Raw genomic sequence first — 56529 nt, 5'->3', positions numbered from 1 at the left:
GCATGATGCGCAACGGCGGTCGCAGAGCTCGGCGACTGCGAGTCGCGGTCGAGGAGCTGGATCGCCGATTCCTGCTCGTGACCGTGGAGGACCCGTACTCCTGGCGGTCGCAGTCGTGGTGGCGCCGCCGCGTACCGCACGGCTGATGGGCGAGGCGGCCCGCCGGGGCGGCGCGGGTGGCTACCATGAGCGGCGCATCGGGCAGGCCGGCGTCGTGGGCGCCTCGGATCGGGACGGGAACGCATGGCAGAGATCGACCTCGGCTCCGCGGGGACCGACCGCGATCGGGCCATCGAGGCGCTCCTCGGCGGCCTGGCGGACGCCATCGACCCCGACCGACTGAGCGACGAGATCCTCGAGGCGATCTACACCCGCGTCGAGGAGTTCGCGGAGGACGGCGACGAGGACCTGCGCCGCATGACCGGCACCGTCGCCACGCGGACCCTGCACGACGTGTGGCGCGGGCTGCGGCGCAGCTCGCGGACCGCGGAGCTCGACCCCCCGCCCGTCGCCGCCGCATGGCCGGCCGAGCTGGTCCACCGCGGCATCGAGCTGCACGCGATGCTGCGCGCCTACCGCCTCGGTCATGAGCTCGTCGAGGCCGCATGGCAGACCACGATCAGCAGGCTCGAGGCCGACGACGACGTGCGAGCCGAGGCGTTGCTCCGCGCGTCGCGCTTCTTCTTCGCCTACGTCGACGCCGTGTCGGTGCAGCTCACCCATACCTACATCGAGGAACGTGCTCGGCGGAACCGCGGCGCGGCCGTGCTGCGCGCCGAGACCGTCCGCGAGCTTCTCGACGGCGGCTCGATGCCGGCTGACCGGGCGTCGGCCGCGCTGCGCTACGACGTCAGTGGCACCCATGTGGGGTTCATCGTCTGGATGGAACCGTCCGAACCCGACGGCCGGCACGCCGTGACCCTGGAATCCGTCGCCGCTCGAGTCGGATCGGTCGTCGGTCGCGGGGGAGAGGTCATGCTCGTGCCCGTGGGGAACTGGGTCGTGTGGGGGTGGGCACGGGTCATCGCGCACGACCTCGATCGCGTCCGTGCGGAACTCGTGGTTCCCGACCCGGTTCACGTCACCGTCGGCGATGCGTCGCCCGGCATCGACGGGCTGATCCGCACGCACGACGAGGCCACTGCGGCGCGCCGCGTCGCGCGGTTCGCGGGGAACCGGAGCGAGCGGGTGGTGTTCCATCACGATGTCGCGTTGCTGGAGTTGCTCACCGCGGATCCCGTTGCTGCGCAGCGATTCGTGCGCGCGGAGCTCGGCCCCCTTGCCGTCGACGACGAGCAGGCGGCGCGGCTGCGCAGCACGGTGCAGGTCTACCTGGACGAGAACCTCAGCCCGATCCGGACGGCCCGACGACTCGGCGTCAACAAGAACACGGTGGTGAACCGGATGGAGAAGGTCGAGGACCTCCTCGGCCACGCGGTACTCAGCCGCCGGCGCGAGATCGAGGCCGCCCTCCGCCTCGCCGCGGCCGATCCCGTCGCCGACGACTGACCTCCGCGCCCGCTCTCGGCGGGGTGGCTCCCCGCACCAGTCGCGGCTCCCCGGAATGGCGCGGGACACCATTGTGAGCCCTGTCACCTGCTCATAGCGTTGTAAGCAGGCCGAAGCAGCCCCGCAGCGGCCCCTCACCCGCAAGGGGAGCACGGAGCCCGCGAGAACCGCAGGGACCAGCAGCACACGGAAGAGGGATGAACCATGTCGACAGTCACCTTCGTCGAACACGACGGCACCGTCCACGACGTCGACCTCGTCGAGGGCGAGTCGCTGATGGAGATCGCGACGAGCAACGGCGTCCCCGGCATCGATGGGGACTGCGGCGGCGAATCCGCCTGCGGCACCTGCCACGTCATCGTCGATGCGGACTGGATCGGCGTCACCGGCACGCGCTCCGACGAGGAGAGCCAGATGGTCGAGATGTCGCCGGAGTGCGTGCCGAACTCGCGCCTCGCCTGCCAGGTGCGGGCCCAGGCCAAGCTCGACGGGATCCTGGTGCACCTGCCCGAGTACCAGATGTAGCCGCGCTCAACAGCCCGAAAATTCTAGCAGCCCAAAGACTCTCCCATCAGACAGGCGGTCGAACGGAATCATGAACACCACGGACAGCGTTCTCGAGCGGGCCAAGGCCCGCGTACTGGACAAGGTGCAGTCGACGGTGCCCGTCGACCGGCAGGTGCAGGCGGCGCACCTCGTGGAGCGTGCGAAGCGCTTCACCGGCATCAGCAAGCCGGTCACCTTCGTCGAACAGCCGATCCCGGATCCGGCGGACGTGCCCCTCACCGACATCGACGTCAGCAACCCGTTCATGAACCGGCAGGGCAAGTGGTATCCGTACTTCGCCCGCCTGCGCGACGAGGCCCCGGTGCATTACCGGTCGGAGAGTCCGTTCGGGCCGTTCTGGTCGATCACGCGCTACGACGACATCCGCGCCGTCGACACCGATCCGGACACCTTCTCGGCGGAGCCGTACATCGTGCTCGGTCAGCCCCCGCTCGACATCGCCATGTTCATCGCCATGGACCCGCCGAAGCACGACGTGCAGCGCAAGGCCGTGCAGGGCGTGGTGGCTCCGAAGAATCTCAAGGAGATGGAGTCGCTCATCCGCGAGCGGGTCCAGGAGGTCCTCGACGGCCTGCCGATCGGCGAGCCCTTCGACTGGGTCGATCGTGTGTCGATGGAGATCACGGGCCGCATGCTCGCGACGCTGCTGGACTTCCCCTACGACCAGCGGCGCAAGCTGACCTACTGGTCCGACACGATCAGCGGCACCGGGCAGGGCACCGGCGGCACCACTGACCTCGACGGCTTCTACGAGGCCACGGGCGAGATGGCCCGCGCCTTCATGGACCTCTGGTACGACAAGGCCGCGCGTCGGGAGGCCGGCGAGGAGCCCGGGTTCGACCTGATCACGCTGATGCAGACCTCCGAGGACACCAAGGACCTGATCAACCGGCCGCTGGAGTTCCTGGGCAACCTGACGCTGCTCATCGTGGGCGGCAACGACACCACCCGCAACTCGATGTCGGGCGGTGTGCTCGCGCTCAACCGCTTCCCGGACCAGTTCGCCAAGCTCAAGGCGGACCCGTCGCTCATCACCAACATGGTTTCGGAGATCATCCGCTGGCAGACGCCGCTCGCGTACATGCGCCGCGTCGCGACGAGGGATGTGCACTTCGGCGGGCAGTTCATCCGCAAGGGCGATCAGGTGGTCATGTGGTACGCCTCGGGCAACCGCGACGAGCGCCAGTTCGAGAATCCCGACGACTTCGTGATCGACCGCAAGAACGCCCGCAACCACATCGCCTTCGGCTTCGGCGTGCACCGCTGCATGGGCAACCGCCTCGCGGAGATGCAGTTGCGCATCCTGTGGGAGGAACTGCTCCCGCGTTTCGAGGACATCACGGTGATCGGCGAGCCCGCGTACGTGCAGTCCAACTTCGTGAAGGGCTACGAGAAGATGATGGTCACCCTCACGCCACGTCGCTCGGACGACTCGGAGGAGGCGTCCCGATGAACGACGAACGGTTCCCGAAGCCCGAGCGCGTCGTCATCGTCGGCGCCGGCCACGCCGGCGCGCAGCTGTGCGCGGGCCTGCGCCAGGACGGATGGGAGGGGCGGATCCTGCTGATCGGCGACGAGCCCTCCCTGCCGTACCAGCGCCCGCCGCTGTCGAAGACCTACCTGGCAGGCACGACGACGCTGGACGACCTGCTCATCCGCAAGCCCGACTTCTACACCAAGGAGGGGGTCGACTTCCGGCAGGGACGGGTCGTCGGCATCGACCGCGAGGCCCGCACCGTCGACCTCGAGGACGGGGAGAGCCTCGGCTACGACGAGCTCGTGCTGTGCCTCGGAGCCCGGCCGCGACGCCTGGAGCTGCCCGGAGCCGACCTCGAGGGGGTCCATTACCTGCGCGACGCCGCCGACATCGGGCGCATCCGCGAGGACACGGCGACGGCGCGCCACGCCGTCATCATCGGCGCCGGTTACATCGGGCTGGAGACGGCCGCTTCGCTGCGCAAGCTCGGGATCGGGGTCACGGTGATCGAGGTCGCCGACCGTGTGCTGCAGCGCGTCACCGCGCCCGAGGTCTCCGAGTTCTACGACCGGGTGCACCGCGAGGAGGGCGTCGACATCCGCGTGGGCGTCGGCGTCGCGGGCCTCGAGGGTGACGACGGCCGGGTCACGGGCGTCCGCCTGTCCGACGGTGAGCTCGTCCGCGCCGAGCTGGTCATCGTCGGCGTCGGCGTGGTCCCCAATGTCGAACTCGCGGCGGCGGCGGGGCTGCCGGTCGACAACGGCGTCGTCATCGACGCGTACGGGCGCACGAGCGACCCGCACGTCTTCGCCGCCGGGGACTGCGCGAGCTACCACGACACGCGCTACGGCCGTCGGCTGCGGCTGGAGTCGGTGCCGAACGCGATGGAGCAGGCCAAGAGCGTCGCCGCCGCGATCTGCGGCGGGCAGAAGGAGATCGCCGCGCTGCCGTGGTTCTGGTCCGATCAGTACGACCTGAAACTGCAGATCGCGGGCCTGAACGCGGGGTACGACGAGATCGTGCTGCGCGGTGACCCGGCCGACGGGCGCGGCTTCGCGTGCTTCTACTTCGCGCAGGGCCGCCTCATCGCGGCGGACTGCGTCAACCGGGCGCAGGAGTTCATGTTCAGCAAGCGCGCGATCGCGCAGGGGCTCGCTCCGGACCGGGCGCTGCTGGCGGACCTCGAGACCCCGCTGAGGTCCCTCCTGGAGGCGCAGCCCGCCGGCTGAATCGCGGCTGGCAGGATCGAGCCGTGAACCGCTCCACCGAACTGGCCCTCGGCGTCCTCGCCGACGAGCTCCTCGGCGACCCGCACCGCTATCACCCGGTGGCCGGGTTCGGCACCGCGGCACTGGCTCTCGAGGCCAGGATGTACGCCCCGTCGAAGTTCCGGGGCGCCGCCCACACCGCGATCCTCGTGGGCGGCGCCGCGGCGCTGGGGTACGCGGCGCGGAAGGTCCCCGGCGCCACCGCGATCGGCACGTGGGCCGTCGTCGGGGGAGCGGGACTGCGGAGGGTCGGCGCCACGCTCGGTGCCGACCTCGAGCGCGACGACCTCCCCGCCGCGCGAGCCCTGCTGCCGAGCCTCTGCGGCCGCGACCCGTCGGTCCTCGACACCGCCGGACTCGCCCGGGCCGCCACCGAATCCGTCGCCGAGAACACCTCCGACGCCGCGGTGGCTCCGCTGTTCTGGGGCGCCGTCGCAGGCCTCCCGGGCCTGCTCGCGTACCGCGCGGCGAACACGCTCGACGCCATGGTCGGCTACCGCAACGACCGGTACGCCGAGTTCGGCTGGGCGTCCGCCAGGCTCGACGACGCTCTCAACTACGTGCCCGCCCGGCTGGCGGGTGCCGTCACCGTCGCCCTGGCCCCGACGGTGGGCGGGGCACCGTCGGACGCCCTGCGCGCGTGGCGGAACGACGCACGCAAGCACCCGAGCCCCAACGCGGGCGTGGCGGAGGCGACGGCGGCCGGGGCGCTGGGGCTGCAGCTCGGCGGCTGCACGCAGTACGCGCACGGCGTGGAGCTGCGGCCGACACTCGGCGACGGCCGGGCGCCGGAGCCGGGCGACCTGCGGCGGGCAGCGGCCCTGTCGCGGAACGTCGAGTTCGGCGCGCTGGTCGCTACTGTCCTCTGCGTCCGTACCGGTCGGCGAGCCTGGCGGCGCGCGCGGCCTCGGGCGTGATCTCGGGCGCGTCCTCGACGACCTCGGCACCGTCGACCGGGGCGGAGGGGTCCGCCGTCCCCGCGTCGAAGACCGCCTTGTCCTCCCGGCGGCGCTTGACCTCGGCCCACACGAAGTAGCCGATCGCGAGCGGCGCCATGATCCCGAAGGCCAGCCACTGCAGGCCGTACGACAGGTACGGCCCGGCGTCGAGCATGGGCAGCGGCACGGGGTCGAGACCGCCGGGCTGGTCGTCGCTGAGGTTGAGGTATCCGGGGGCGAGGGTGATGCCCTGAGCAGGCCCGATGGCCGCCGGATCGATCGCGAACACCTGCAGGTAGCCGCCCTCGGTGCGCGGGCCCCGCGCCGGATCGGTCTGCTCCGGGGCGCGGATGCGGGCCTGGATCGTCACGACGCCCGACGGTGGCGGCGCGAACCCGGGCACCACGCCGCCGGTGGGCGTCGCGACGAAGCCGCGGTCCACGAGATAGGTCGCGCCGTCGTTCGCGGCGAACGGGACCAGCACCTCGTACGCGGGCTTGCCGTCCTGATTGCGGAGCCGGGCGAGGGACTGCTGGTCCGCGCGGTACTGGCCCGTGAGCATCACCTTGCGCCATTCCGCGTCCTTCGGGACCGCTGTGCGGCCGCCGAGCAGCTGCGCGGCGGGCACGGGGGCCGCGTTCACGGAGTCGGTGATGGCCTGGTTGCGATGGCTGGTGGAGCTGTTCTTACCGAGCTGCCAGGGCGCGAGCACCGACCAGCACAGGGCGGTGAAGGCCAGCGCGGCGACGGCGAGCGCGATCCACCGCGGCTGGAAGACCACCTTGACCCAATTAGGCAAGGCGCTCTCGCGTCCACTCGATCATGCCCGGCATCGAGGCCTCGACCTGCGCCAGCGTGGTGCGGAAGTCGTCGTGATCGCCGTAGAACGGGTCCGGCACGCTCTCGTGCGAGGCGTCCGGGTCGAAGCTGCGCAGGAGCCGGAGCCGTTCGTCGGGAACGCCGAGACCGCGCAGCGGAGCGACGTGCGAGCGGTGGAGCGCGACCACCAGGTCGGCGCCGAGATGGTCGTCGGTGATCTCCGCGGCGCGGTGCGCGGTGGGGTAGCCCGCCTCGGCGAGCACGTCCTGGGCACGGGCGTCCGCCGGGCTGCCCTCGTGCCATCCCTCCGTGCCGGCGCTCGTGACCCGCACCGCGGCGGCGAGCCCGGCGTCGGCCACCGCCTGCTCGTAGACGATCCTGGCGATCGGTGACCGGCAGATGTTGCCGGTGCACACGAACGTGACATGCAGCGGAGTACTCACCCCACCATCTTGCCCGACCGCGGCGAGTCGCGATTCCGGTGTGGTCGGCGTCGGCCCGCCTACGCTGGCAGCCATGAATCTGGCTGAGGTCATCGAGACGCTCGATCGGGCGTATCCGCCGCGACTCGCGGAGGGGTGGGACAGCGTCGGGCTGGTGTGCGGAGACCCGGCCGCCGAGGTCGAGCGCGTCGTCGTCTGCGTGGACGTCACGGCGGACGTGGTGGACGCGGCGCTCGCTCGCGGAGCGCAGCTGATCATCGCGCATCACCCGCTGTTGCTGCGCGGGGTGGACACCGTGGCCGCGAGCACCCCGAAGGGGGCGCTGATCCACCGGCTGATCCGCGGCGGCTGCGCCCTGTTCACGGCGCACACCAACGCCGACCGCGCGCGGGGCGGCGTCAACGACGCACTGGCCGCCGCACTCGGCCTCACCGTCACCGGCCCCGTCGAATACCTGGACACGCCCCTGCCGCTGGACCGGTGGGGCGTCATGGTCCCGCCCGCGCAGGCGGACGAGGTCCTGGCCGCGATGTTCGAGGCCGGGGCGGGCGAGGTCGGGGAGTACTCCGAGTGCGCTTGGCGGGTCGACGGTGCCGGCCAGTTCCGGCCCGGCGCGTCGGCCGATCCGGCCATCGGGACGACGGGCGAGCTGACGCGGGTCACCGAGACGCGGGCCGAACTCGTGGCCGCGCGCAGTCGCCGCTCCGAGGTCCTGGCCGCGCTGCGCGCCGCGCACCCCTACGAGGAGCCGGCGCACGACGTGATCGAGCTCGTGGGCGGTGATCGGGAGTGGGGCCTGGGCCGCGTGGGCAGCGTGCCCGAGCCGATCTCGCTGGCCGCGTTCACCGAGCACGTGGCGAGCGTGCTCGGCGCGCCCGCCCGGGCCGCAGGTGATCCCGACGCGCTGATCCGCACCGTCGCGGTGTGCGGCGGCGCGGGCGACTCGCTGCTGGGCGTCGTCGCGCGGCTCGGGGTGGACGCCTACGTGACGGGCGACCTGCGGCATCACCCCGTCGACGAGCACCTGCGAGCCGGCGGACCCGCGCTGATCGACGCCGGGCACTGGGGCACCGAGTTCCCCTGGTGCGGAGCGGTCGCCGAGCTGCTCTGGCCCTTCCTCGACGTCGCGGTGCACGAGCCGCCCACGGATCCGTTCACGGTGCGGGCCGCGCCCGAGGCGGATGCGTAGAGTGGCGCAGATGAACGCTGATCCGGCCGCTCAAAAATCCCTGCTGGACCTCGCCGGGGTCGACGCGGAGATCTCCCGGCTCGCCCACCGCACCACGCACCTGCCGGAGGACGCCGAGATCGCCGAACTCGACAAGCGCGCGACCACCGAGCGCGACGAGTCCGTGCGCGTGTCGATCCTCGTCGAGGACCTGGACCGGGACATCGCCAAGGTCGAGAAGGAGGTCGAGCAGACCCGCCTGCGCGAGCGCAAGGACCGCGAGCTCCTGGCCTCCGGCGCCGTCCCGGCGAAGCAACTCACGGAGATCGAGCACGAGCTGCGCGGCCTCGAGCGTCGTCAGTCGGTCCTCGAGGACGAGGAGCTCGAGCTCATGGAGAAGCGTGAGGCGGTCGAGCTCGACCAGCAGCGCGCCGAGGCCACGGTGAACGCCACGAACGACGAGATCGCCGCCGTCGCCCGCCGCCGCGAGGAGGCGATGAAGGACATCGCGGTCGCGCAGGCCCGCACCGCCGCGTCCCGCGCCGAGCTCGTCGCGACACTCCCCGAGGACCTCGCCGCCGAGTACGAGCGGTGCCGGGCGGCCTCGGGTGCCGGCGCCGGGCTCCTGCAGGCCCGACGGTGCGGCGCCTGCCGTCTCGAGCTGGACCGGGGCTTCCTCGACGCCGTGGCGCGCAAACCGGCGGACGAGGTCGTGCACTGCGACGAGTGCGGCGCCATCCTGGTGCGCACCTTCGAATCCGGCCTGCCGCAGGGCAAGCCGGAGGAGTGACCGGTGCACAGCAGCGCGGCGGCTGGACCGTCTCCGCGCACGAGCCCACCCGCCTGATCCTCCTGCGGCACGGCCAGACCCCGGCGTCCGTCGGCCGGCTGTACTCGGGCCGCGGCAATCCGTCGCTCACGGAGCTCGGTCGCGAGCAGGCGCACGCAGCCGCGGACCTGTTGCGGGACACGCACATCGACGCGATCCTGTCGTCGCCACTGGACCGCGCCCGACAGACGGCGGACGCGGTGAATGCGACCCGGGGGCTCACCGTCGAGGTCGAGGACGGGCTGATCGAGACGGACTTCGGTGCGTGGGAGGGGCTCTCGTTCGGCGAGGCCCGCGAGCGCGATCCTGAGCTGCACGGCCGCTGGCTGGGCGACACCTCCGTCGCGCCGCCCGGCGGCGAGAGCTTCGACGAGGTCCACGGGCGCGTCACGGCTCTGCTGCAGCGGGTCACCGTCGAGCATCCCGGCCGCACCGTGCTGCTGGTCTCGCACGTGACCCCGATCAAGACGATTCTCCGGATCGCGCTCGACGTCGGGCCGCAGCTGCTGTACCGGCTGCACCTCGACCTCGCGTCGATCTCGATCGCCGACCTCTACCCGGACGGCGGGGCGTCGGTGCGGCAGGTGAACCGCACCGCCGCGCTCTGAGGGGCCGCGCGGCGGGGTATCCTGGTCGGCGCGGACGAGCTGACCGGGCGGCCGCGGCATCGGGAACGGCTGGGAGACCAGTACGCCCGGGTCGAGGAAAGTCCGGACTCCACAGGGCAGGGTGGTTGCTAACGGCAACCCGGGGTGACCCGCGGGACAGTGCCACAGAGAACAGACCGCCCGGGCTCCGGCCCGGGTAAGGGTGAAACGGTGCGGTAAGAGCGCACCAGCGCGGCGGGTGACCGTCGCGGCTCGGTAAACCCCACCCGGAGCAAGGTCGAAGGCGCCACCTCACGGTGGCGCTGCGCACGTGCACGAGGGCTGCTCGCCCGAGCGTGCGGGTGGACCGCTCGAGGCACCCGGCAACGGTGTGTCCAGATGGATGGTCGCCACCCCGGCGCAGCGATGCGGCGGGGGACAGGATCCGGCTTACACGTCAGCTCGTCCGCCCACAATCGCCGCATTCGCGTGGGGGCTCGCGCGCCGGACCGGCGCTAACCTGGTCCGATGGACCTCTCCGTGCTCTCCTGCGGCCTCCGTGGGCACGTCACCTACGCACCCGACGAGGCGGACCTGCGCGACCGCGTCCGCACCGACACCCCCGAGGGCGAGGCCTGGCGCTGCCTGCGCTGCGACGATTTCGTCGTCGGCGACCCGCACGGCTCCGGGCCGGCGGGGCGCGCACCGTCGGTCCCACGCGGCCGGGCACTGCGGGACGAGCTGATCATGCGCTTCCTCGCGGTCGAGCGGGTGCTCCGCGGCCTCGTCTTCGTCGCCGCCGGCGTGGTGGTCTGGCAGTTCCGCGACTCGCGGGTGCACCTGCGGGAGGTGTTCCGGGAGAAGCTGCCGGTGCTCAGTCAACTGGGTTTCAACGTGGGCGATTCGAAGATCGTGCACACGGTGGACAGGGCGCTCGGGCTCTCCGGCACGGCGCTCATGTGGATCGCCGTCGCCCTCGTGGCCTATGCGGCGATCGAGCTCGTCGAGGCCGTCGGCCTGTGGCTCGGCCACCGCTGGGGCGAGTACTTCGCGGTGATCGCGACCTCGGTGTTCCTGCCGCTGGAGATCTACGAGATCACCGAGAAGGTCACCGTGCTGCGCGCCGGAGCGTTGCTGATCAACATCGCCGCCGTCGTATGGCTGGTGTGGAGCAAGCGGCTGTTCGGGATCAACGGCGGCGCCGTGGCGTACCGCGCCGAGCGCGAATCGGAGAGCGTCCTGACGGTGCGCAGGGCCGGCGAGTAGGTTGCAGACGTGACCGAACCGACCGCCCGCGAGGCCGTGATCGCGCTGCTCGAGAACCTGCCCGGATCGACCGTCGACACCATCGCGCCAGGCGCGCTCGCCCCCGACGGGGTCACCCAGATCCCCGAGATCGCTTGGGGCGACACCTTCGTCTACTACACGCCGAACGGCGAGCCCGGCGTCATGCCCTACCTCACGATCATCACCAAGGACTATCCGGACGACGAGGACTCGCGCCTGGACCGGCCCGACGCCTTCCGGCTCAACGCGAACGTGGGCCGCGAGGCCTTCACCGAGCTGATCGGCTACCCGCCCGCCGAGCACGCCGCGCGAGCGGGGGAGTGGGACTACGCCGCCGACGGTGCCGTGCTCCCGCATCCGCTGTACGCCAAGCTCGGCTGGGTGTCGGTGGTGAACCCCGGGACCGGCCCGGAGGTCGCCGCGCTGATCGAGCGGGCGCACGCGCACGCGACAAATCGGTAGAAACCTGTCAGTGGGGCGAACTACCGTTGCCCCATGACACACGGTGAGAGCGGTGACTGGGCGATCGAGGCGATCGGCCTGGTGAAACGGTTCGGTGATTTCACGGCGGTGGACGGGGTGAGTTTCCAGGTGCCCCGCGGCTCCGTCCTCGGTGTGCTGGGGCCCAACGGCGCCGGCAAGACGACCACGGTGCGCATGATGACCACGCTGTCGCCGCCCACGGAGGGCACCGCGCGCATCGCGGGGTACGACGTGATCGAGAACCCGATCGAGGTGCGGCGCAACATGGGGCTCACGGGGCAGGCCGCCACCGTGGACGAGATCCTCACCGGGCGCGAGAACCTGGCGATGATCGGCGGGCTGTACGGCATCCCACGGGCCGTGCTCAAGCGGCGCAGCGCAGAGCTGCTCGAGCAGTTCTCCTTGACCGCGGCCGGTGACAAGCAGGTCAAGGCGTACTCGGGCGGCATGCGCCGCCGGCTCGACCTGGCCGTCAGCCTGCTCACCGCGCCGCCCGTACTGTTCCTCGACGAGCCCACCACCGGCCTCGATCCGCGCGCCCGCTCCGAGTTGTGGGACGTGCTGCGCACGCTGGTCGCGAACGGCACCACGCTGCTGCTCACCACGCAGTACCTGGAAGAGGCCGATCAGCTGGCGGACGAGATCATCGTGATCGACAAGGGCAGGATCATCGCGCAGGGCACCCCGCTGCAGCTCAAGGAGCGTGCGGGCGCCGCCAGCCTGGTGCTCACGGTGTCCGGCGCGGCGGATCTGCCGCAGGCCCGGTCCATCCTCGCGCAGCTGGGCGGCGAGGTCTTCGTCGACGAGGGGGCGCGGCGGGTCAGCAGCCCCGCGGGCGGCCTGGACGATCTGAACCGGGTCGCCGCGCTGCTCGCGGAGAGCGGGATCGGCGTGGACGATCTGGGGCTCTCGCGTCCCAGTCTCGACGACGTCTTCCTCTCGCTGACCGGCCGTCGCACCGAGACCGACACCACGAGCACCGAGGAGGCATCCGCATGACCGCCACCACCGAGCCCGGCGTCGGCGGCGTCGAGACGCATCAGACCAGCCTGTGGCAGCAGTCCTGGATCATGGTTCGCCGCAGCATGATCCACACCAAGCGCATGCCCGAGATGCTGTCGGACGTCACGATCCAGCCGATCATGTTCACCGTCCTGTTCGCGTTCGTCTTCGGCTCCGCGATCCCCACCCAGGGCGTGTCCTACCGCGAGTACCTGCTCCCCGGCATCCTGGGGCAGACGATGGTGTTCACCTGTTTCGTGGTGGCGGGCGGCCTCACGACGGACCTGGAGAAGGGCGTCATCGACCGCTTCCGGTCGCTGCCGATCAGCCGCGCGTCGGTCCTCATCGGGCGCAGCATCGCGAGCCTGCTGCACTCGTCGATCGGCATCGTCGTCATGTGTCTCACGGGCCTGGCCATCGGTTGGCGCATCCGCACGAACCCGGTGGACGCCGTTCTCGGCTTCCTCGTGCTCCTGATGTTCGGTTTCGCCATGATCTGGTTCGGCATTCTCGTCGGCTGCATGATGCAGTCCATCGAGGCCGTGAACGGCCTGATGTTCGCCAGCGTCTTCCCGTTGACCTTCCTGTCGAACGCGTTCGTGCCCACGGAGGGCATGGTCCCGGTCCTCCGCGTGATCGCCGAGTGGAATCCCGTGTCGTCGCTGGTCCAGTCCATGCGGGTGCTCTGGGGTAACGACATGCCGCTGCGGCCGGGGGCGCCCTGGTCGCTGGAGCACCCGGTGCTCGCCACCGTGATCTGGTCCGTCGCGCTCACTGCGGTCTGGGGGCCGCTCGCGGTGCGGGCGTTCAACCGGCGCACCGTCGATTAGGCTCGGGGCGTGATCGGAGAACCCCTGCCCCCGCGCATCACCGAGCCCGGCCGCCGCGCCGAGCTGCTCGAGAGCGGCGCCATCTACACCGCCCAGCGCTCCGTCCGGGGTGACGCCGTCAGCCCCGACCGCCGGCTCAAGTTCGACGGGGTGGCCCGGTACCTGCAGGACACCGGGCAGGACCACCTGCGCCACGTCGACTACGAGGACATCCACCCGTACTGGGTGGTGCGGCGCACCGTCATCGAGATCCTCGAGGGCGGCGAGCAGCCGGACATCCTCACCGTCGAGCGCTGGGGCTCGAAGATGGGCTCGCGCTGGTGCAACGTGCGGATCGGTATCGACGGGCAGAAGGGCACCCGGATCGAGACCGAGGCCTTCTGGATCAACTTCAACATCGACACGCTCACCCCGTCGGCGCTCAGCGACACCTTCCTCAGCACCTTCGGCGCGGCCGCCGAGCCCGGTGTGCTGCGCTGGAAGCAGTGGCTGGACCCGAAGCCGCACCCCGACGCCGTCGAGGTGCCCTTCCTGCTGCGCGCCGCCGATCTGGACATCATCCAGCACGTGAACAACGCCGTGTACTGGACCGCGCTGGAGGAGGCGCTGGCCACCCAGCCGGACCTGCGCGAGCGGCTGCCGCTGCGCGGGATCGTCGAGCACAACTCGGCGCTGCAACTCGAGGACGAGCCCCGGCTGCTGGCGCACCGCGACGGGGACGTGCTGTACGTGTGGTTCATGGCCGGGGACCGCACCGCCGCGGCGATGAGCGTCGAGGCGCTGGCGGAGTAGGCGCGTGCCCGGTATCCCGATGCGCGGCCCCGTCCCGTCCAGTGCCGTCGACTTCGGCGCGGTCCGCACCGAGTTCGAGCTGGTCGAGGAGTTCCCCGCCGAGGCGCAGGCCCAGGCCGACGCTGCGGCGGATCTGCTGGCCGCGGGGCGCGCGGACCGTCGGGACATCGAGTTCGTGACCATCGACCCGCCCGGGTCCATGGACCTCGACCAGGCCGTCCACATCGCGGCCGACGGCGACGGCTACCTGGTGCACTACGCGATCGCCGATGTCGGCGCCCTGGTCGAGCCGGGCGGCCCGCTCGAGGCGGAGACCCGCCGACGGGGCCAGACGATGTACCTGCCCGACGGCTCGGTCCCGCTGCACCCGCGGTCGCTGTCGGAGGGCGCGGGATCACTGCTGCCCGAACAGGACCGGGCCGCCGCGCTGTGGGAGATCCGGCTCGACGCCGCGGGCGAGGTCCGATCCGCAACCGTGCGGCGCGCCGTCGTCCGCTCGCGCGCCCGCCTCGACTACGCCGGGGTGCAGGCCGATTTCGACGCCGGCCGGGTGCATCCGAGCATCGTGCTGCTGCCCGAGGTCGGGAAGCTGCGGGCGGCGTGGGGCCGCGCGCACGGCGCCATCGACTTGCGGCTTCCCGCCCAGGAGGCCGTGCAGGGCCCCGACGGTTGGACCGTGCGGATCGAGCCGCGCACCGACTTCGACGCCCACAACGCGCAGATCTCGCTGCTCACCGGCGTGTGTGCGGCCGCGATCATGCTCAAGGCCGGCGTCGGGCTGCTGCGCACCCTGCCCGCCGCGCCCGCCGACGCGGTCGAGGATCTCCGCCGCGCCGCCACGGCCCTCGGGCAGGAGTGGCCGGCGGGGGTCGTCGTCGGCGACTTCCTGGCGGGCCTGGACGTGAGCACCCCGCAGGGCCTGGCCGTCATGACCGATGCGGCGCGCCTGCTCCGCGGCTCCGGCTACGCCGCGTTCGGCACCGGCGCAGCGCCGCAGCCGCCCGAGGACGCCGGGCACGCGGGCGTGGGTGCGCCGTACGCGCACGTCACAGCCCCGCTGCGCCGGCTCGCCGACCGGTACGCCACCGAGGTGTGCCTCGCCGCGTGCGCCGGCCAGCCCGTCCCGGACTGGTCCCGCGGCGCGCTCGACGAGGTCGCCGAGATCATGCAGCGCACCAACTCCCTGGCCAACAAGGTGGATCGGGCGTGCATCGACCTCACCGAGGCGGTCATCCTCGCCGACCGGGTGGGGGAGGACTTCACCGCGATCACGATGCGCGAGGACCAGGTGCTGCTCGACGATCCGGCGGTCATCGCCCCGTGCACCGGTGGGCCGCCGGAGGGTGCGCGGGTCACGGTTCGCCTGGAGACGGCGGACGTGGCCGCCCGAAAGGTGTCCTTCGCGTACGAGAAGCGCTAGTTTGAGACCATGAGCCGCCGCCTCGTCCTCGTTCCCGCCCTCGCAGCCCTGGTCGCCCCGCTGGTGCCGGCGCTCGTCGCCGCTCCCGCATCGGCCGCGCCCACGTGCGCGGACTACACCTTCATCGGCGCCGCCGGCTCCGGGGAGGGACGCGAGGCCGGCGGACTGGGCCCGACGGTCAACTCCGCCGCGCAGGCCTTTGCAGGCCGGGTCCGGGCGGCGGGCAAGACGGTGGCGATCCGCCCGATCTACTACCCCGCCGCGCCGGTGCCCACCAGCCTGGACAAGCTCGGCGGATTCCTGGCCAGCATGAACACGGGCGCGGCGAACACGCAGGGCGATGCGGACATCGTCATCAAGGCCTGCCCGTCGACGAAGATCGTGATGGTCGGCTACTCCCAGGGCGCCGCCGCGGTGCACCGCGCCCTGCAGCGCCTCGGCGACAAGAAGCAGATCGTGGCCGCCGGCCTGATCGCCGATCCGGACCGCATCCCGAACGACACGACGCGCTACCTCGGCACCGCACCGCGGACGCAGGGCATGGCGCAGGCCTCGGCGATGATCAGCGGCGCGAACCCCGCCCCGCTGCCGGCGCGTACCGGCAGCCGCACGATCACGATCTGCAACACGGGCGATCCGGTGTGCCAGTGGACGGGGAACCTCAGTGACGCGGTGGTGGACTCGCACACCTCGTACTCCGGAGCCGACATCGGCGGCCGGGTCGCGAGTATCGCCGGGCTGTAGGTCGCGGCGCCCCTAGCGGAGCTTGCGGAGCAACGCGGGGAGGCTGTCGCGGGCCTGCGCGGCCCGCCACTCCTCGACGGCGTCGACCCGGCCGAGCCGGAACGCGATCGACGGGTCGATCGTCTCCGCCGCGAGGCCGGCGATGGCGTCGCGGGCGATCGTGGCGTCCTGGAACTCGCCGAGCCGGCTCTGCACCTTCGCCAGGCCCTTGACCTCGGACCGCAGGTCGCCGCGCACCACCGGGTCGGCGACGGCCGACGCGTAGCGCAGCCGCTTGGCGTGCTTGCGGATCGCGTGCACGTCGTGGTCGGTGCACGCCGGATCGGCGAGCAGGACGACGGACTGCCGGGCGAAGGACCGGATCCGCTTGTCCAGCAGCGGCGCCAGGCTCTTCGATGCCTGCTGATCGGCCCGTTCGCGCAGCGGCGGGTCGGCGATGAACGCGTCGATCGCGTCCAACAGCACGAAGTAGCGGTCGGAGTCCAACGCCAGGTCGACCCGGCTCCAGCCGCGCGCCTCCGCCGCGTGCTGCCGCTGCGCCAGAGCCGCTCCGGCGCCCCCGAACTCGCCGCCCGCGTCGAGGGCTTCGAATCGCTGGGCGAGCACCTCGGCATCGCGCACGGCGCCGAGGATCGATGCCAGCAGCTTGAGTTCCGAGCTCAGCGCGGCACGCGCGGGCCCGTCGAAGAACCCGGAGAACTCGGTGAGGACGCTGCGCAGCTGCCGCGTGGCGATGCGCATCTGGTGCACCGAATCCTCGCCGCGGGCACGAACTCTCGGGTCCTCTCGCAGCAGCTTGTCCCGGTAGGCCGCGAGCGCGGCGGTCAGGAGCTGCCCGGCGGTCGCGTGCGCGATCTTCTTCGGCAGGTCGACGGGTCCCCGGGTCACGTCGGCGTCGATGGCACGGGCCAGCTTCGACGCGGCGTCCGGCCGCTCGCCGCCCGCGGCGCGTAGCGCCTTGTCGACGGCGAGCGCCGTCTTGCGGCCGAGAGCAGTGTCGGGAACCTCGAACTCCCACTCGCGCCAGGTCTTCTCGGGGCCGTCGGGGAGCAGGGAGACCGAGTGCACGTGGTCGTCGACGAACTCGCCGAGGAGCTCCCCGTCGACGGCGTGGCAGTACGTCGTGTACCGCTCGTTCTCGACGATGGCGATGGGGGCGAGGGCGCGTCCGCGCACCAGGGCGCGGACGCGCTCCACCAGCTCCTCCGGAACGTCCTCGGAGGTGCCCGCCGGGACGTCGCCGCCGCCGCTGTCGGCGGCGACGGCGTCGAGAGGCACGGTCACCTCGCGACGGTCGGCACCGTCGGGCAGCTTGAGGTGCCACCCGTCGTCCTTGCCGCCCGTGCGGCGGCGCAGCGTGATCCGATTCGCGGCCAGGTCCAGGGCGTCGGTGTCGTAGTACACCGCCACCAGGTGGAAGACCTCGTCGGTCGTGACGTGGTCGACGCCGGTCACCGCCGTCAGCACGGGCGCGACGGTGTCGGCAGCGACCTCGTACTTCGTCTCGATCTCACGCTGCTCCGGCATCGGTCAGCCCTTCGCGAATCGGTCGGTGGCCTCGATGAGCGCCGAGCGGATGCCCGGCTCGAAGGCCGAATGGCCGGCGTCGGGCACCATCACCAGATCGGCGGTGGGCCAGGCGCGGTGCAGGTCCCACGCACTGCGCGCGGGGCACACCACGTCGTAGCGGCCCTGCACGATCACTCCGGGGATCCCGGCGACGCGATCGATGTCGCGCAGTAGCTGCCCCTCGTCGAGGAATCCGCCGTGCACGAAGTAGTGGTTCTCGATCTGCGCGAAGGGGATCGCGAACCGCGGGTCGTCGGCGTCCGCCGAACTCTCCGGGGTGTTGATCAGGTGGCTCGTGCTGCGCTCCCACATCGACCAGGCCTTCGCCGCGCGCAGCGCCACCGCCTCGTCGCCCGAGTGCAGGAGCCGGTGGTAGGCCGCGATCTTGTCGGCCGACGGTGCCCGGTCCGCCTCGTCGAGCGGGGCCAGGTAGTCCTCCCAGTTGTCCGGGAAGACGTGGGAGGCACCGTCGTTGTAGTACCAGTCCAGTTCGCTGCGCCGCAGCAGGAAGATCCCGCGGAGCACCAGCTCCGTGACCCGCCCCGGGTGGGCCTGCGCGTACGCCAGACCCAGCGTGGAGCCCCACGAGCCGCCGAAGACCTGCCATCGGTCGATGCCCAGGTGCTCGCGGACCTTCTCGATGTCGGCGATGAGGTGCGGCGTGGTGTTCACCGCCAGCCGGTCGGCCAGTGAATCACCCTCCCCGGCCGACGGATCCGCGATGTGCGGCTTGGACTGCCCGCACCCGCGCTGATCGAACACGACGATGCGGTACACCGCCGGGTCGAAGAAGCGCCGGCACTCGGGGGACGTGCCGCCGCCCGGCCCGCCGTGGATGAACACCACGGGCTTGCCCTCGGGGTTACCGCTCTGCTCGACGTACACGAGCTGGCCGTCGCCCACGTCCAGCAGCTCCGTGCTGTAGGCGTCGATCTCGGGGTAGAACTCTCGCATCAGAATCCGTGCTCCGGTCCGGGGAACTCGCCCGAGGCGACCTCCGCCACGTACTCCTGGGCGCCGCGCAGCAACTCGTCGCCGATGTTCGCGAACTTCTTGACGAACCGCGCGGTGCGGCCGCGGTTGAGGCCGGAGAAGTCCTGCCACACCAGCACCTGGCCGTCGCACCGATTGCCCGCGCCGATCCCGATGGTGGGGATCGCGATCTCCTGGGTGACCTGCGCGGCCACGTCCGAGGGCACCATCTCCAGCACCACGGAGAAGGCGCCGGCGGCGTCGACCGCCTTCGCGTCGAGGCGGATCTTGTCCGCCGCCTCATCACCCCGTCCCTGGACCCGGTTGCCGCCCAGCGAGTTCACGGACTGCGGCGTGAAGCCGATGTGTGCCATCACGGGAATGCCGCGGCGCTGCAGGAACTCGATGGTGGGCGCCATGTGCACGCCGCCCTCGAGCTTCACGGCCTCGGCGCCGGCCTTCATCAGCTTCGCCGCGCTCCGGTAGGCCTGCTCGGGCGACTCCTCGTAACTCGCGAAGGGCATGTCCGCCACCACGAGTGCGTACTTCGTGCCGCGGCGTACCGCGGCCGTCATCGCGGCCATGACGTCCAGCTCCATGGGCAGTGTGGAGTCGAACCCGTACACGGTGTTCGCTGCGCTGTCGCCGATGAGCAGGGCGGTGACGCCGGCCTCGTCGAAGATCGAGGCGGTCATGTGGTCGTAGCTGGTGAGCATGGCCCACTTCTCACCGCGCTCCTTGAGCTCGGCCAGGTGGTGGATGCGCACCTTCTTGCGGGGCGGCCTCGCGGGATCGGGTTCGGCGCCGGATCCGCCTCCGTACAACGGGTTCTCGCTCATGGATCTCTCCCTTTCACAGTCCCAGCCGGTGTCTCCGGTCCGGGCAGTCCCAGGTCCGGCGCTCAGGCCGGGTCGTGCCAGCGGTTCGTCACGGGCATCCGTCGATCGCGGCCGAAGGCCTTCGGCGTGATCTTGGGGCCCAGCGGGTACTGGCGCCGCTTGTACTCGGCGCGGTCCACGAGCCGGGCCACCTTGCGGATGAGCTCGGGCTCGTAGCCCGCTTCGGCGATCTCCGCGACGCCCTGGTCCTGCTCCACGTAGCGGCGCAGGATGTCGTCGAGCACGTCGTAGTCGGGCAGCGAGTCGCTGTCCTTCTGGTCGGGCCGCAGCTCGGCCGACGGCTCCTTGGTGATCGAGTTCTCCGGGATCGGCGGCGTCTCGCCCCGCTCGACGGCGACCCGGTTGCGCCACCGCGCCAGCTCCCACACGAGCGACTTCTCGACATCGCGGATGGGGGCGTAGGCGCCCACGGCGTCGCCGTAGATCGTCGAGTAGCCCACGGCCAGCTCGCTCTTGTTGCCGGTGGCCAGCACCAGGTGGCCGTCCAGGTTGGACAGTGACATCAGCGTCATGCCGCGGCAGCGCGCCTGGATGTTCTCCTCGGCCAGGCCGCTGAGGTTCAGCTGCCTGACGAAGGCCTCCACCATGTGCTCGATCGGCTCGAACCGGAAGTGGATGCCCATCCGCTGCGCCTGATCGGCGGCGTCGTCCTTCGAGTGGTCGGAGCTGTACTTCGAGGGCATGCCCACGCCGTACACGTTGTCCGCCCCCACCGCGTCGGCGGCGATGACGGCCACGAGGGCCGAGTCGATGCCGCCCGACATTCCGAGGCCGACGGTGCGCCCGCCCACCTTGTGCACGTAGTCGCGCGTACCGGTGACCAGTGCCCCCCAGATCTGCGCGAGCTCGTCGAGACGGGCCGCCGGTGTCGCCCCGGCGTGCAGCGACGCGGCGGGGCGCGCAGGCAGGTCCACCGACTCGACGGTCCAGCCCTCGACGGCGCCCGCGCGCTCCCGGCTCAGCGCGGCCACCTCGGTGAAGGTGGTGGCCTCCGTGAACTGCGGCCCCGGCGCCCAGTCGGAGCCGGGAAGCGCGGTGAACGAGTCACCGTCGAAGACGAGCTCGTCCTGCCCGCCGACGAGGTTGACGTAGACGATCGGCGCGCCGCCCTCGGCGACCCGGGCGGCGAGGATCTCGCGCCGCTGCGCGGGCTTGCCCACCTCGAACGGGCTGGCGTTGAGGCAGAGCACCGCGTCGACGCCGAGCTCGCCCAGCCCGGCCACGGGACCGTCGGGCCACCAGACGTCCTCGCAGATGGCCAGGCCGAGCCGGACACCGTCGACGTCGAGGACCACGAGCCGGTCGCCGGGCGTGAACCACCGCTTCTCGTCGAAGACCCCGTAGTTGGGCAGGAAATGCTTGTCGTAGCGCGCCACGAGCTCTCCGCCGTGCAGCACGCCGGCGGCGTTGCGGGCGCCACCGGTGGGGTTCGTGCTGGTCTCCGGGGCGTCCGGGTCGCGGTCGAGGAAGCCGACGACCACGATGAGGTCGCCGCAGCCCGCGTCGTCGAGGGCGAGGGCGAGGCGCTGCACGGCCTGCCGCGAGTCGACGGCGAAGGACCGGCGCAGCAGCAGGTCCTCGACGGGGTAGCCGGTCAGGGCCATCTCGCCGAAGACGGCGACCTGCGCGCCACTCTGGGCAGCGTCCCGGGCGGCGGCGGTGATGCGAGTGACATTGGCGTCCAGATCGCCCACGACGGGGTTGATCTGGCATGCCGCGACACGAAGGGGCGTCATGACTCAACCCTAGCGTCCCCGGAAGCGCGCCCGCCGCGTGGCAGGATCGTCAGGGTGAAGGCCAGGAAGCTCCCGTTCGCCGCGCTCGCGGTCGTGTCCGTCGTCGCCCTTGCGGGATGCTCGGTGCAGATCGGGGGCAGCCCCGCACCGTCGGACAGGTCGACGGTGAGCGGCGGTACCGCCGGGCCCACGAGCACCGTCGCGGGCGCTCCGTCGGGCCTGCAGAAGTACTACGGGCAGAAGCTGTCGTGGGGGTCGTGCGCCGAAATGGCGCGTACCGACGACATCGACGAGTACGACAAGACCAAGCTCGAGTGCGCGCACCTCACCGTGCCGATCGACTACAACGATCCGGGGTCGGGGGAGACCAGTCTCGCGGTCGCGCGGGTCAAGGCCACCGGGCAGAAGCAGGGCTCGCTGCTGATGAACCCGGGCGGCCCAGGCGGCTCCGGCGTCCAGCAGGTGGCCGGCAAGTCGCTGGAGGCGGACAAGCTGCCCATCGCGCAGACTTTCGACCTGGTGGGCTGGGACCCGCGCGGCGTCGGCGCGTCCTCGCCCGCGGTCAAGTGCTTCAGTGACAAGCAGCGCGACGAGAACCGGCTCTCCACCATCGCCTTCGACAACTCTCCCGCGGGCATCACCAAGCAGGAGGACTTCAACAAGTCGCAGGCGAACCTCTGCGCCGAGAAGATGGGGAAGACGTTCCTCGAGCACGTCGGTACCGCGGACACCGTCCGCGACCTGGACGTGCTGCGGGCCGTGCTCGGCGACGAGAAGCTCACCTACCTCGGCTACAGCTACGGCACGTTCATCGGCGCGATCTACGCCGAGACCTTCCCGGAGAAGGTCCGGGCCATGGTGCTCGACGGTGCCGTCGACCCGGCGGAGGACCCGATCGACTCGTCCATCCAGCAGATGGCCGGGTTCCAGACGGTGTTCGACGACTGGGCCAAGGACTGCGCCAAGTATCCGACCTGCCCGGTGGGCACCGACCCGTCGAAGGCCACGGAGCGCTTCCAGCAGCTGACGCGCCCGCTCATCGACAAGACGGTGCGCGGCCAGGGCGGCCGACAGCTGAGCTACAGCGACGCGACCACCGCCACCATCCAGGCGATGTACGCCACGCAGTTGTGGGAGCCGCTGCGCCGCGGCCTGACCGGCCTGCAGAAGGGTGACGGCTCGCTCCTGCAGCGCATCGCCGACCTCTACCTCAACCGCGACGAGCTGGGCCGCTACTCGCCGATGATGGACGCGAACACCGCCATCAACTGCGTCGACGGTCCGGCGGTCACCGATCCCGCCGACCTGTCGCGCCTCGACTCCGGGATCCGCAAGGCGGCTCCGTTCCTTGACGACGGCCGCGGCACCGGTCGCGCCGCGAAGGGCACCTGCGCCTTCTGGGCGGCGGCGCCCACGCTCAAGCCGCACGAGGTGCACGCGGTCGGCGCGCCCAAGATGGTCGTGATCTCGACGACGCACGACCCGGCGACGCCCTACGCGAACGGCGTGAGCCTGGCCAAGCAGCTCGACGCATCGCTCATCAGTTTCGAGGGCAGCCAGCACACCGTCTCGCTGGAGGGTAACGCGTGCGTCGACGGTGCGGTGGGCGCGTACTTCCGAGACCTCACGATCCCGCCCGCCGGCCTGCGCTGCACGCCGTAGTCAGGAGTTCGAGGCGATCACGCTGATCGCGAAGACCAGGCTGTCGCCGGGCGCGATGCCGGCGTCGGGCTCGCCCTTCGGGTAGGCCTGAGCGGCGGGGATCGCGGCGACGACCGCGGCGCCGGCCTTCTGCCCCACGAGCGCGGCCCGGAAACCCGGGACGAGGTCCGGCAACGCCATCTCCGCCGAGGTCGCACGCGCGAAGGCGTCGTCGAAGACCTCGCCCGTCCGGCCGTTGACGCCCTGGTAGCAGAGGGTCACGACGGACTTCTCAGTGACGGTCTGCCCGGTTCCGGCGCGGGCGGTCTCGGCCTGCAGCCGATCCACCTGGAACGGCGCGGTGACGGTGATCCTCGGCGCCGAGTCGGCGGTCGGCGCGACGACCGACGCGCTCCCCGTGACGCCGCGCAGGGTGATCGCCCGCGCGTCGTCCGTGGGCGCGGACGAGGGACACGCGTCGATCGAGTGCGCGCGACTGCTGGTGGCGGCGCTCTGCTCCGATGTCGCGCCGCACCCGGCGATGACGACGATCGCCGCGGAGGCTGCTGCGGCGGCGGTGAGCCGCGCGAACGGTGTGTCCACGCCCCGGACCCTAGCGCGGAAGCCTCCTCCCGTGATCGCTTCGTGGCCGATCGGTCGTGGACCTGCCCGCACGAACGTCGTCTCCAGCGGCGGCCCCTCGGTGTTCGCCCAGGTCATGGAATTCGAGCGCCGCTGGGAGCGACGTTCGTGCGGGAACCGCCGGTCCCCGGGCACCAGAAGGCCATATGTAACACGCCGTTAACACCTTCTCGCTTAGGGTCGTGAGCATGGATCGGCAGCAGGAGTTCGTCCTTCGCACCATCGAGGAACGGGACATCCGCTTCGTGCGGCTGTGGTTCACCGACGTGCTCGGTTTCCTCAAGTCCGTGGCGATCGCCCCGGCGGAGCTGGAGGGCGCGTTCACCGAGGGGATCGGCTTCGACGGAAGCTCGATCGAGGGCTTCTCCCGCGTCTCGGAGGCGGACACCGTCGCCAAGCCCGACCCGTCGACCTTCCAGGTACTGCCGTGGGCGAGCGGCGACGGGGAGATGCACTCCGTCCGCATGTTCTGCGACATCGCGATGCCCGACGGTACGCCGTCCTGGGGCGACAGTCGGCACGTGCTGCGGCGGCAGCTCAACCGCGCCGCGGACCTCGGCTTCTCCTGCTACGTGCACCCGGAGATCGAGTTCTACCTGCTGAAGAAGGAAGCGGGTCCGAACGGCCTGCCCGTGCCCGCGGACACCGGCGGCTATTTCGACCAGGCGGTGCACGAGGCGGCGCCGAACTTCCGGCGCAAGGCGATCGAGGCGCTCGAGGCCATGGGGATCTCGGTGGAGTTCAGCCACCACGAGGCGGGGCCCGGCCAGCAGGAGATCGACCTGCGCTACGCCGACGCGCTGTCGATGGCCGACAACGTGATGACCTTCCGCTACCTCGTCAAGGAGGTGGCGATGACCGAGGGCGTCAAGGCCTCCTTCATGCCCAAGCCCTTCAGCGTGCACCCGGGCTCGGGCATGCACACGCACATGAGCCTGTTCGAAGGCGACTCCAACGCCTTCCACGACCCGGACGACGAGCTGCAGCTCTCGTCGACGGGCAAGGCGTTCATCGCCGGCATCCTGCATCACGCGCCCGAGATCTCCGCCGTGACGAACCAGTGGGTGAACTCCTACAAGCGCCTCGTGACCGGGGACGAGGCGCCGACCGCCGCCACCTGGGGCGCCGCGAACCGCTCCGCGATGGTCCGCGTGCCGCTGTACACGCCGAACAAGGCCAGCAGCCGGCGCATCGAGGTCCGCTCGCCGGATTCGGCGTGCAACCCGTACCTGGCGTTCGCGGTGCTGTGCGCGGCGGGGCTCGCCGGCATCAAGGGCGGCTACGAACTGCCCGAGGCCGCCGAGGACGACGTGCGACAGATGACGGCCCGCGAGCGCCGTTCGATGGGCTTCCGCGACCTCCCCTCCGGCCTCGACGACGCGCTGGTGCTCATGGAGAAGAGCGAGCTCGTGGCGGAGACGCTGGGGGAGCACGTCTTCGAGTACTTCCTGCGGAACAAGTGGGCGGAGTGGAACGACTACCGCTCCGTGGTCACGCCGTTCGAGCTCGACCGCTTCCTCTCCCTCTAGGGGGTCGACGGTGCCGCCGACCAGTCGTGAGGTCCGCCGTCCGAGCGCGGGCAGGCTCGGCCTGCTCGACGCTGCGGCGGAGTCGAACCTCGAACTCCTGAACTGGGCCGACACGGCCTGTTCCGACGTGCTGTGGGCGCTCTCGCGCGCCGCAGATCCGGACTGGACGCTGCGCGCTCTGGTGCGGCTGCGGGAGACGACGGGCGACGACTGGGCCGAGATCGACGGCCTGATCCGTTCCGACACCACCTTCCGCGGCCGCCTGTTCGGGTTGCTCGGTGCCTCGGACGCGTTGGGGGATCACCTGATCAGCCACCCGGAATCGTGGCGGTTGCTGCTGGACACGGCGCCGCTGAAGTCACGGGACGATCTGATCGCGGCGATGCTCGCCACCGTCGACGCCGTGAAGGTCCCGGGACGGCGCGACGACGACCTGCTCTACCGCGCCGCCGTCACCGGTGGCGCGGCGATCGCGCAGCTGCGGGACGGCTACCGCGACCTCGCGATGGTGCTCGCGGCGCGCGACCTCGCCGAACTCGTGGAGAACGAGCCCACGCTGCCCTTCTCGGTCGTGGGCGCGCACCTCGCGGACCTCGCGGACGCGGCGCTGACCGCGGCCCTGTCGGTCGCCGTCGCGACGGCCTTCCCCGACGCAGACCCGGAGGGCCGTCTCGCCGTGGTCGCGATGGGCAAATGCGGTGCGCGGGAACTGAACTACGTCTCCGACGTGGACGTGATCTTCGTGGCCGAGCCGGCCGACGGTCCCTCGGCGCGGCTGGCCGGCGAGATGATGCGGATCGGCTCCGCCGCCTTCTTCGACGTGGACGCCGCCCTGCGCCCCGAGGGCAAAGCCGGCAGCCTCACCCGCACGCTGGACTCCCATGTGGCGTACTACAAGCGATGGGCCAAGACCTGGGAGTTCCAGGCACTGCTCAAGGCCCGTCCGCAGACCGGCGACATGCAGCTCGGCTACGACTACCTCGCGGCGCTCAGCCCCATGGTGTGGGAGGCGGCCGAGCGCGAGGACTTCGTGCAGGACGTGCAGGAGATGCGCCGTCGCGTCGAGGAGAACATCGCCCCCGCCCTGCGCGAGCGCGAACTCAAGCTGGGCCGCGGCGGCCTGCGCGACGTCGAGTTCGCCGTCCAGCTCCTCCAACTCGTGCACGGCCGCACCGACGAGACCCTGCGGGAACGGAGCACCGTCGACGCCCTGGAGGCCCTGACGACGGGCGGCTACGTGGGCCGCGAGGACGGGGCCAACTTCACCGCCTCGTACGAGTTCCTGCGCCGCCTGGAGCACCGGCTGCAACTGCGCCGCATGGAGCGCACGCATCTGCTGCCGCCGCCGGACCACGAGGAGGCCTGGCGCTGGCTGGCCCGCGCCGCGCACGTCCGGCCCGACGGTGAGCGCGACGCCGCGGGCGTGCTGCGCGTGGATCTCAAGCGGCACAACAGTCGCGTCCGCAGACTGCACACCAAGCTGTTCTACCGGCCGCTGCTGGACGCGATCGCGGGCCTCGACGCCGACGCGGTGAGCCTGACCGACGACGCGATCGTCGCGCGACTCGGTGCCCTCGGCTTCCATCAGCCGCAGCACGCCCTGGCGCACCTCAAGGCGATGGCCGACTCGTCGCGTCGCGGCCGCATCCAGACCATCCTGCTGCCCACGCTCCTCGAATGGCTCAGTGAGACACCGAACCCCGATGCCGGGCTGCTGAACTACCGCAAGCTGTCCGAGGACCTGCGCGACGTCGAGTGGTACCTGCGCGTGCTACGCGACGAATCGGTCGTGGCGCAGCGGCTGATGACGGTGCTCGGCTCCTCGACCTTCGTCGCCGAGCTGCTCGCGCGCTCGCCCGAGGTGATCCGCCTCTACGCCGACGGCGCCACCGGACCCAAGCTCACGGAGACCTCGCCGCGGGAGGTCTACAACGGCATGCTCGCGGCGGTCAGCCGTGCGCACCACCGGGATCGGGCGATCGCGGTGGCGCGGGCCATGCGCCGCAGCGAGATCGCGCGCGTCGCGTCCGCCGACATCCTCGGGATGATGACGGTGCCCGAGGTGTGCGCGGCGCTGTCCTCGGTCTGGGGCGCGGCGCTCGACGCGGCACTGGTGTCGGAGGTCGCGACCTCGGTCGCCGAACGCGAGTCCAGCAGAAGCGATTACAAGCCCGGCGCGCCCGCCCGGATCGCGGTGATCGGGATGGGGCGGCTCGGCGGGCACGAGATCGGTTACGGCTCGGACGCCGACGTGCTGTTCGTCTGCGTGCCCAACGAGGGCTACGACGAGTCCGACGCCGTGCGCTGGGCGAACCTGGTCGCCGACGCGGTGCGCAAGCGGCTCGGCGCACCGTCGGTGGACCCGGGCCTGGAGGTCGACACCGGGCTGCGCCCCGAGGGCCGCAACGGGCCGGTCGTGCGCACCCTGGCCGCGTACCGCGCCTACTACCAGCAATGGGCGCAGCCCTGGGAGGTGCAGGCCCTGCTGCGCGCCACGCACGTCGCGGGCGACGAGGACCTCTCGCGCGAGTTCCTGCACATGGTCGACGAGATCAGGTACCCGGACGGCGGCGTCTCGGCCGCGACGGTGAACGAGCTGCGTCGCATCAAGGCGCGCGTCGACTCCGAGCGGCTACCCCGCGGCGCCGACCCGGCCACCCACACCAAACTCGGGCGCGGAGGGCTCTCCGACGTGGAGTGGACCGTGCAGCTCGAGCAGTTGCGGCACGCGAGCGCCGTGCCCTCGCTGCAGAACACGTCCACCCTCGAGTCCCTGGACGCCATCGGGGCGGCGGAGCTGGAGCCGGAGGGCGACGTGGAGCTCCTGCGCGACGCGTGGCTCACCGCGACCCGCTCCCGCAACGCCCTGTTCCTGGTGCGCGGCAAGCCGATCGATCAGTTGCCCGGACCGGGCGCGGTGCTTGCGAACGTCGCCTACGTGGCCGGTTGGAGGGGGCCCGCGCTGGACTTCCTCGAGGACTACCTGCGCACCACGCGGCGCGCCCGGGCCGTCGTCGACCGGGTGTTCTGGGGCGAATAGCGGTTCGCCCGGCAGAATGTCGGCATGAGGATCTTCATCCGGCCGGTGGCGGGCATCGTCGGCACCGTGGCGGCGCTCGCCGCACTCGCGACCATCGGGCTGCACTACTGGCCGGGAACCCAGAAGGTCACCGTGGCCGCGGCGGCGATGGTGCCCCTGCTCCTGACGGCCACCGTGGCGCTGGCGGTGGTGTGCCTGCTGTACGCGCGGGCGTTCATCCGGCTGGCGGTCGCGATCGCCGTGGCGGTGGCCGCGATCGTCGTGCAGGCGCCGCTCTGGCGCGGCGAGGCCGCGCCGAGCGGGAAGACGCTGGCGGTGCTCACGTCCAACATTCAACTCGGACAGGGTGACGTGGGCGAGCTGGCGAAGCTGGTGCGCGAGAACGACGTCGACTTCCTGGCCGTCGAGGAGCTCACGCCCGAGGCGGCGCAGCGGATCGCCGGGACCACCATCGCGGCGGACCTTCCGCACTCCTTCGTGCGCCCGGACCGGCTCGCCTACGGAACCGCCCTCTACAGCCGTTATCCGCTCTCCAGCACGGCGACGGTGCCCGGCTTCGCGCTCGCGACGCTCACGGCGGTCGCGACGGTTCCCGGCCGGGGAGACGTCCAGCTGTTCGCGGTGCACCCGGTGCCGCCGCTGGAACCCTCGGACTGGGCCGATGAGCTGAAGAAGATCGAGGCGCTCCTGCACGGCGTCCCCGAGCCGCGACCGGTGATCGCGCTCGGCGACTACAACGCCACGTACGACCACGTGCAGTTCCGCCGCTTGCTCGCCGACGGTTACCGCGACGCCGGGCAGCTGGCCGGCGCGGGATGGCTGCCCACCTATCCCACGGACAAGACCTATCCGCCGCTGGTGGGGATCGACCACGTGCTCGTCCGCGGGCTCGGCGCCGCCGAGGTCACGGGACACGAGGTGTCCGGCGCCGATCACCTGGCGCTGCTCGCCCGGGTGGGCTGATCAGGCGACGCGCAGCTCCAGGCACTGTTCGACGCCGAACAGCCGCAGCGTGCGCTGCGCGCCGGGCGGGATCTCGCTGAGCACGTCGGCCGTCGCGACCGTCCGAGGCTCGCTCGCCGTCAATGTCTCGCCCTGCCGCAGCAATTCGACGGTGCCCGCCGCGCGGACGTTGCGGACCCAGTCGGTGTCCGGTCCGTAGGGCAGCGCGATGAGCAGGGTGCTCCGATCGGTGGCGAACGCGTCGACGGGCGTCTCGTAGGCCTTCCCGCTGCGTCGTCCCACGTGGCGCACGACGGTCCGCGTCGAATCCGGGGACCCGGCGCTGTGCACGGCGCGTGGATTGGTGACGTCCCGGTTGAAGCGGCGGACCACGTCGAGGATGGGCCGGATCCGGAATCGGATCCCCGCAAGAATCACGGCGACCGCCGCAAGGGGGAGGAGCACCACGGCTCCGAGGACGGCGGACAGTACGCGCATGAGGCCTCCACGTTCGGTGTGCCCACCAGTCTCGCGTCGCCGCGGGCGACGGCACATCGGGGAGAACCCGGATTCGCAGCGGGTCAGCCGGCCGTCCAGTCGAGGGTGTACCGGAACGGTATGCGCCGGCGGACCCGCGATCCCGGAAGAATCCGGTGCGCGGCGTCTGCGATCTCATCGACTGTGTGCTCGGGATCGCGGACCGGGAACGGTGGCTCCGGCACAGGTACCGACGTGGGAATCGGGCTGCGCACGAAGCCCATGACGGGGTTGGCGAGTGCGGATCCCGTGAGCCACAGGGCGTCGGTCAGCGATTCCTCGCGGGCGAGTCCCACCACGAGAAGCCTGCCGCCGGGTGCGAGTAGTTCGCGACATCGTTCCAGAGCGGACTCCAGGTCGAGGTGGTGCAGCGTTGCGACCATGGTGATGAGGTCGTACGGCCCGGCCGCGGCATCGAAGCCGCCGAGGACCCGCACGTGCGGCTCCTCGAGTCCGGCGGTCGCTATCCGCATCTCCTCGTCTCGATCGGCGGCGTCGACCTGGCCGAAACGCTGCGCGAGTCGCGACGCCAGTAGGCCCTGGCCGCAGCCCACGTCGAGCGCTCGCCGACGTCGATCGGGGAGGTTGCTCAGCACCCAACCGTGGAAGTGGTCGTTGTGGTTGAACGGGTGTCGCGCGTTGAACCAGTTCAGAATCCGGATCGGCACCTGCAGTGCAGGCACAGTTCGCGGATCCATGCCGGCTCCTACTTCGCCGAGAGGATCTTGATCACGAAGATCAGGGTGTCGCCCGGCTGGATGCCGGCGGAGGGCTGGCCGGTCGGGTAGCCGTCGGTCGGTGCGATGGCGACGCCCACGGCGCTGCCGACCTTCTGTCCGGCGATCGCCTTCTTGAAGCCGGGGATCACGCCGTCGAGGGAGAACGACGCGGGCTTGCCGCGGTCGTAGGTGCTGTCGAACCGCTCGCCGGTGCGGCCGTTCACGCCGAGGTAGCAGACCGAGACGGTCGCGGTGTCGCCGACCACGGCACCGTCGCCGGACGGATTGAAGGCCTGGATGTGCGTCTCCGCGACCGTGAAGGGCTTCTCGACGGTGATCTGCGGGGACGCGCTGTCGGTGGGGCCGGTGGCAACGATCGAGCCGGACTGCCCCTGGTACGTCCAGTCCGGCGAGTTCGCGGTGCTGGGTGCCCCGGTCGGGCACGTCGCCGCGGCGTTCGACGAGCACGCCGTGAGGGTCCCGGTGACGAGAGTGACGGCGGTCGCGGCGAGGAGCAGGCGGGAGGGGCGCATCCCTCGAACCTACCGTCTGTGCCCCGGAACGGGTCGAGCCCGCACCGGGGAAACCGGTGCGGGCTCGAATCGTGGTGCAGGGCTACGACTCACACGTCGTAGTAGAGCTCGAACTCGTAGGGGTGCGGCCGCAGGTTGACCGGCGCGATCTCGTTCTCGCGCTTGTACGAGATCCACTCCTCGATGAGGTCCTCGGTGAACACGCCACCGGCGGTGAGGTACTCGTGGTCCTCCTCGAGACGGTCGATCACGTCCGCGAGCTGCGTGGGGGCCTGCGGGATGCCCTTGGCCTCCTCCGGCGGGAGCTCGTAGAGGTCCTTGTCGACGGGGGCGTGCGGCTCGATCTTGTTCTTGATGCCGTCCAGGCCCGCCATCATCATGGCGGCGAAGGCCAGGTACGGGTTGCCCGAGCTGTCGGGGCAACGGAACTCGATGCGCTTGGCCTTGGGGTTGTTGCCCGTGATCGGGATACGCACACAGGCCGAGCGGTTGCGCTGGCTGTACACCAGGTTGATCGGGGCCTCGTAACCCGGCACCAGGCGCTTGTACGAGTTGATCGTCGGGTTGGTGAAGGCGAGCAGCGACGGGGCGTGGTGCAGGATGCCGCCGATGTACCAGCGCGCCAGGTCCGACAGGCCGCCGTAGCCGGCCTCGTCGTAGAACAGCGGCTTGCCGTCCTTCCACAGCGACTGGTGCGCGTGCATGCCCGAGCCGTTGTCACCGAACAGCGGCTTCGGCATGAACGTGACGGTCTTGCCCTCCTGCCACGCGGTGTTCTTGACGATGTACTTGAACAGCTGGACGTCGTCGGCCGCGTGCAGCAGCGTGTCGAACTTGTAGTTGATCTCGGCCTGGCCACCGGTGCCCACCTCGTGGTGGCCGCGCTCCAGGGTGAAGCCGGCGTTCTTGAGGTTGGTCGAGATCTTGTCGCGCAGATCCACGTAGTGGTCGTACGGCGCGACGGGGAAGTAGCCGCCCTTGGTCTTGACCTTGTAGCCGCGGTTCGGCGAGCCGTCCTCCTCGATGGGGCGGCCGGTGTTCCAGGAGCCGGAGATCGAATCGACCTCGTAGAAGGAGCCGTTGATCGACGAGTCGTAGGAGACCGAGTCGAAGATGTAGAACTCGGCCTCGGCGCCGAAGAAGCAGGTGTCGGCGATACCCGTGCTGAGCAGGTACTCCTCCGCCTTGCGCGCGATGTTGCGCGGGTCGCGGCTGTACGCCTCACGGGTGAACGGGTCGTGCACGAAGAACGAGATGTTCATGGTCTTCGCAGCGCGGAAGGGGTCGATGCGCGCGGTGGTGACGTCCGGCAGCAGCATCATGTCGGACTCGTCGATCGACTGGAAGCCGCGGATCGACGATCCGTCGAACGCCAGGCCGTCCTCGAAGACGCTCTCGTCGAAGGCCTCGGCGGGGATGCTGAAGTGCTGCATCGTTCCGGGCAGGTCGCAGAAGCGGATGTCGACGTACTCGACGTCTTCCTTCTTCAGGTAGTCGAGAAGTTCCTCTTTGGTAGTGAACACCTGTTACTTGCTCCTTCGTCGTCCGGCGGTGGCGACGCGGTCGTACCGTGACCACCACCACCGAGGTTACGAGAATGAACGGTATGGACGAGGTGTTGCCCGGGAACTAACGCAATGTTTCAACGGTGTTACACATCGGGACCTGTCCGACACGCGTTGGAACGCGCCGCCCACGTACCCTGGGACACATGCGTCGAGAAACGGGATCATGGCTCTCCGGTGCCTCCGCGGCACTGCCGGAGGGCGCCCACGGTGACTACCGGGGCCAGCAGCTGGGCCTGCCGCGCGACGGTGCCGGCTCGGTCGCGGGCGCCGGTCGCCGCGTGCTCGGGCTGTTCCTCGACTGGGTGCCGTCCGCGCTGATCGCGGTCGCGGTGGTCGGCCCGAGCAAGGTGTTCGCGGGGGAGCCCACGTCCTACGACACGCTGGCGCTCGGCATCTGGTTCGTCGTCGGCGTGCTGTCGGTGACCCTGTTCGGCTTCACGCCCGGTCAGTACTTCGCCGGCCTGCGGGTGGCGCGCATCGAGAACCCGCAGATGCGGGTCGGCATCGTCCGGGCGCTCGCCCGGAACCTGCTGATCCTGTTCATCGTGCCGCCGCTGATCCAGGACGTGGACGGGCGCGGTATGCAGGACCGGGCCACCGGCACCGTCGTCGTCCGGTCCCGATAGCGGTCCCGGAGCTCCGTAAGACGCGAACGGGGCCCGCAGCGCGGGCCCCGTCGGGGAGATCAGTTCGAGCCGGTCTTGCGCCGGACGGTGCGCTGCACACTGCGCATCTTGGCGCCCTGCGGTAGCGGGCCACGGGGCATCTGCGCCCCGCCGCCGCGGTTGGACAGGGCGGCGAGGCGGCCCTCCAGCTCGTCGATCTTCTTGCCGTTGATGTTCGACGGCAGCTTGTTCAGCGAGCGCTGCAGCTTGCGCAGGGGGACCTGGTTCTCCTCGGTGCCGACCACGAACTCGTAGATCGGGGTCTGGCCGACGACGCGGGCCGTCTTCTTCTTCTCCTGCGCGAGCAGGCCCTTGACCCGCCCCTCGTTGCCCTCGGCCACGAGGATCACCCCGGGCTTGCCGATGACGCGGTGCACCGCGTCGGCGTGGGTGGTGCGCGCCACGGCCTGGGTCACGCGCCACGAGCCGCGCATGTTCTCCAACGCCCAGCCCGCGGCGCCGACCTGGCCCTCGTTCTTGCTGTACACATTGCGCTCGAGGCGACGGGTGAACACGATGAACGCGCCCAGCGCGCCCAGCAGGACGCCCAGGATGAGGAACATCCACCACGGCTGGTTGATGACGAGGCCGAGGACGATCGCGAGCACGATCGCGCCGACGAACACGCCGATCATGATCGGCAGCAGCGCCTTGTCCTCCTTGCGCTGCATCTGGAACGCCTGCCACATCTGCGTGCGACGTTCCTTCGATGCCGCCCTGCGGGCGCGCTTCGCCTCGGCCTTCTGCGCCTTGAGCTTGTCGGCGGCTGCCTTGTCCTGTGCCATGTCTCCCAGCTTAATGTGCGGTCGTTCGGGGCCCTGCGGCCGCGTGTCGGGCTACTTCGCAGCCGCCAGGCGCTGCAGGACCGAGGTGGCCTCCTGGGCCGCGTCGCCCTCGGCGGTCAGGTGCGCCATGTTCTCCGGGATCGGCCGGCCGTGGTGCGCCATCGCCTTGGCGTAGAGCTTGCCCGCGCGGTACGACGAGCGGACCAGCGGCCCGGCCATGACGCCGGCGAAGCCCATCTCCTCCGCCGCGGCGGTGTGCTCGACGAACTCCTCGGGCTTGACCCACCGCTCCACGGGGTGGTGCCGCGGCGAGGGGCGCAGGTACTGGGTGATCGTGATGATGTCGCAGCCCGCATCGTGCAGGTCGCGCATCGCGGCCGTCACCTCCTCGGGGGTCTCGCCCATGCCGAGGATCAGGTTCGACTTGGTGACCAGCCCGAAGTCCCGAGCCTGCCGGATCACGTCGAGGGAGCGGTCGTAGCGGAACGCGGGCCGGATGCGCTTGAAGATGCGCGGCACCGTCTCCAGGTTGTGGGCCAGCACCTCGGGGCGCGACTCGAACACCTCCGCCAGTAGCTCCGGCTTCGCGTGGAAGTCGGGGATCAGGTTCTCGACGCCCGTGTTCGGGTTCAGCGCGTGGATCTGGCGGACCGTCTCCGCGTAGAGCCAGACGCCCTCATCGGGCAGGTCGTCGCGCGCGACGCCGGTGATGGTCGAGTAGCGCAGGCCCATCGCCTGGACGGACTCCGCCACGCGGCGCGGCTCGTCCCGATCGAGCTCGGCGGGTTTGCCGGTGTCGATCTGGCAGAAATCGCAGCGGCGGGTGCACTGTTCGCCACCGATGAGGAAGGTGGCCTCGCGGTCCTCCCAGCACTCGTAGATGTTGGGGCAGCCCGCCTCCTCGCACACCGTGTGGAGGCCCTCGCGCTTGACGAGGCCCTTGAGCTCGGTGAATTCAGGGCCCATCTTCGCGCGCGTGCGGATCCAGTTCGGCTTGCGCTCGATCGGGGTCTGCGCGTTGCGGACCTCGAGGCGGAGTAGCTTGCGGGGGTTCTCCGGGGTACTCACCCGCCCCATGCTACGCCCGGTCCCGCAGCCCGACGGTGGCGCGGGTCACGCCCGTTGGGCCCCATTCGTTCGGTCATCTAATCTGACTCGAACAGGAGGTGCGGCGATGACTCAGGGGAGGACCCCGTGGGCCGTCTTCGGCGTGCTCTACCTGGTGTTCTTCCTCATGGGCGCCGAGATGAACCTGGTCGCACCGCTGCTCCCGGACATCGCCCGCGCCTTCGGGGCGTCGACCGGAGCGGCCGGGAGCGTGGTGACCGCCTACGTCCTCTGTTACGCCGTCACGGGGCCGCTCTTCGGTCGACTGTCCGACCGGCTGTCCCGGCGGCACGCGATCGCTACGGGGATGGCGATCTTCGCCGCGGCAGACGTCCTGAGTTACTTCGCGCCGTCGTTGGGGCTGCTCGTGCTGGCGCGTGCCCTCTCGGGGCTCGGAGCCGCGCTCGGCGCACCGTCGATCTGGGCGTACCTCGCCGAGTACGCGGCCCCGGGGCAGCGCGGCCGCGCGGTCTCGCTGGGCGCGGCGGCCTATGCGGGCGGCCAGGTCCTCGGCGTGCCGCTGGGTGCGCTGCTCGCGACCCTTCTCGGCTGGCGCGCACCGTACCTGTTGATCGGCGTCCCGATGCTCGTGGTCGCGGCGGTCATGGCGCGCCGCCTGCCGTCCGCCGGGGCCGCCGAACCCGGCACGGGGCGGGGTGGGCTGTTCGCGCCGTGGCGCGACCGCCGGATCGCGCTGGCCTTCACGTCCTCGTTGCTGCTGCAGGCGGGTCGGCTCGGTGCCTACACCTACGTGGGAGTCCTGCTCGCGGAGCGGTTCGGCTACGGCCTGACCGCGCTCGGCCTGGTCGGCCTGGTCGTGGGGATCGGGTCGATGATCGGCTCCGTCGGGACGGGTGTGCTCGTGGACCGCCTGGCCCGGCGCGGGGTGCACCCCGCCCTGGTGCCGGCCTGCGCGGCCGTGGTCGTCGCGGCGGGTGTCGCGGTGGCCACCACGGCGACCGTGCCCGCGATCGTCATCGCGGCCGTCGCCGTCTGGTGCGCGGGCGGCGGGTCCTTCTTCTCCGCCCAGCAGACCTACCTGTCCGCCGCCGACCCGGACCGTCGTGCCGCCGTCCTCGGCTGGAACAACGCCTGCACGAACGCCGGTGTCGCGGCGGGCACCTCGGTCCTCGGCGCGCTCGTGGTGGGCGGCCCGTGGTTCGCCGCCACGGCGACCGGGTTCGCGCTCGCGGCGGCGGTGCTGTGCCTGCTGTCCGTCCGGCTCGGCGCGGCGCCGGCGCGGGTGGGTCCGGAGCCGACCGGGTAGGCCCGGCGGATCAGGGCTTCGACGGCCACCAGACCCGGTCGCCCAGGGCTGTGATCGCGGCGGGGACGAAGACGGTGCGCACCACCACGATGTCGAGCAGGAGCCCGATGCCGATGGTCGACCCGATCTGCAGCAGGTTGATCACGCTGCCGCTCATGAGGGCGAACATGGTGATCGCGAACACCAGGCCGGCCGTGGTGATCACGCTGCCGGTGGTGCCGAACGCGCGGAGCACGCCGCGCACCGTCGAGTCGCCCGCGGCCTCCTCCCGGATCCGGTCGGCGAACAGCATGCTGTAGTCCGCGCCCACGGCCACCAGCGCCATGAACGAGATCGGCAGCACCGACCAGTCGACGGGGATGCCCAGGCCGTGCTGCCACAACAGGACGGAAGCCCCCGCTGCGGCGGCGAAGGAGAGCACCACCGTGGCGACCATGAGCAGCGGCGCGATCACCGAGCGCAGCAGCACCAGCAGCACGAGGAAGACACCGATCACTGCGACCACGCCGAACAACAGGAAGTCGCGCAGCACCTGCTCCCGCATCTGCGCCGAGATCGACGCGAGCCCGAAACCGTCCATCGTGGACGACTCGAGGACGGTGCCCTTCGCCGCTGCCCGCGCGGCGGCGGGGATCGACGCCGCGGTGTCGAGGGCCTCGTCCGAATACGGGTTGATGTTCCAGACCACGAGCATGCGGGCCGTGCGGCCGTCGGGCGACAGGAGCACCCGGGAGCCGTCGACGAAGCGGTCCGAGTGCAAACCCTGCGCGGGGAGGTAGAAGCCCCGGCCCGGGCCGGACGTGGTGCCGGCGCTCAGTCCCGTGAGGTAGTCGGTGGCGGTCCCGAGGCCGACCTGCAGGCGGCCCGTCATCTCCACCACCTGGTCGGTGCCGGTCTTGACCTGACCGAGGCCCGTGCTCAGCTGCGCGAGGCCCGTGCTCAACTGCGTGACGCCGGCGTTGAGCTCGGCGAGCTGTCCCTTCACCTGCTCGGGGCTGAGCCCGCCCAGGCCCTTGAGCAGACCCTGCAGCCGGGCCAGGGCGTCGTCGGCCTGCGCGAGGGCGGTCGCGGCCCGATCGGTCGTGCCGGTGGGCAGGACGACGGTGGCCGCGCGCACCGCCGTGGACGCCCGCCCGGACGTGGCGCGATCGAGCTCGGCGAACGCCCGATGCGCGGCGGCGCAGTTCGCGTCGGCGGTGCAGGACGGCGAGATCGGGCCGACCAGCGGCCCGAAGACCTCGCCGATGCCCGCGGCCGACTGCTGTCGCTGTGCGGTCCGCACCGCGTCGGCCGCAGTGGTCAGGGTGGACACGGCGGTGCGCAGCAGGGCGGTCGCGGCGTTCACGTCGACGGTGCCTCCGCTCGCGGTCGCGAGCGCCTGCTGGGCGGAGGTCAGCGCGTCCAGCACGCCCGACGCGAGGCCGGTCACCCGCTGGGTGCCCGCGACGAGCTCCGGCACGCGGCGCGAGGCCTCGCTCGCCCCGGAGTTGAGCTGATCGACACCGGCCGCGAGCGCCTTGAGCTGCGGCGACGCCTCCGTCAGCTGACGGTTCGCGTCGCCCAGGCCGTTCGCAACCTGCTGCGTCTGGTACCCGACGGCGGACTCGGGGATGGGCTTACCGTCGGGCCTGGTGATGGACCGGACGTACGCGACCTGCGGCAGGTTGCTCACGCCGATCGCTACCGCCTCGAGCGCCGCGAGGTCGTGGGTGTTGCGCATGTCGTGATCCGTGCGGATCAGGAGGAACTCGGGGACGGCCTCGTTCACGCCCCAGTGCTCGGTCACCGTCTCGTAGCCGTTGCGGGAGTCGGTGGCGCGCAGCTGCATCCGATTCTCGTCGAAGCCGATCACCATGCTCGGGAGCACCGCCGCGGCGGCGAGCAGGACGACCAGGGCGGCGGCGGACAGCGGCACCGCGCGGCGCATCACCCGCGCACCGGTCCGTCGCCAGCGCTTCTCCGTGCCCGGCCGCGGCTCCACCCAGCCCCGGGCGCCGAGGAAGCGCAGCAGGGCGGGCGGCAGGGTGAGGGCGATCAAGCAGGTGGTGATGATCGAGATCGTCGTGGGCAGGCCCGCGGTGACGAAGATGCCCACCTTGCAGAAGATCATGGCGCCGCTGGCCACGGCGATGGTGAGCGCGGAGGCGGCGATGATGCGGCCGACCCGCGACGACGCCGCGACCACGGCCTCGTCGGAGGCGGTCCCGGCGCGGCGGGCCTCGTGATAGCCGGCCACCGCGAAGATCGCGTAGTCGGTGGCGGCCCCGAGCACCATCGCGGTCATGATCGCGATGGAGAAGTTCGACACGGGGATCACCTCGTGCTCGCCGAGCAGCGAGACGATGGGACGCGCCACCGCGAGGGAGAGGCCGATGGTCAGCAGCGGCACCAGCGCGGCGCCCACCGACCGGTAGGTGATGAGCAGCAGCGCCGTGATCAGTGCCACGGACACGGCGGTGATCACCAGCAGCGAGGAGTCGATCGCGGTGAACAGATCGGACAGCGTCGGTGCGGTGCCCGTGAACTCGACGGTGGTGCCGGGCGGCGCGGGGATCGACCGGATCGTGGCACGGATCGCCTCGGTGCTCGATTGCGCGCGGGTGGAACCGATGTCGCCGACCTCGGCGACCAGGAGGTTGATCGCCTTGCCGTCGGGGCTCAGTCCCACCTCGCGGGCGGCGGGCTTGCCGAAGGTGTCGATGACGTAGGCGACGTGCTCCTTGTCGGCCTCCAACGCCGTCGTGAGCGTCCGGTAGTACTGCTCCTGCTCCGGTCCGATCCTCCCCTCGGCGGCGATGATGACATTGCCCTGCGCGGTCGACGACGGGGTGCCGAACTCGTGGGCCATGGCGCGCAGGCCGTCGACGCCGGGGAGGTCGCCGGGGATGAACGGCGCGGAGTGCTTGTGGACGGTGGCCTCGAGCTGCGGGACCGCGACGTTGAGGATGCCCGCGAGGGCGACCCAGAACAGCAGGATCCAGGCTGCGTAGCGCACGCAGAGCCGGCCGATCCGGGCGAAGAAGGGCTCCTTCGTCGCCGAACTACCATGGGCCTCGATCACGGTTACCTCCCGGTTCGCCGGAGGGACTCCGGCCGTGGTCCAAAAATCGAACCGAACTGATAGGTGTGAACCGTATCTCTATCGCTGAGGTTCGCCTAGTGGGATCCGGTGTGGGTTCGGACGCACAGCGACAGGAGGAGTGACGTGGATCACGACGACGTCGACCGCCCGCTACCGGGGCGGCCGGTCCGCGGGTCGGACAGCGGCCGTCCGATGATGGCCGCGCTCGACCTCTTCGGCCGGCGATGGGCCCTGCGCATCGTGTGGGAGTTGCGGTTCGGCAGGGCGCGCTTCTCGGAGCTGCGCACCGCGATCGAGGGCATCTCGTCCAGCACGCTCTCGCAGCGGCTCTCGGAACTGACCGCGGCGCACATCGTCACGCAGACGGCCGACGGCGCCTACCGCCTCAGCTACCAGGGCAAGGCCCTGTTGATCGCCCTCGGCCCGCTGGAGCTGTGGGCGCAGGCCTGGGCCCGCGGCGTCCGCGACGACGCGGAGGAGGGGCCTGCCGATCAGGCGTGATCGGCGGCGTGCAGGGACTCGTCCGTGACGGGCAGGTCGCCGTCGAGCGCGCGCTGCACCGCGTCGACCACGGCGTCGCGGACCTCACCGACGGTGACATCGCGGCCCAGCTCGGCGCTCAGCGTCGTGACGCCCGCATCGGGGATGCCGCACGGGATGATCGCGTCGAAACCGCCGAGCGTGTTGTCGCAGTTGAGGGCGAAGCCGTGCAGGGTGACGCCGCGCGCGACGCGGATGCCGATCGCCCCCACCTTCCGCTCGGGGCGCGCACCGTCGGCGGGGAACCAGACGCCCGAGCGGCCCTCGACCCGCCCGGCGTCGAGCCCGAGGCCCCGGCAGACCTCGATGAGGGCCTGTTCGATGCGGCGGACGTAGTCGACGACGTCCATCGCGGAGCCGAGCTTGATGATCGGGTAGCCCACGAGCTGGCCGGGGCCGTGCCAGGTGATCTTGCCGCCGCGGTCCACGTCGATGACGGTGCTGCCGTCCGTCGGCAGGTCCTGCGGCTCGGTGCGCTTGCCCGCCGTGAACGTGGGCGGGTGCTCGAGGAGCAGCAGCCGATCGTCGATCGCGCCGTCGGCGCGCTGGTTCGCGAGATCGTGCTGGAGGTCGAAGGCCTCCTGGTAGCCGATGGTGCCGAGGTCCTCGACGACGATCGGGGTGGACTCGGCGCGGGCGGAGCGTGCGGGCATGCCGTTGACGCTACGCCTCGTCGGTCATCGACACGGCGAGAGCGCCGGGAAGTGCGGTGTGCGCGAAGCGGAATCCGCTCTGGTGCAGCACGCGCGGCACGACCCGCTGGGAGCCGAGCAGGCCCTCGTCGGCGATCTCGCCGACCGCCGCGCGCAGGGCGAACCGCGGCACGACCCACCGCGCGGGGCGATGCAGCTCGCGCCCCAGGGCCTCGTTGAAGGCCTGCTGCCGGACGGGCGCGGGGGAGGCGATGTTGACGGGGCCCGCGATCGTGCCGGCGAGGGCACCGTCGAGCACGTGCAGGACGGCGCGGGCGGCGTCGTCGCGAGCGATCCAGGACATCCACTGGTGGCCGCTGCCCAGGCGTCCGCCGAGGCCGAGGCGGTAGACCCGGCGCAGCACGGGCAGCAGCCCGCCGGCTCCGGAGAGCACGTGGCCGAAGCGGAGATGGGCGACGGTGGCTCCCGCGGCGCGGGCGGGATCCGCAGCGGCCTCCCATTCGACGCACAGGCCCGCGAGGAACCCCGTGCCGGGCGGCGTGCCGACGGAGCCGTCGACGCACTCGGCCTCGCCCGCATCGCCGTAGACGCCGATCGCGCTCGGGCCCAGGAACACCGGGACGCGATCGCGCGCCGCCGCTTCGGCGAGCGCGGCCGCGGGCTCGATCCGGGAGTCGCGCAGGTCCTGCTTGACCGCGCCGGTCCACCGGCGGCCGGCGATCGGGGAGCCGTTGAGCACGATCACCGCGTCGAACCCGGCGAGGTCCGGGACCTCGCCGCGGCGCGGGTCCCAGGGGAGCGCACCGGCGGGCAGGAGGGCATCGCCCCGAACGAGCGGAACGACGGTGTCGCCCCGCCGGGTCAGTGCTCTCGACAGCGCGCTGCCGATGAGCCCCGACGATCCGGCGAGGGCGACCCGTCGTTCCATGAGTCCGGGTGTGTCGTGCGCCTAGAGGCCCAGGTCGGCCTCGAACGCGCCCTCCTCGAGACGGTGCTTGACCGTGGTGAGGAAGCGACCCGCGTCGGCACCGTCGATGAGGCGGTGGTCGTAGGTCAGCGGCAGGAAGGCCATCGGGTGGATGCCGATGGACTCGGTGCCCGCGGCGTCCTTGACCACGACCGGGCGCTTGACGATCGCGCCGGTGCCCAGCATCGCCGCCTGCGGCGGGACCAGGATCGGGGTGTCGAAGAGCGCGCCCTCGCTGCCGATGTTGGTGATGGTGAAGGTGCCGCCGGACAGCTCGTCGGGCTTGAGGCCGCTGTTGCGGGTGCGCTCGGCGAGGTCGACGATGGCGCGCGCCAGCCCGGCCAGCGACAGATCGTCGGCGTTCTTGATCACCGGCGACAGCAGGCCCTGCGGGGTGTCGACGGCGATGCCCAGGTTCACACCGCCGTGGTAGGTGATCTCCTTGAAGTCGTCGCTGATCGACGCGTTGACGTTCGGGTGCACCTTGAGCGCCTCGATGACCGCCTTCGCGATGAAGGGCAGGTACGTGAGGTTGACGCCCTCGTTGGCCTTGAACGAGGCCTTCGCCTGCGCGCGCAGCGCGACGATCTTGCTGAAGTCGACCTCGAACACCTGGGTGAGCTGCGCGGAACCCTGCAGCGACTCCCGGGTGACCCTGGCGGTGATCTGGCGGATGCGGTTCGTCTTCTGCGAGGTGCCGCGGAGCGCCGCCAGCTCGGGGCGTGCGCCCTTCGGCGCCGACGGTGCCGCCGGTGCGGCAGCCGCGGGGGCGGCGGCAGCAGCCGGGGCCGCAGCGGGGGCCTTGGCGGCCTCGGCCGCGGCGAGCACGTCCTGCTTGCGGATGCGGCCACCGACGCCGGTGCCCGTGACCGCGCCGAGGTCCACGTTGTTCTCCGCGGCCAGCTTGCGCACCAGCGGGGTCACGTACGGCGTCGAATCGGAGGAGCCGCTGGACGACGCGGGAGCGGCCGGGGCGGGAGCCGCCGGTGCCGCAGCGGCGGGTGCCGGAGCAGCGGGCGCCGCGGGAGCAGAAGGAGCCGGGGCGGGAGCGGCCGGCGCGGGCTCGGGGGCCGGCGCGGGCTCGGGCGCCGGTGCGGCAGCAGCCGCGGGCGCGCCGGAGCCGACGATCGCGAGCACGCCGCCGACGGCGACCACGTCGTCCTCCTCGGCGCTGATCGCGAGCAGCGTGCCGGCGACGGGCGACGGGATCTCGGTGTCGACCTTGTCCGTGGACACCTCGAGAAGCGGCTCGTCGACGGCGATCTCGTCACCGACGCTCTTGAGCCAGCGGGTGACGGTGCCCTCGGTGACCGACTCGCCCAGCTCGGGCATCTTCACCTCGGTGCCGGACGCGGGCGCGGCGGGCGCCGCGGGGGCGGCCGGAGCAGCGGGGGCCGCGGGCGCGGCCGGGGCGGCGGCAGCGGGGGCCGGAGCCGGCTCGGGCTCAGCGGCGGGCGCGGGGGCAGCGGCGGTGGGCGCGGCCTCGCCGGCCTCACCGATCGTGGCCAGGTCGCCACCGACCTCGACGACGTCGTCCTCCTGCGCCAGGATCTTCAGCAGCACGCCCGATGCCGGGGCGGGGATCTCGGTGTCGACCTTGTCGGTCGAGACCTCGAGCAAGGGCTCGTCGACCGTGATGGTGTCACCCTCCTGCTTGAGCCACCGGGTGACGGTGCCCTCGGTGACGCTCTCGCCGAGTGCCGGCATCTGGACGGAGAAGGCCATGTCCTCTGACTCCTCAGGTTCGGTTATCTGCTGTGATACGAGCTGAACGCGGGCTTCGGCTGGTGGCCTCCGCCGACATCAGACCCTACCCTCAGGGGCCCGGTCCGCGCGGCGGTTGGGGGCTTACTCGCCGTGAACTCCCAGCGGGTGGGAGTTCAGCCCCGCTGCGCGATGTCGCGAAGCACGGCCAGCATGGTGCGGACCGGGACGCCCGTACCACCCTTGGGCGTGTATCCGAACGGGCCGCCGGTGTTGAAAGCCGGTCCGGCGACATCGATGTGGGCCCACTGCACACCGTCGGCCACGAACTCCTGCAGGTACACGCCGGCGGTGAGCATGCCGCCCCACCGGTGCGGGCTCACGTTCGCGAGATCGGCGACGCGCGAGCCCAAGTCGGCGCGCAGCTCCTCGGGGAAGGGCATGGGCCACCCGTTCTCGCCGATGGACTGCGAGAGTTCCGCCACCCGGTCGCGGAAGGCGTCGGTGCCCATCACGCCCGGCGTGCGGGTGCCCAGCGCCACCATCTGCGCGCCGGTGAGCGTGGCGGTGTCGATGAGGTAGTCGGGATCGTCCTCGCAGGCGCGGACGATGGCGTCGGCCAGGATGAGGCGCCCCTCGGCGTCGGTGTTGATCACCTCGACCGTGACGCCACCGTTGCCGGCGCCGGGGTAGTGCGTGATGACATCGCCCGGGCGCTGCGCGGTGTCGGACGGCATGTTCTCCGCCATCGGCACGGTCGCGGTCACGTCGACGGGCAGGCCCAGTTGCGCGGCCAGGATCACCGTGGCGATCACCGCCGCCGCGCCGCCCATGTCCGAGGTCATGTTCTCCATGCCCGCGGCCGGCTTGATGGAGATGCCGCCGGTGTCGAACGTGATGCCCTTGCCGACCAGCGCGACGTGCTTGGCGCCGTCGACCCCGGAGACGTGACGCAGGCGCACGAGGCGCGGCGGGCGCGAACTGCCCTGGCCGACCCCGACGATGCCGCCGTAGCCGTTCCCGGCGAGGTACTCCTCGTCGAAGACCTCGACCTCGAGGCCCGCCTCGGTGCCGAGCCGCCGCGCCCGGTCGGCGAACTCGCCGGGGGACAGCACGTTCGGCGGGGTGTTCACGAAATCTCGGGCCAGCGAGACGGCCGCCGCCGTCAGCCGGGCCTGTTCGACGGTGCCGCGCGCCTCCGCTGCGAGGGCCTCCGAACCCGGGGTCGCCAGGAGTGCGAGGGCGGCCAGCGGGGCCTTCTTCGGCGCCGAGGTGGTGCGGAACTCGGCGAACCGGTAGGCGCCGAGGTGGGCGCCCTCGACGGTCGCGCCGAGGTCGAGCGACGACAGCGTCGTGGCCGCGGCGGCCGTGCCCTCGAGGGCACGGGCCGCGACGCCCGCCGCGCGGCGCACCGTCTCCGCGGGGACCAGCGCGCTCTCGGCCGGCGCGGCGCCGAGGCCCGTGCCGAGCACCGTCGCAGCACCCAAACCCGAACCGGCCGGGGTCGGGACGCGCACCGTCTCGCCCGCCTTGCCCGTCGCGCCGACCAGCGCGAGCGCGTCCGCCACGGGGCCGCGCGCGGCCTCGGGCACGCCGGCGTCCAGCGTGATCGCCGCGCCGTCCGATCCGGAGAACACACCCACGACGAGCACGTCCGTCGTTGCTCCGAGGTCGTCGGTCAGCGTGAATGCGGGTCCGGAGAACGGCGTGCTCAAGGGGGTTCCTCTCGTCGGGGTGGGACGGGTCGTCGCGTCGCCGCGATGTTACGCCTGGGACATCCCCCGTGCCGCACGTACGATCGGTCCTCATGACGGGGAACGGCACGGGCGAGACCACGACCGGAGCGATCGAGCTGGACCTGGGGGCGGCACCGTCGTCACTGGACCGGGACTGGGAGATCGACCCGCTGTCCTACTGGGCCACCATCGACGCCGCGACGCACGGCCTGGACGCGCCGATCCTGGCCGCCGACCTGGACGCGCTGCGGTACAACACCGCCGACATGCTCCGCCGTGCCGCGGGCACGCCGATCCGGGTGGCGTCGAAGTCGCTGCGATCGCGGCCGGTGATCGACGCGCTGCTGCGCGTGCCCGGCTACGCGGGCGTGCTCGCCTACGACGTGGCGGAGGCGCACTGGCTCGCCGCGGACGGCGTCGACCACACCGGCGCCGCGCGGCCCGGCTGTCCGGACGTGGTGGTGGCCTACCCGAGCGCCGACCTCGGCGCGATCGCCGCCCTCGGCGCCGACGAGGCGGCCGCCGCGCGGGTGACGCTGATGATCGACGACGCCGACCAGCTCGACCTCATCGACGCCGCCGTGCCCCCGAGCCGCCGCCCCGAGCTGCGGGTGTGCATCGACATCGACGCCTCGTACCGCGCCCCGGCGCTCGGCACGATCGGGGCGCGCCGCTCGCCGATCCGCGACCGCGCCGAGGCGGCCGTCCTGGCAGCGACCGTGGTGGGCCGCAAGGGCTTCCGACTCGTGGGCGTGATGACCTACGACGCCCAGATCGCCGGCGTCGGCGACCTGAGCATCAATCGCCCCGGCGCGGGGGCGCTGCTGCGTACCATGCAGCGGGCCTCCTGGGACGAGCTCGTCGCGCGGCGGCTCGAGATTCTCACGGACCTGCGGCGCATCACCGACCTGGAGTTCGTCAACGGCGGCGGCACCGGGTCCCTCGAGCGCAACGCCGAGGACCCGAACATCACCGACATCGCGGCCGGCAGCGGCCTCTACGGCCCGCACCTGTTCGACGGCTACTCGCACTTCCGCCCCGCGCCCGCGATGGGCTTCGGGCTCGCCGTCGTGCGCCGCCCCGACGCGCGGACCGTGACCTGTCACGGCGGCGGCTGGATCGCCTCCGGCGCCTCCGGATCCGACAGGCTGCCGCTGCCCGTGTGGCCGGCCGGTCTCAAGCTCACCGGCCGGGAGGGCGCGGGCGAGGTGCAGACCCCGCTCGAAGGCGATCGCGCCGAACGGATCTCGCTCGGCGACCGGGTGTGGTTCCGGCACACCAAGGCGGGGGAGCCGGCCGAGCACTCCGAGAACCTGGTCATCGTGTCCGACGGTGCCGTGCACGCCACGGTGCCCACCTACCGCGGCGAGGGGAAGTGCTTCCTGTGAACAAGTGGATCCCGGGGCTCGACCAACTGACCGGCAAGGCCGGCGAGTGGCGCAACTGGGGACGCACCGCGTCCGCGTTCCCGGCGTACGTCTCGCGGCCGTCGACGATCGAGGCCGTGGTCACGACCGTCGAGCGGGCGCGCGAGCGCGGCGGCACCGTCAAGGCACTGGGCGCCGGGCACTCGTTCACCGCGATCTCCGCGCCCCGCGATGTCGCTCTCGCGCCCGACCATCAGGGCGGCCTGGTCACCGTCGACGTCGAGGCCAAGCGGGTGACGCTGCGCGCCGGCACCCGCCTCTACGACGTGCCCGCGCTGCTCGAGCCCTACGGCCTCGCGATGCGCAACCTCGGCGACATCGACAAGCAGACCCTCGCCGGCGCGATCTCGACCGGCACGCACGGCACTGGGCTGAGCTTCGGCGGCATCGCCACCCAGGTGGTCGGCGCGACCCTGGTGTCCGGGACGGGGGAGGTGATCACCGTCGGTGAGGACGACCCGCGGCTGCAGGCCGTGGCCCTGGGTCTCGGTGCGCTCGGGATCCTGGTCGAGGTCACGCTGCAGTGCGTGGACCGGTTCGTGCTCGAGGCCACCGAGGCGCCGATGTCCCTGGCGGAGACGGTGGACGGCTTCGTCGAGCGCGTGCGCGGCGTCGACCACTTCGAGTTCTTCTGGTTCCCCGGGAGCGACGGCACGCTGACCAAATCGCAGATCCGCCGCCCGGGCGACCACGCGCGCAAGCCGATCGGCGCGGTGCAGAGATTCCTGGACGACAAGGTGGTGGGCACCGGTGCGCTGCTCGCCGTGTGCGAGGCGGGGCGCGCGATCCCGTCGCTGACGCCCCGGCTGGTCTCGCTCGCGACGTCGATGCTCTCCGAGCACACCGAGATCGACTACTCCACCAACGTGCTCACGACCGACCGCGCGGTTCGCTTCCGCGAGACCGAATGGGCTGTGCCGCTGGAGAATACGATGCCCGCGTTCGCCGCACTCAAGGCCGCGACCGAGGCCCACGACTGGAACCTGACCTTCCCGATCGAGGTGCGGGTCGCCGCCGCCGACGACCTCATGCTCTCGACGGCGTCCGGCCGGCAGACCGGGTACATCGCCGCGCACCGCTACATCCGCGACAAGCCCAGCGACTACTTCGCGGAGGTCGAGCGGATCATGATCGACCACGGCGGCCGCCCGCACTGGGGCAAGATGCACACCCGCACCGCCGACTTCTTCCGCGGCGCCTACCCCCGGTTCGACGAGTTCCTGGCCGTGCGTGAGCAGCTCGATCCCGACCGCGTCTTCGCCAACGACTACCTGGACGCCGTGCTGGGGCGGTAGAACCGGGCCGGCTCACGGCCGGTGCAGGTCCGCGAGGAGAACGTCGAGGGCCGCTTCGAGGTGCCGGATGTCGCCCGTGGCGCGGAGGATCTGCACGCCGCCCTGGATCGCCGCGACGAACGCCGAGGCGATGGCGTCCGGGTCTGCGCTCGCCCGAACCAGTCCCTGCGTGCGGAGGGAGCGAACTCCGTCCGCGAGGCGGGCGTGCCACTGGGCCAGGAGGACGGCGGCGACCTCGTCCGAGCCGGGCGACGCGCGGACTTGGGTCATGAGCGCCGCGAGTGGACAGTGAGAGCCCTGCGCGCGGTATCGGGCGACGACGGTGTCGCGCCATGACTCCCAGGCGCTCCACGAGGTCAGGGCCGACAGGTGGGGCTCCTGATCGTCGAGCACTCGCTCGGCCTCGTGGTGGGCGACCGCGAGCAGCAACTCGGGTTTGCCACCGGGGAAGTAGTGGAACAACTGACCCTTGCTGGTTCTCGTGGCGGCGAGGATGTCATCGAGCGTGACGTCGGCGGGGTCGTCCCGTCGCAGGTGGTCGGCCGCGCCGGCCACGATGCGTTCCCGGGTCGCCCGTCCTTTCGCCGTGATCGCCATGGGGGGAGCGTACGTTTTCTGGACTCGTGGGTCCAGAAAAATGCTCCTACCGTCGCGGCCATGGGAATTCACAGTGGGCGCAGCGCCCTCGTCACCGGATCCACCAGCAACATCGGCCGCGCCATCGCGATCGCGATGGCCGCCGAAGGCGCGCACGTCGTCGTCTCCGGGCGCGACGAGGCGCGGGGCGCCGCCGTCATCGACTCCATCCTGCAGGCCGGAGGTCGAGCCGATTTCGTCCGTGCCGACCTCGACGGCTCGTCCGTTCGCAGTCGTGCACTCGGTGACGCCGCATGGGAGTTGACCGGCGGACGGATAGATGTCCTGGTCAACAACGCAGGGATCTACCCGTCGGGCACCGACGCTCCGATCGCGGACGACGCTCTTGTCGACCGCATGTACGGCGTGAACGTCAAGGCGCCGTTCTTCCTCACACATCACCTTGCTCCGCGCATGGCCCCCGGCTCCGCCGTGGTCAACCTCGGGTCCTGGGTCGCCCGGCTCGGCCTGCCTGGGGACGGCCTGTATGCCTCGACGAAGGCGGCCCTCGAAGCGCTGACGCGTTCGTGGGCCGCACAGTACGGTCCGTCGGGCGTGAGGGTGAACGCGGTGTCGCCGGGCGTGATCCGCCCGCCCGAGGTCGCTGCCGGCCGGTTCCCTGGCGATCCGTTGATGGCGACCGCACCCGCCAGGGAATCCGGTGCGCCCGAAGCGATCGCGGCCGCGGTGGTCTTTCTCGCCTCCGATGCCGCGGCCTTCGTCCACGGCACCGTCCTCGACGTCGACGGGGGTCGGGCGAGCGTTCACCTCGCGGCACACGGGTAGGGGCGCGCGGGTCCCGGACGGCGCCTGCCAAGATGCACCGCATGACATTGCGTGAGCGGTTCACCTGGGCCGAGGTCGACGGCACCGACGTGGTGGGTCCGCGCCAGCGGCTGCCCTGGCCCAAGACGCTCGGCATCGGCGTGCAGCACGTGGTGGCCATGTTCGGCTCCACGTTCCTGGTGCCGGTGCTGACCGGCTTCCCGCCCGCGACGACGCTGCTCTTCTCCGGTGTCGGGACCCTGCTGTTCCTGGTGATCACCGGGAACCGGCTGCCGAGCTACCTGGGGTCGAGCTTCGCGGTGATCGCGCCGATCACGGCGGCGACCGCGTCGCATTCGATGGGCTCCGCGCTCGGCGGGATCGTCGCGGTCGGCGTGTTGCTCATGCTGGTGGGCGCGGTGGTCCACGTCGCGGGGACCGCCTGGATCGAGAAGCTGATGCCGCCCGTGGTGACGGGCGCGATCGTGGCCCTGATCGGCCTGAACCTGGCGCCGGCCGCGAAGGCGAACTACGAGAAGGCGGCCGTCACGGCCACCATCACGCTGGTCTGCCTGATCGCCTCGCTCGCATTGTTCAAGGGCATGCTCGGGCGACTCGCGATCTTCACATCGGTGCTCATCGGCTACGCCGTCGCGTCGTTCCGCGGCGAGGTCGACACGTCGAAGATCGCGGCCGCGTCGTGGATCGGGTTCCCGGAGTTCCACGCCCCGTCGTTCTCGTGGGCCGTGCTGCCGATGTTCCTGCCGGTGGTGCTCGTGCTGGTGGCGGAGAACGTCGGGCACGTGCGGTCCGTCGCGCAGATGACCGGCGAGGACTACGACCCCGTGATGGGCCGGGCCCTCGTCTCCGACGGACTCGCGACGGTGCTCGCCGGCGCGGGCGGCGGGTCGGCGACGACCACCTACGCGGAGAACATCGGCGTCATGGCCGCGACCCGTGTATACTCGACCGCCGCGTACTGGGTGGCCGGCGTGGCAGCGGTGCTGTTGGGGATGTCGCCGAAGGTGGGCGCCGTCATCGCGTCGATCCCGCCCGGCGTGCTCGGCGGGATCACGACGGCGCTCTACGGTCTCGTCGGCATCCTCGGTGTGCGGATCTGGGTGCAGGCGCGGGTCGACTTCTCGCAGCCGATCAACCAACTGACGGCAGCCGTGCCGCTGATCATCGGGATCGCGGACTTCACCTGGTCGCTCGGGCAGGTGGTGTTCACCGGTATCGCGCTGGGTTCCGTCGCCGCGATCGTGATCTACCAGGGGATGAGGCTGCTCGGTCGGCGGGGTTCGGAGGCGCTCGGCTGACACGGCCGGCCCCAAGCGCGGGACAAGGCATCCGCAATCGGTGAGCCGTATCGTGCACGCCATGAAAGAGCAACGCGGCCGGCTGGACCGGTTCGGTTCCACGATGAATGCTCGGGCGGATGTCGCGCAGAAGGTCGCGGGATGGGCGACGTGGCCGGCCGGGGTCACCGGTGGCTGGGCGTACCTCCTGAAATTCACGGCGGGGGCCGTCGTGTTCTGCGCGGTGGTGCTCGGCGGGGTCTGGTGGCTCGCGGCGAAGATGGCACCGGACGCGAAGTGCGAGGGTCGGGCGATGAGCCCCGGCGACGTCTGCGAGTACCACCGCGGAGGGAGCCAGTACGGCACGCTCGAGTACACCAAGACCTACGACCAGATGGTCGCGGACGCCGCAAACCCCTCACATCCGGTGGCGTGGACGGTGACCGTGATCGTCGTGGTGCTCGCGCTCGCGCTGATCGTGGCGGCGGTGGTGCGTCAGCTGCGCCGCCGCAACCCCACCATCGAGGAGGTCGGCGAGTTCGCCCGGCTTCGGAACGCGGAACGCGCCGCCCTGGTCGCAGCGGTCGAAGCGGATCCGGCCGACACCGACGCCGCCCAGCGGCTCGCGGCACTGGACCGCGAGGTGGATCTCATCGGGTCCCGCAACGGCTTCCGGATGGACGGGACCGCGGTGTTGATCGAGCAGCCCGGCGCCGTGATCAGGCTGGACCTGTAGCCCCGCGTCACCCGGGCGCACGATCCGGATAAGACCGCCGCGCCCGATCCGCAGTTCCTCTCGCTGGAGCGACCCTGGTGGACGGCGCCTACGAGGGCGTGGTCGCGCGCGGTGAGTACCTGACGACGATGCCGTTAGCCCTCCGGATCAACCTTTCGGCACTGGACTGATCTCCCGCGCGGCACGGCCCCGATAGGGTGCTGTCATGAGCGAGACGCTGATCGAGGGCCCCCTGAACGCCGTGCACGTGGAGCTGGGGGCGGCGTTCGCGCCCTTCGGCGGCTGGTCGATGCCCGTCAAGTACGCGGGCACCGTCGGCGAGCACACTGCCGTGCGCGAGGCCGTGGGGATCTTCGACGTGAGCCACCTCGGGAAGGCCACCGTCGCGGGGCCGGGCGCCGCGGACTTCGTCAATCGTGTCCTGACCGCCGACCTCGGCAAGATCCACCCCGGCAAGGCGCAGTACACGCTGTGCACCAACGAGTCCGGTGGCGTCATCGACGACCTCATCGTCTACTACGTCTCCGACGACGAGCTCTTCCTCGTGCCCAACGCCGCCAACACCGCGGCCGTCGTCGAGCACCTGCGCGAGCGCGCTCCGGAAGGGGTCACCGTCGTCGATCAGCACCGCGACTACGCCGTGCTCGCGGTCCAGGGGCCGACGTCGGCGGAGGTGCTGCAGGCCGTCGGGCTGCCGACGGACATGGAGTACATGGCCTACGAGGACGCCTCCCTGAACGGGACGCCCGTGCGGGTGTGCCGCACCGGGTACACCGGCGAGCACGGCTACGAGCTCATCCCCGCCTGGGGCGACGCCGAGACCGTCTTCCGCGCCCTCCTGCCCGAGATCACCTCCCGTGGCGGCCAGCCCGCCGGCCTCGGCGCCCGCGATACCCTGCGCACCGAGATGGGTTATCCCCTGCACGGGCACGAGCTCACCGTCGACATCAGCCCCGTCCAGGCTCGCGCGGGCTGGGCCGTGGGCTGGAAGAAGCCGGAGTTCGTGGGGCGCGACGCGCTGCTCGCCGAGAAGGAGGCGGGCCCGGCCCGGAAGCTCTGGGGCCTGCGGGCCACGGGCAAGGGCGTCCTCCGCGCGGACCTGACGGTCCTCGGGGCCGACGGTGCTCCCATCGGCACCACCACGTCGGGAACCTTCAGTCCCACTCTGAAGACGGGAATCGCGCTGGCGCTCATCGATTCCGAGGCGGGCGTCGCCAAGGGCGACACCGTGAGCGTGGACGTGCGCGGCCGCGGGATCGAGTGCGAGGTCGTGCTGCCGCCGTTCGTCGAGGCGAATACGAAGTAGGCGCTCGGGCCCCTTCGCGGGGCCCGGGCGGGGACTCCGAAAAAATACTCGGGGTTCCTACTGATTGGTACGGCCCGCGTGGGTGGGCGCGGGTCGTAGAATCAGCTTTCATGACAACTGGCACGGCCTTCGCCCTCACCCGCAACGACCACCCCCGCTCTGCGGCTGAGCGCTCCGAGATCCTGGCGAACCCGGGATTCGGCAGGTACTTCACCGACCACATGGTCTCCCTCCGCTGGAGCAAGGAGCAGGGCTGGCACGACGCCGAGGTCCTGCCCTACGGCCCCATTCCGATGGAGCCGTCCGCGGCGGTGCTGCACTACGCGCAGGAGATCTTCGAGGGTCTCAAGGCCTACCGTCAGCCCGACGGTGCCATCGCCACCTTCCGGCCCGAGGCGAACGCGGCGCGCTTCCAGCGTTCCGCCGAGCGCCTGGCGATCCCGCCGCTGCCGGAGGAGGTGTTCATCGAGGCGCTCAAGCAGCTCGTCGCGATCGACGCCGACTGGGTGCCCGCCGCCGGTGGTGAGGAGGCCCTGTACTTCCGGCCGTTCATCTTCGCCGACGAGGAGACCCTCGGCGTCAAGCCGTCCAACAGCTACCGGTTCCTCGTGATCGCCTCACCGGCCGGCGCCTACTTCTCCGGCGGCATCAAGCCGGTCTCGGTGTGGCTCTCGCGTGAGTACGTGCGCGCCGCCCCCGGTGGCACCGGCTTCGCCAAGTGCGGCGGCAACTACGCCGCGTCGCTCGTCGCGCAGGCGCAGGCCGCGCAGCAGGGCTGCGACCAGGTCGTGTGGCTCGACGCGCTCGAGCACGAGACGATCGAGGAGATGGGCGGGATGAACCTGTTCTTCGTCTTCGGCTCCGGCTCGGAGGCCCGCGTGGTGACCCCCGAGCTCACCGGCACGCTGCTCCCGGGCGTCACCCGCGACTCGCTGCTGCAGCTCGCGCGCGATGCGGGCTTCGAGACCGAGGTCCGCCGGATCACCGTCACCGAGCTCAAGGAGGGCGCCGCGTCCGGCGCCATCACCGAGGTCTTCGCCTGCGGCACCGCCGCGGTCATCACCCCCGTCGGGCGGGTCAAGGGCGCATCCGAGGACTTCACCATCGGCGACGGTGAGTCCGGCGAGATCACCATGGCCCTGCGCGAGACCCTCACCGGTATCCAGCGCGGCACCGTGCCGGACACGCACGGCTGGATGGAGACGCTGGGCTGAGCGGGAGCCGCGGGGCGCTGGCCGCGGGGTAGGAGTCGGGGGTCGGGGCGCGCCGAGAACCGATGGTCCTTCCCGCAAGCGATGCGTCCCGCGCATACCCTCTGACCTGTGATGCTTGCGGTGGGTTATGCGCCCGCTGCATACCCTGATCGCGGGCAGACCTGACGGAGTCGGGTAGTCCAGCGGATCGTGAGCGGGCGTCGAGCTCGTCGATGGCGGGGGACACGGCGTCGTACAACTGCCAGGTGTCCGGGCGCGGCGCCGGTGAAGGTGTTCCCCTCGTCGGTGAAGGTGCCGGAGTCGAACTGGCGCACCGGTTTCGGTGAGGGGCTGCTGCGCGTTCGTCACTCGAAGTCGGACAGGTCGAGCAACTGGCTGACCGGAACTGGAAACTCTGGATCCGCCTCTGTGAGCAGCGTGTCGAACACGTCCTGGTCGAGCTCCAGCTCGGCCCACGTACCCCTGCTACGGTCCGCGAAGAGCTCGCGCTCGGCTGCCACCGCGACCGTCTCGATCCACGTTTCCAAGTCCCGTGCGTGGATGTCTCGCAGCTCGTCAGCGTGGTGGAACTCGAGGATCTGACCCGGCGCGCCGGCGTACTGGGGCTCACCCCACTTCTTGACGAGCGCTTCGCCGGTCATGTCGATGACGATCTGGGGACCGCCGTGCCGCATGAGGGGTAGGTAGTACTCGCCCCACCAGGCGGTCTCGACCCAACCGGTCTCGGCGTGCCGCAGGTCGCGCATGAGCCGCACCTCTTCGATCACCAACTGCGCGGACGTGATGTCGTAGTTCCCGACGGAGAGCACCGCCTGCTGGAAGCCTCGGGGGCGCGGGCCGTGCCAGGCGAGAAAGTCACGGTAGAGCTGCGGGAGCGGCATGCCGAAGACGCGCTCCAACTCGTCGAGATCCTCCTGTGAGGAGCCGGGACCGAGGGCGGCGTGGAACTCGGGGTAGTTGACCTCGAGTGCCGCGTCCAGACTGGTGATCAGCGGATGCATGCACGGACACTATCGGACGGGCGATCGTCGAGCATGGCTCGGCCGGAGCATCTTTCGAAGCGTTCTGCGACGGATTGGCGCCTTGGCTCCAAGCGGCTAGCGCAACACCCATTCTGAAGGGTGAAGTGTCGTGTATCTGGCAGAGCGTGAGCGTGATTTCTGGGTTGGGATCCGGCGGGAGTTGACGGTTGCTGAGGCCGCCGTCGCTGCCGGTGTGGCGGACAACACCGCCCGCAAGTGGTTCCGGCAGCGTGGTGGTGTGAAGCGAGCTGTTCGTATCCCGTGTCGTGGTTCTTACCAGCGGTTATCGTTCGCCGAGCGGGAGGAGATCGCGCTGTTGCGGGCCGAGAAGGTCGGGGTCAACGAGATCGCGCGGCGCCTCGATCGGGCACCGAGCACGATCAGTCGTGAACTGCGGCGGATGGGGACGACGTCGACGTTCGTCAAGGGCAAGGAGTACGTCTATCCGGCGCGGTATCGGGCGTCGACTGCGCAGCGGCGGGCCGAAGCTGCTGCGCATCGAGCGACTGCGACGAAGTTGGCGGCCTGCCCGCGGCTGCATGAGGTGGTCCAGCAGTGGCTGACGAGCAACTACAGTCCGGAGCAGATCTCCCACCGGCTGCGGGTGGAGTTTCCCGATGATCCGGAGATGCGCGTGTCTGACGAGACGATCTACAAGGCCCTGTACGTGCAGGGGCGCGGTGAACTCAGACGAGAGTTGACCAGGCATCTTCGCACCGGAAGGACGATGCGTAAGCCGCATCGGACCACGGAACGGCGCCGGTTCATCCACGAGATGGTCAACATCAGCGAGCGCCCCAAGCAGGTGGAGGATCGAGCGATCCCCGGCGACTGGGAAGGGGATCTGATCCTCGGGTCGACCGAGTCGGGGTCGGCGATCGGCACACTCGTCGAGCGGGCGACCGGCTTCGTGATGCTGCTGCACCTTCCCGGCGACCACAGCGCCGATAACGTCGCGGCGGCGATGATCGCGAAAATAACCGCGCTGCCCGAGCAACTACGACGAAGCGTGACCTGGGATCAAGGGGCCGAGATGGCTCACCATCAATCGATCACCGACGCCACAGGCATGGACATCTACTTCTGCGATCCCCATTCTCCGTGGCAACGCGGAACCAACGAGAACACCAATGGTCTTCTTCGCCAGTACTTCCCGAAAGGTACAGACCTCTCCAAATGGGGACCGGGATACCTCGATCTCGTCGCTGCCGAACTGAACGGCCGGCCCCGCAAACGCCTCGACTGGCGCACACCCGCCGAGGCGCTCGAACATCTACTATCGGACCTGGCCGCATAGTGTTGCGCTAGCCCCTTGGATCCACCCGCCGGATTCGTCGCAGAACGCTTGAATGATGTTGGGTGCAGGGTCGGTGGTCAGTCGGTCCAGAGCTGTTGCTCCAGCCACTTGGGATAGCCGGGATTACGGGCGCCGAATGCGGCTTTGACGTTGTCAACGGCGGGTGAAATCTGATCAGCAGACGACGGCTGAAAGTTGAGCAGCTGTCGGGTGTTTAGTCGCGATCCTTGCCGAGGAGTTCTCGGCGGGATCTGGTGCGGTAGCTATCGCCCGAGAGGGTGAGAACCTCCGCGTGGTGGACCAGTCGGTCGATCATCGCGGCTGCGACGATGTCGTCGGAGAACGTCTCGCCCCAGCGGCCGAACGGCAGGTTGCTGGTGACCATGATCGAGCCCTGCTCGTAACGGGTGCTCACGAGCTGGAAGAACAGGTTCGCCGCGTCCGGGTCGAACGGGATGTAACCGATCTCGTCCACGATGATCAGCTTGTAGCGTTTGATCTTCTTCAGCTCGGCCTCGAGTCGGCCGGCCTGGTGCG

General features: G+C 71.1%; 51 protein-coding genes, 1 other RNA gene and 1 pseudogene. 32 read left to right on the top strand and 21 right to left on the bottom strand.

Translation table 11 applies throughout. The features are described 5' to 3' along the window. Positions 1-2 precede the first annotated feature (2 nt). The 6 genes from AXK61_RS25125 to AXK61_RS17865 all read left to right on the top strand — a co-directional run bounded on the left by AXK61_RS25125 (position 3) and on the right by AXK61_RS17865 (position 5738). Positions 3-146, top strand: coding sequence for a hypothetical protein (locus AXK61_RS25125; protein ID WP_156485737.1), 144 nt, complete (start codon positions 3-5; stop codon positions 144-146). Between the two features lie 97 nt (positions 147-243). Beyond that, on the top strand, positions 244-1509 hold the full coding sequence (locus AXK61_RS17885) for a PucR family transcriptional regulator (RefSeq protein WP_068569277.1): 1266 nt from the start codon (positions 244-246) through the stop codon (positions 1507-1509). A 204-nt stretch (positions 1510-1713) separates the two neighbouring features. Beyond that, on the top strand, positions 1714-2034 hold the full coding sequence (locus tag AXK61_RS17880) for a 2Fe-2S iron-sulfur cluster-binding protein (RefSeq protein ID WP_068569276.1): 321 nt from the start codon (positions 1714-1716) through the stop codon (positions 2032-2034). A 70-nt stretch (positions 2035-2104) separates the two neighbouring features. Next, positions 2105-3529, top strand: a complete 1425-nt coding sequence (locus AXK61_RS17875; RefSeq protein ID WP_068569275.1) for a cytochrome P450 — start codon at positions 2105-2107, stop codon at positions 3527-3529. Beyond that, positions 3526-4782, top strand: a complete 1257-nt coding sequence (locus tag AXK61_RS17870) for an NAD(P)/FAD-dependent oxidoreductase (RefSeq protein WP_068569274.1) — start codon at positions 3526-3528, stop codon at positions 4780-4782. Before AXK61_RS17875 ends, AXK61_RS17870 begins: the two co-directional genes overlap by 4 nt. A 23-nt stretch (positions 4783-4805) precedes the next feature. Then, complete coding sequence (locus tag AXK61_RS17865) at positions 4806-5738, top strand: cobalamin biosynthesis protein (RefSeq protein WP_068569273.1); 933 nt, start codon at positions 4806-4808, stop codon at positions 5736-5738. Here the strand turns inward: AXK61_RS17865 and AXK61_RS17860 are convergent. Continuing rightward, the gene (locus AXK61_RS17860) at positions 5677-6558 is read right to left on the bottom strand and encodes an SURF1 family cytochrome oxidase biogenesis protein (RefSeq protein ID WP_068569272.1); all 882 of its coding nucleotides are present in this window, start codon (positions 6556-6558) and stop codon (positions 5677-5679) included. The two genes, AXK61_RS17865 and AXK61_RS17860, sit on opposite strands and share 62 nt — an antisense overlap. Then, the gene (locus AXK61_RS17855; RefSeq protein ID WP_068569271.1) at positions 6551-7021 is read right to left on the bottom strand and encodes a low molecular weight protein-tyrosine-phosphatase; all 471 of its coding nucleotides are present in this window, start codon (positions 7019-7021) and stop codon (positions 6551-6553) included. Before AXK61_RS17855 ends, AXK61_RS17860 begins: the two co-directional genes overlap by 8 nt. Positions 7022-7094: 73 nt before the next feature. Here AXK61_RS17855 and AXK61_RS17850 point away from each other — a divergent pair, with 73 nt between their 5' ends. The 11 genes and pseudogenes from AXK61_RS17850 to AXK61_RS17800 all read left to right on the top strand — a co-directional run bounded on the left by AXK61_RS17850 (position 7095) and on the right by AXK61_RS17800 (position 16163). Then, positions 7095-8210, top strand: coding sequence for a Nif3-like dinuclear metal center hexameric protein (locus AXK61_RS17850; protein WP_068746538.1), 1116 nt, complete (start codon positions 7095-7097; stop codon positions 8208-8210). Between the two features lie 10 nt (positions 8211-8220). Then, positions 8221-8979 carry a zinc ribbon domain-containing protein gene (locus AXK61_RS17845; protein WP_068746675.1) on the top strand — a complete coding sequence of 253 codons (759 nt, stop codon included), beginning with the start codon at positions 8221-8223 and terminating at the stop codon, positions 8977-8979. Continuing rightward, positions 8928-9626 (top strand): annotated as a pseudogene (locus tag AXK61_RS17840) (histidine phosphatase family protein); the annotation flags it as partial. The gene AXK61_RS17845 and the pseudogene AXK61_RS17840, both read left to right, overlap by 52 nt. Before the next feature lie 35 nt (positions 9627-9661). Then, an RNA gene (gene rnpB, locus AXK61_RS17835) (RNase P RNA component class A) lies at positions 9662-10074 on the top strand. 59 nt (positions 10075-10133) lie between these two features. Beyond that, on the top strand, positions 10134-10871 hold the full coding sequence (locus AXK61_RS17830) for a DUF2127 domain-containing protein (RefSeq protein ID WP_068746536.1): 738 nt from the start codon (positions 10134-10136) through the stop codon (positions 10869-10871). 9 nt (positions 10872-10880) lie between these two features. Further along, positions 10881-11354: a DUF6194 family protein gene (locus AXK61_RS17825; protein WP_068569267.1), complete on the top strand. Its 474-nt coding sequence runs from the start codon at positions 10881-10883 to the stop codon at positions 11352-11354. Positions 11355-11387: 33 nt separating this feature from the next. Next, positions 11388-12374, top strand: coding sequence for an ATP-binding cassette domain-containing protein (locus AXK61_RS17820; RefSeq protein WP_068569266.1), 987 nt, complete (start codon positions 11388-11390; stop codon positions 12372-12374). Further along, positions 12371-13207, top strand: a complete 837-nt coding sequence (locus AXK61_RS17815) for an ABC transporter permease (protein ID WP_068569265.1) — start codon at positions 12371-12373, stop codon at positions 13205-13207. The genes AXK61_RS17820 and AXK61_RS17815 overlap by 4 nt, the downstream gene beginning before the upstream one ends. Before the next feature lie 9 nt (positions 13208-13216). Continuing rightward, positions 13217-13999 (top strand): acyl-[acyl-carrier-protein] thioesterase, encoded by a 783-nt coding sequence (locus AXK61_RS17810; protein WP_231855595.1) that lies wholly within the window; start codon positions 13217-13219, stop codon positions 13997-13999. Between the two features lie 19 nt (positions 14000-14018). Next, positions 14019-15419, top strand: coding sequence for an RNB domain-containing ribonuclease (locus AXK61_RS17805; protein ID WP_068569264.1), 1401 nt, complete (start codon positions 14019-14021; stop codon positions 15417-15419). 9 nt (positions 15420-15428) lie between these two features. Beyond that, on the top strand, positions 15429-16163 hold the full coding sequence (locus AXK61_RS17800) for a cutinase family protein (RefSeq protein WP_068569263.1): 735 nt from the start codon (positions 15429-15431) through the stop codon (positions 16161-16163). A gap of 12 nt (positions 16164-16175) precedes the next feature. On the opposite strand, the gene AXK61_RS17795 is transcribed toward AXK61_RS17800, so the two are convergent. The 4 genes from AXK61_RS17795 to AXK61_RS17780 form a co-directional block, all read right to left on the bottom strand. Further along, positions 16176-17690, bottom strand: coding sequence for a CYTH and CHAD domain-containing protein (locus tag AXK61_RS17795; RefSeq protein WP_068746535.1), 1515 nt, complete (start codon positions 17688-17690; stop codon positions 16176-16178). Between the two features lie 3 nt (positions 17691-17693). Next, complete coding sequence (gene pip, locus AXK61_RS17790; RefSeq protein ID WP_068746534.1) at positions 17694-18686, bottom strand: prolyl aminopeptidase; 993 nt, start codon at positions 18684-18686, stop codon at positions 17694-17696. Beyond that, positions 18686-19543: a 3-methyl-2-oxobutanoate hydroxymethyltransferase gene (panB, locus tag AXK61_RS17785; RefSeq protein ID WP_068746533.1), complete on the bottom strand. Its 858-nt coding sequence runs from the start codon at positions 19541-19543 to the stop codon at positions 18686-18688. The genes pip and panB overlap by 1 nt, the downstream gene beginning before the upstream one ends. A 62-nt stretch (positions 19544-19605) precedes the next feature. Next, the gene (locus tag AXK61_RS17780) at positions 19606-21339 is read right to left on the bottom strand and encodes an NAD+ synthase (protein WP_068746532.1); all 1734 of its coding nucleotides are present in this window, start codon (positions 21337-21339) and stop codon (positions 19606-19608) included. 54 nt (positions 21340-21393) lie between these two features. Here AXK61_RS17780 and AXK61_RS17775 point away from each other — a divergent pair, with 54 nt between their 5' ends. Continuing rightward, on the top strand, positions 21394-23001 hold the full coding sequence (locus tag AXK61_RS17775; RefSeq protein ID WP_068746531.1) for an alpha/beta hydrolase: 1608 nt from the start codon (positions 21394-21396) through the stop codon (positions 22999-23001). Here AXK61_RS17775 and AXK61_RS17770 read toward each other — a convergent pair whose 3' ends face one another. Further along, entirely contained in the window at positions 23002-23583 is a 582-nt protein-coding gene (locus AXK61_RS17770; protein WP_068746530.1) for an FKBP-type peptidyl-prolyl cis-trans isomerase, read from the bottom strand. 227 nt (positions 23584-23810) lie between these two features. Between AXK61_RS17770 and glnA (AXK61_RS17765) the strand changes: the two genes are divergently transcribed. From glnA (AXK61_RS17765) to AXK61_RS17755, 3 genes are read left to right on the top strand one after another with little or no spacing between them, the layout of a single operon-like run. Next, the gene (gene glnA, locus AXK61_RS17765) at positions 23811-25151 is read left to right on the top strand and encodes a type I glutamate--ammonia ligase (RefSeq protein WP_068569256.1); all 1341 of its coding nucleotides are present in this window, start codon (positions 23811-23813) and stop codon (positions 25149-25151) included. Positions 25152-25161: 10 nt separating this feature from the next. Then, complete coding sequence (locus AXK61_RS17760; RefSeq protein ID WP_068746529.1) at positions 25162-28191, top strand: bifunctional [glutamine synthetase] adenylyltransferase/[glutamine synthetase]-adenylyl-L-tyrosine phosphorylase; 3030 nt, start codon at positions 25162-25164, stop codon at positions 28189-28191. A gap of 24 nt (positions 28192-28215) precedes the next feature. After that, positions 28216-29154 carry an endonuclease/exonuclease/phosphatase family protein gene (locus AXK61_RS17755; RefSeq protein ID WP_068746528.1) on the top strand — a complete coding sequence of 313 codons (939 nt, stop codon included), beginning with the start codon at positions 28216-28218 and terminating at the stop codon, positions 29152-29154. Here the strand turns inward: AXK61_RS17755 and AXK61_RS17750 are convergent, their stop codons facing one another. From AXK61_RS17750 to glnA (AXK61_RS17735), 4 genes are all read right to left on the bottom strand, one after another. Continuing rightward, positions 29155-29631, bottom strand: a complete 477-nt coding sequence (locus AXK61_RS17750) for a nitroreductase family deazaflavin-dependent oxidoreductase (protein WP_068569253.1) — start codon at positions 29629-29631, stop codon at positions 29155-29157. A gap of 83 nt (positions 29632-29714) precedes the next feature. After that, positions 29715-30368 carry a class I SAM-dependent methyltransferase gene (locus AXK61_RS17745; protein WP_068569252.1) on the bottom strand — a complete coding sequence of 218 codons (654 nt, stop codon included), beginning with the start codon at positions 30366-30368 and terminating at the stop codon, positions 29715-29717. An 8-nt stretch (positions 30369-30376) separates the two neighbouring features. Next, the gene (locus tag AXK61_RS17740; RefSeq protein ID WP_068746527.1) at positions 30377-30922 is read right to left on the bottom strand and encodes an FKBP-type peptidyl-prolyl cis-trans isomerase; all 546 of its coding nucleotides are present in this window, start codon (positions 30920-30922) and stop codon (positions 30377-30379) included. Positions 30923-31011: 89 nt separating this feature from the next. Continuing rightward, a complete protein-coding gene (gene glnA / locus AXK61_RS17735) occupies positions 31012-32445 on the bottom strand; it encodes a type I glutamate--ammonia ligase (protein ID WP_068746526.1) in 1434 nt (477 codons plus the stop codon). 188 nt (positions 32446-32633) lie between these two features. On the opposite strand from glnA (AXK61_RS17735), the gene AXK61_RS17730 reads away from it, so the two are divergent. Next, positions 32634-33116, top strand: a complete 483-nt coding sequence (locus AXK61_RS17730; RefSeq protein WP_068569249.1) for an RDD family protein — start codon at positions 32634-32636, stop codon at positions 33114-33116. 59 nt (positions 33117-33175) lie between these two features. On the opposite strand, the gene AXK61_RS17725 is transcribed toward AXK61_RS17730, so the two are convergent. Together AXK61_RS17725 and lipA are read right to left on the bottom strand one after the other, a co-directional pair. Next, the gene (locus tag AXK61_RS17725) at positions 33176-33940 is read right to left on the bottom strand and encodes a DUF4191 domain-containing protein (RefSeq protein WP_068569248.1); all 765 of its coding nucleotides are present in this window, start codon (positions 33938-33940) and stop codon (positions 33176-33178) included. Positions 33941-33991: 51 nt separating this feature from the next. Continuing rightward, a complete protein-coding gene (gene lipA, locus AXK61_RS17720) occupies positions 33992-35017 on the bottom strand; it encodes a lipoyl synthase (RefSeq protein WP_068746525.1) in 1026 nt (341 codons plus the stop codon). A gap of 97 nt (positions 35018-35114) precedes the next feature. Here lipA and AXK61_RS17715 point away from each other — a divergent pair, with 97 nt between their 5' ends. After that, entirely contained in the window at positions 35115-36314 is a 1200-nt protein-coding gene (locus AXK61_RS17715) for an MFS transporter (RefSeq protein WP_068746524.1), read from the top strand. Positions 36315-36324: 10 nt separating this feature from the next. Here the strand turns inward: AXK61_RS17715 and AXK61_RS17710 are convergent, their stop codons facing one another. After that, a complete protein-coding gene (locus AXK61_RS17710; protein ID WP_231855594.1) occupies positions 36325-39375 on the bottom strand; it encodes an MMPL family transporter in 3051 nt (1016 codons plus the stop codon). Positions 39376-39519: 144 nt separating this feature from the next. Between AXK61_RS17710 and AXK61_RS17705 the strand changes: the two genes are divergently transcribed. After that, positions 39520-39897, top strand: a complete 378-nt coding sequence (locus AXK61_RS17705) for a winged helix-turn-helix transcriptional regulator (RefSeq protein WP_068746523.1) — start codon at positions 39520-39522, stop codon at positions 39895-39897. On the opposite strand, the gene lipB is transcribed toward AXK61_RS17705, so the two are convergent. The 4 genes from lipB to AXK61_RS17685 form a co-directional block, all read right to left on the bottom strand. Beyond that, positions 39888-40589: a lipoyl(octanoyl) transferase LipB gene (lipB, locus tag AXK61_RS17700; protein ID WP_068569245.1), complete on the bottom strand. Its 702-nt coding sequence runs from the start codon at positions 40587-40589 to the stop codon at positions 39888-39890. The genes AXK61_RS17705 and lipB overlap by 10 nt on opposite strands. 10 nt (positions 40590-40599) lie before the next feature. Beyond that, positions 40600-41517: a TIGR01777 family oxidoreductase gene (locus tag AXK61_RS17695; RefSeq protein ID WP_068746522.1), complete on the bottom strand. Its 918-nt coding sequence runs from the start codon at positions 41515-41517 to the stop codon at positions 40600-40602. Between the two features lie 21 nt (positions 41518-41538). After that, positions 41539-43281, bottom strand: a complete 1743-nt coding sequence (gene sucB, locus AXK61_RS17690) for a 2-oxoglutarate dehydrogenase, E2 component, dihydrolipoamide succinyltransferase (RefSeq protein ID WP_068746521.1) — start codon at positions 43279-43281, stop codon at positions 41539-41541. A 155-nt stretch (positions 43282-43436) separates the two neighbouring features. Continuing rightward, the gene (locus tag AXK61_RS17685) at positions 43437-44975 is read right to left on the bottom strand and encodes a leucyl aminopeptidase (RefSeq protein WP_068746520.1); all 1539 of its coding nucleotides are present in this window, start codon (positions 44973-44975) and stop codon (positions 43437-43439) included. Between the two features lie 92 nt (positions 44976-45067). Here AXK61_RS17685 and AXK61_RS17680 point away from each other — a divergent pair, with 92 nt between their 5' ends. After that, positions 45068-46384 (top strand): alanine racemase, encoded by a 1317-nt coding sequence (locus AXK61_RS17680; protein WP_156485736.1) that lies wholly within the window; start codon positions 45068-45070, stop codon positions 46382-46384. Beyond that, positions 46381-47718 carry a D-arabinono-1,4-lactone oxidase gene (locus AXK61_RS17675; protein WP_082789419.1) on the top strand — a complete coding sequence of 446 codons (1338 nt, stop codon included), beginning with the start codon at positions 46381-46383 and terminating at the stop codon, positions 47716-47718. The genes AXK61_RS17680 and AXK61_RS17675 overlap by 4 nt, the downstream gene beginning before the upstream one ends. A 12-nt stretch (positions 47719-47730) precedes the next feature. Here AXK61_RS17675 and AXK61_RS17670 read toward each other — a convergent pair whose 3' ends face one another. After that, on the bottom strand, positions 47731-48315 hold the full coding sequence (locus AXK61_RS17670; protein ID WP_068746519.1) for a TetR/AcrR family transcriptional regulator: 585 nt from the start codon (positions 48313-48315) through the stop codon (positions 47731-47733). Between the two features lie 60 nt (positions 48316-48375). On the opposite strand from AXK61_RS17670, the gene AXK61_RS17665 reads away from it, so the two are divergent. From AXK61_RS17665 to AXK61_RS17645, 5 genes are all read left to right on the top strand, one after another. Continuing rightward, positions 48376-49140 (top strand): SDR family NAD(P)-dependent oxidoreductase, encoded by a 765-nt coding sequence (locus AXK61_RS17665; RefSeq protein WP_068746518.1) that lies wholly within the window; start codon positions 48376-48378, stop codon positions 49138-49140. A 41-nt stretch (positions 49141-49181) separates the two neighbouring features. Continuing rightward, positions 49182-50438, top strand: a complete 1257-nt coding sequence (locus tag AXK61_RS17660; protein ID WP_068746670.1) for a uracil-xanthine permease family protein — start codon at positions 49182-49184, stop codon at positions 50436-50438. A gap of 61 nt (positions 50439-50499) precedes the next feature. Further along, on the top strand, positions 50500-51153 hold the full coding sequence (locus AXK61_RS17655; RefSeq protein WP_068746517.1) for a hypothetical protein: 654 nt from the start codon (positions 50500-50502) through the stop codon (positions 51151-51153). A 205-nt stretch (positions 51154-51358) separates the two neighbouring features. Beyond that, positions 51359-52459, top strand: coding sequence for a glycine cleavage system aminomethyltransferase GcvT (gene gcvT, locus AXK61_RS17650; protein WP_068746516.1), 1101 nt, complete (start codon positions 51359-51361; stop codon positions 52457-52459). Between the two features lie 110 nt (positions 52460-52569). Then, positions 52570-53673 carry a branched-chain amino acid aminotransferase gene (locus AXK61_RS17645; protein WP_068746515.1) on the top strand — a complete coding sequence of 368 codons (1104 nt, stop codon included), beginning with the start codon at positions 52570-52572 and terminating at the stop codon, positions 53671-53673. 344 nt (positions 53674-54017) lie between these two features. On the opposite strand, the gene AXK61_RS17640 is transcribed toward AXK61_RS17645, so the two are convergent. After that, on the bottom strand, positions 54018-54674 hold the full coding sequence (locus AXK61_RS17640; RefSeq protein WP_068746514.1) for an SMI1/KNR4 family protein: 657 nt from the start codon (positions 54672-54674) through the stop codon (positions 54018-54020). 181 nt (positions 54675-54855) lie between these two features. Here AXK61_RS17640 and AXK61_RS17635 point away from each other — a divergent pair, with 181 nt between their 5' ends. After that, the gene (locus AXK61_RS17635) at positions 54856-55992 is read left to right on the top strand and encodes an IS30 family transposase (RefSeq protein ID WP_414930009.1); all 1137 of its coding nucleotides are present in this window, start codon (positions 54856-54858) and stop codon (positions 55990-55992) included. Between the two features lie 214 nt (positions 55993-56206). On the opposite strand, the gene AXK61_RS17630 is transcribed toward AXK61_RS17635, so the two are convergent. Next, on the bottom strand, positions 56207-56529 hold a 323-nt coding region (locus AXK61_RS17630; protein WP_197466861.1), incomplete at its 5' end, for an ATP-binding protein.

Source organism: Tsukamurella pseudospumae (genome assembly GCF_001575205.1).
GTDB classification, from domain to species: domain Bacteria; phylum Actinomycetota; class Actinomycetes; order Mycobacteriales; family Mycobacteriaceae; genus Tsukamurella; species Tsukamurella pseudospumae.
The sequence above is the reverse complement of the archived record's forward strand: the minus strand, read 5'-3'. Positions and strand labels throughout refer to the sequence as shown.

Excerpts from the sequence above, each read along its gene's own strand:
- AXK61_RS25125 (WP_156485737.1), top strand. The coding sequence starts at position 3 with ATGATGCGCAACGGCGGTCGCAGAGCTCGGCGACTGCGAGTCGCGGTC.
- AXK61_RS17885 (WP_068569277.1), top strand. The coding sequence starts at position 244 with ATGGCAGAGATCGACCTCGGCTCCGCGGGGACCGACCGCGATCGGGCC.
- AXK61_RS17880 (WP_068569276.1), top strand. The coding sequence starts at position 1,714 with ATGTCGACAGTCACCTTCGTCGAACACGACGGCACCGTCCACGACGTC.
- AXK61_RS17875 (WP_068569275.1), top strand. The coding sequence starts at position 2,105 with ATGAACACCACGGACAGCGTTCTCGAGCGGGCCAAGGCCCGCGTACTG.
- AXK61_RS17870 (WP_068569274.1), top strand. The coding sequence starts at position 3,526 with ATGAACGACGAACGGTTCCCGAAGCCCGAGCGCGTCGTCATCGTCGGC.
- AXK61_RS17850 (WP_068746538.1), top strand. The coding sequence starts at position 7,095 with ATGAATCTGGCTGAGGTCATCGAGACGCTCGATCGGGCGTATCCGCCG.
- AXK61_RS17845 (WP_068746675.1), top strand. The coding sequence starts at position 8,221 with ATGAACGCTGATCCGGCCGCTCAAAAATCCCTGCTGGACCTCGCCGGG.
- AXK61_RS17830 (WP_068746536.1), top strand. The coding sequence starts at position 10,134 with ATGGACCTCTCCGTGCTCTCCTGCGGCCTCCGTGGGCACGTCACCTAC.
- AXK61_RS17820 (WP_068569266.1), top strand. The coding sequence starts at position 11,388 with ATGACACACGGTGAGAGCGGTGACTGGGCGATCGAGGCGATCGGCCTG.
- AXK61_RS17815 (WP_068569265.1), top strand. The coding sequence starts at position 12,371 with ATGACCGCCACCACCGAGCCCGGCGTCGGCGGCGTCGAGACGCATCAG.
- AXK61_RS17805 (WP_068569264.1), top strand. The coding sequence starts at position 14,019 with ATGCGCGGCCCCGTCCCGTCCAGTGCCGTCGACTTCGGCGCGGTCCGC.
- AXK61_RS17800 (WP_068569263.1), top strand. The coding sequence starts at position 15,429 with ATGAGCCGCCGCCTCGTCCTCGTTCCCGCCCTCGCAGCCCTGGTCGCC.
- AXK61_RS17795 (WP_068746535.1), bottom strand. The coding sequence starts at position 17,690 with ATGCCGGAGCAGCGTGAGATCGAGACGAAGTACGAGGTCGCTGCCGAC.
- pip (WP_068746534.1), bottom strand. The coding sequence starts at position 18,686 with ATGCGAGAGTTCTACCCCGAGATCGACGCCTACAGCACGGAGCTGCTG.
- panB (WP_068746533.1), bottom strand. The coding sequence starts at position 19,543 with ATGAGCGAGAACCCGTTGTACGGAGGCGGATCCGGCGCCGAACCCGAT.
- AXK61_RS17780 (WP_068746532.1), bottom strand. The coding sequence starts at position 21,339 with ATGACGCCCCTTCGTGTCGCGGCATGCCAGATCAACCCCGTCGTGGGC.
- glnA (WP_068569256.1), top strand. The coding sequence starts at position 23,811 with ATGGATCGGCAGCAGGAGTTCGTCCTTCGCACCATCGAGGAACGGGAC.
- AXK61_RS17755 (WP_068746528.1), top strand. The coding sequence starts at position 28,216 with ATGAGGATCTTCATCCGGCCGGTGGCGGGCATCGTCGGCACCGTGGCG.
- AXK61_RS17750 (WP_068569253.1), bottom strand. The coding sequence starts at position 29,631 with ATGCGCGTACTGTCCGCCGTCCTCGGAGCCGTGGTGCTCCTCCCCCTT.
- AXK61_RS17745 (WP_068569252.1), bottom strand. The coding sequence starts at position 30,368 with ATGGATCCGCGAACTGTGCCTGCACTGCAGGTGCCGATCCGGATTCTG.
- AXK61_RS17740 (WP_068746527.1), bottom strand. The coding sequence starts at position 30,922 with ATGCGCCCCTCCCGCCTGCTCCTCGCCGCGACCGCCGTCACTCTCGTC.
- AXK61_RS17730 (WP_068569249.1), top strand. The coding sequence starts at position 32,634 with ATGCGTCGAGAAACGGGATCATGGCTCTCCGGTGCCTCCGCGGCACTG.
- AXK61_RS17725 (WP_068569248.1), bottom strand. The coding sequence starts at position 33,940 with ATGGCACAGGACAAGGCAGCCGCCGACAAGCTCAAGGCGCAGAAGGCC.
- lipA (WP_068746525.1), bottom strand. The coding sequence starts at position 35,017 with ATGGGGCGGGTGAGTACCCCGGAGAACCCCCGCAAGCTACTCCGCCTC.
- AXK61_RS17715 (WP_068746524.1), top strand. The coding sequence starts at position 35,115 with ATGACTCAGGGGAGGACCCCGTGGGCCGTCTTCGGCGTGCTCTACCTG.
- lipB (WP_068569245.1), bottom strand. The coding sequence starts at position 40,589 with ATGCCCGCACGCTCCGCCCGCGCCGAGTCCACCCCGATCGTCGTCGAG.
- AXK61_RS17695 (WP_068746522.1), bottom strand. The coding sequence starts at position 41,517 with ATGGAACGACGGGTCGCCCTCGCCGGATCGTCGGGGCTCATCGGCAGC.
- sucB (WP_068746521.1), bottom strand. The coding sequence starts at position 43,281 with ATGGCCTTCTCCGTCCAGATGCCGGCACTCGGCGAGAGCGTCACCGAG.
- AXK61_RS17680 (WP_156485736.1), top strand. The coding sequence starts at position 45,068 with ATGACGGGGAACGGCACGGGCGAGACCACGACCGGAGCGATCGAGCTG.
- AXK61_RS17670 (WP_068746519.1), bottom strand. The coding sequence starts at position 48,315 with ATGGCGATCACGGCGAAAGGACGGGCGACCCGGGAACGCATCGTGGCC.
- AXK61_RS17665 (WP_068746518.1), top strand. The coding sequence starts at position 48,376 with ATGGGAATTCACAGTGGGCGCAGCGCCCTCGTCACCGGATCCACCAGC.
- AXK61_RS17660 (WP_068746670.1), top strand. The coding sequence starts at position 49,182 with ATGACATTGCGTGAGCGGTTCACCTGGGCCGAGGTCGACGGCACCGAC.
- AXK61_RS17655 (WP_068746517.1), top strand. The coding sequence starts at position 50,500 with ATGAAAGAGCAACGCGGCCGGCTGGACCGGTTCGGTTCCACGATGAAT.
- gcvT (WP_068746516.1), top strand. The coding sequence starts at position 51,359 with ATGAGCGAGACGCTGATCGAGGGCCCCCTGAACGCCGTGCACGTGGAG.
- AXK61_RS17645 (WP_068746515.1), top strand. The coding sequence starts at position 52,570 with ATGACAACTGGCACGGCCTTCGCCCTCACCCGCAACGACCACCCCCGC.
- AXK61_RS17640 (WP_068746514.1), bottom strand. The coding sequence starts at position 54,674 with ATGCATCCGCTGATCACCAGTCTGGACGCGGCACTCGAGGTCAACTAC.